General features: G+C 37.2%; 53 protein-coding genes and 1 tRNA gene (2 of these 54 cut by a window edge). 23 read left to right on the top strand and 31 right to left on the bottom strand.

What is annotated here, in order from left to right:
* Together KO521_RS17175 and KO521_RS17170 are read left to right on the top strand one after the other, a co-directional pair.
* A protein-coding gene (locus KO521_RS17175) for a TolC family protein (RefSeq protein ID WP_215941134.1) crosses the window boundary here: on the top strand, positions 1–919 show its 3' portion. Its footprint begins 485 nt before the window's first position; the window shows 919 of its 1404 coding nt (coding positions 486–1404); its start codon lies beyond the left edge, outside the window; it ends in the stop codon at positions 917–919.
* Positions 920–937: 18 nt separating this feature from the next.
* Entirely contained in the window at positions 938–1546 is a 609-nt protein-coding gene (locus KO521_RS17170) for a TetR/AcrR family transcriptional regulator (protein ID WP_215941133.1), read from the top strand.
* Between the two features lies 1 nt (position 1547).
* Here KO521_RS17170 and KO521_RS17165 read toward each other — a convergent pair whose 3' ends face one another.
* Positions 1548–2015, bottom strand: coding sequence for a CYTH domain-containing protein (locus KO521_RS17165; RefSeq protein ID WP_215941132.1), 468 nt, complete (start codon positions 2013–2015; stop codon positions 1548–1550).
* Positions 2008–2682, bottom strand: coding sequence for a nucleoside-diphosphate sugar epimerase (locus tag KO521_RS17160; protein WP_215941131.1), 675 nt, complete (start codon positions 2680–2682; stop codon positions 2008–2010). Before KO521_RS17160 ends, KO521_RS17165 begins: the two co-directional genes overlap by 8 nt.
* A gap of 28 nt (positions 2683–2710) precedes the next feature.
* Here KO521_RS17160 and dinB point away from each other — a divergent pair, with 28 nt between their 5' ends.
* The 3 genes from dinB (at position 2711) to KO521_RS17145 (ending at position 7418) form a co-directional block, all read left to right on the top strand.
* Positions 2711–3811 (top strand): DNA polymerase IV, encoded by a 1101-nt coding sequence (gene dinB, locus KO521_RS17155; protein WP_215941130.1) that lies wholly within the window; start codon positions 2711–2713, stop codon positions 3809–3811.
* Positions 3812–4046: 235 nt separating this feature from the next.
* Positions 4047–4868: an AraC family transcriptional regulator gene (locus tag KO521_RS17150; RefSeq protein WP_252730095.1), complete on the top strand. Its 822-nt coding sequence runs from the start codon at positions 4047–4049 to the stop codon at positions 4866–4868.
* 75 nt (positions 4869–4943) lie between these two features.
* Positions 4944–7418 carry a TonB-dependent receptor domain-containing protein gene (locus KO521_RS17145; RefSeq protein ID WP_215941129.1) on the top strand — a complete coding sequence of 825 codons (2475 nt, stop codon included), beginning with the start codon at positions 4944–4946 and terminating at the stop codon, positions 7416–7418.
* 65 nt (positions 7419–7483) lie between these two features.
* Here KO521_RS17145 and arfB read toward each other — a convergent pair whose 3' ends face one another.
* The 7 genes from arfB to KO521_RS17110 form a co-directional block, all read right to left on the bottom strand.
* Entirely contained in the window at positions 7484–7888 is a 405-nt protein-coding gene (arfB, locus tag KO521_RS17140) for an alternative ribosome rescue aminoacyl-tRNA hydrolase ArfB (protein ID WP_215941128.1), read from the bottom strand.
* 3 nt (positions 7889–7891) lie between these two features.
* Positions 7892–8872, bottom strand: a complete 981-nt coding sequence (locus KO521_RS17135; RefSeq protein ID WP_215941127.1) for an ABC transporter ATP-binding protein — start codon at positions 8870–8872, stop codon at positions 7892–7894.
* A gap of 67 nt (positions 8873–8939) precedes the next feature.
* Positions 8940–11072 (bottom strand): prolyl oligopeptidase family serine peptidase, encoded by a 2133-nt coding sequence (locus KO521_RS17130; RefSeq protein ID WP_215941126.1) that lies wholly within the window; start codon positions 11070–11072, stop codon positions 8940–8942.
* A gap of 98 nt (positions 11073–11170) precedes the next feature.
* The gene (locus KO521_RS17125; RefSeq protein WP_215941125.1) at positions 11171–12160 is read right to left on the bottom strand and encodes an aspartate-semialdehyde dehydrogenase; all 990 of its coding nucleotides are present in this window, start codon (positions 12158–12160) and stop codon (positions 11171–11173) included.
* A gap of 210 nt (positions 12161–12370) precedes the next feature.
* Complete coding sequence (mscL, locus tag KO521_RS17120) at positions 12371–12775, bottom strand: large conductance mechanosensitive channel protein MscL (RefSeq protein ID WP_215941124.1); 405 nt, start codon at positions 12773–12775, stop codon at positions 12371–12373.
* 98 nt (positions 12776–12873) lie between these two features.
* Entirely contained in the window at positions 12874–13983 is a 1110-nt protein-coding gene (alr, locus tag KO521_RS17115) for an alanine racemase (protein WP_215941123.1), read from the bottom strand.
* On the bottom strand, positions 13967–14620 hold the full coding sequence (locus KO521_RS17110) for a thymidine kinase (protein ID WP_215941122.1): 654 nt from the start codon (positions 14618–14620) through the stop codon (positions 13967–13969). The genes alr and KO521_RS17110 overlap by 17 nt, the downstream gene beginning before the upstream one ends.
* A gap of 165 nt (positions 14621–14785) precedes the next feature.
* Here KO521_RS17110 and KO521_RS17105 point away from each other — a divergent pair, with 165 nt between their 5' ends.
* The 10 genes from KO521_RS17105 to KO521_RS17060 all read left to right on the top strand — a co-directional run bounded on the left by KO521_RS17105 (position 14786) and on the right by KO521_RS17060 (position 22799).
* Positions 14786–15499 (top strand): hypothetical protein, encoded by a 714-nt coding sequence (locus KO521_RS17105; RefSeq protein WP_215941121.1) that lies wholly within the window; start codon positions 14786–14788, stop codon positions 15497–15499.
* 114 nt (positions 15500–15613) lie between these two features.
* Positions 15614–15970 (top strand): DoxX family protein, encoded by a 357-nt coding sequence (locus KO521_RS17100; RefSeq protein ID WP_215941120.1) that lies wholly within the window; start codon positions 15614–15616, stop codon positions 15968–15970.
* Between the two features lie 5 nt (positions 15971–15975).
* Positions 15976–16650, top strand: coding sequence for a 16S rRNA (cytidine(1402)-2'-O)-methyltransferase (rsmI, locus tag KO521_RS17095; protein WP_215941119.1), 675 nt, complete (start codon positions 15976–15978; stop codon positions 16648–16650).
* A 2-nt stretch (positions 16651–16652) separates the two neighbouring features.
* Positions 16653–16997 (top strand): HopJ type III effector protein, encoded by a 345-nt coding sequence (locus KO521_RS17090; RefSeq protein ID WP_215941118.1) that lies wholly within the window; start codon positions 16653–16655, stop codon positions 16995–16997.
* 6 nt (positions 16998–17003) lie between these two features.
* Complete coding sequence (locus KO521_RS17085; RefSeq protein ID WP_215941117.1) at positions 17004–17579, top strand: uracil-DNA glycosylase family protein; 576 nt, start codon at positions 17004–17006, stop codon at positions 17577–17579.
* 576 nt (positions 17580–18155) lie between these two features.
* Positions 18156–18584: an OsmC family protein gene (locus KO521_RS17080; RefSeq protein ID WP_215941116.1), complete on the top strand. Its 429-nt coding sequence runs from the start codon at positions 18156–18158 to the stop codon at positions 18582–18584.
* 86 nt (positions 18585–18670) lie between these two features.
* The gene (locus tag KO521_RS20500; protein WP_354668220.1) at positions 18671–18928 is read left to right on the top strand and encodes a four helix bundle protein; all 258 of its coding nucleotides are present in this window, start codon (positions 18671–18673) and stop codon (positions 18926–18928) included.
* A gap of 208 nt (positions 18929–19136) precedes the next feature.
* The gene (gene recJ / locus KO521_RS17070) at positions 19137–20825 is read left to right on the top strand and encodes a single-stranded-DNA-specific exonuclease RecJ (protein WP_215941115.1); all 1689 of its coding nucleotides are present in this window, start codon (positions 19137–19139) and stop codon (positions 20823–20825) included.
* Entirely contained in the window at positions 20822–21208 is a 387-nt protein-coding gene (locus KO521_RS17065; protein WP_194551717.1) for a VOC family protein, read from the top strand. Before recJ ends, KO521_RS17065 begins: the two co-directional genes overlap by 4 nt.
* A 331-nt stretch (positions 21209–21539) precedes the next feature.
* Complete coding sequence (locus tag KO521_RS17060) at positions 21540–22799, top strand: MFS transporter (protein WP_215941114.1); 1260 nt, start codon at positions 21540–21542, stop codon at positions 22797–22799.
* Here KO521_RS17060 and KO521_RS17055 read toward each other — a convergent pair.
* The 5 genes from KO521_RS17055 to KO521_RS17035 all read right to left on the bottom strand — a co-directional run bounded on the left by KO521_RS17055 (position 22789) and on the right by KO521_RS17035 (position 27035).
* Positions 22789–23562 (bottom strand): UDP-2,3-diacylglucosamine diphosphatase, encoded by a 774-nt coding sequence (locus tag KO521_RS17055; protein ID WP_215941113.1) that lies wholly within the window; start codon positions 23560–23562, stop codon positions 22789–22791. The two genes, KO521_RS17060 and KO521_RS17055, sit on opposite strands and share 11 nt — an antisense overlap.
* Before the next feature lie 39 nt (positions 23563–23601).
* The gene (locus tag KO521_RS17050) at positions 23602–24054 is read right to left on the bottom strand and encodes a 6-pyruvoyl trahydropterin synthase family protein (protein WP_215941112.1); all 453 of its coding nucleotides are present in this window, start codon (positions 24052–24054) and stop codon (positions 23602–23604) included.
* A gap of 329 nt (positions 24055–24383) precedes the next feature.
* A complete protein-coding gene (locus KO521_RS17045; protein ID WP_215941111.1) occupies positions 24384–25151 on the bottom strand; it encodes an enoyl-CoA hydratase/isomerase family protein in 768 nt (255 codons plus the stop codon).
* Positions 25152–25189: 38 nt separating this feature from the next.
* A complete protein-coding gene (locus KO521_RS17040; protein ID WP_215941110.1) occupies positions 25190–26524 on the bottom strand; it encodes an MATE family efflux transporter in 1335 nt (444 codons plus the stop codon).
* 10 nt (positions 26525–26534) lie between these two features.
* Entirely contained in the window at positions 26535–27035 is a 501-nt protein-coding gene (locus KO521_RS17035) for a GNAT family N-acetyltransferase (protein ID WP_215941109.1), read from the bottom strand.
* Positions 27036–27085: 50 nt separating this feature from the next.
* Here KO521_RS17035 and KO521_RS17030 point away from each other — a divergent pair, with 50 nt between their 5' ends.
* Together KO521_RS17030 and KO521_RS17025 are read left to right on the top strand one after the other, a co-directional pair.
* Positions 27086–27886, top strand: a complete 801-nt coding sequence (locus KO521_RS17030) for a universal stress protein (RefSeq protein WP_215941108.1) — start codon at positions 27086–27088, stop codon at positions 27884–27886.
* A gap of 74 nt (positions 27887–27960) precedes the next feature.
* A tRNA-Ala gene (locus tag KO521_RS17025) sits at positions 27961–28037 on the top strand.
* A 302-nt stretch (positions 28038–28339) separates the two neighbouring features.
* Here the strand turns inward: KO521_RS17025 and KO521_RS17020 are convergent.
* Complete coding sequence (locus KO521_RS17020; RefSeq protein ID WP_252730094.1) at positions 28340–28735, bottom strand: Abi family protein; 396 nt, start codon at positions 28733–28735, stop codon at positions 28340–28342.
* Between the two features lie 171 nt (positions 28736–28906).
* On the opposite strand from KO521_RS17020, the gene KO521_RS17015 reads away from it, so the two are divergent.
* Complete coding sequence (locus KO521_RS17015; RefSeq protein ID WP_215941107.1) at positions 28907–29356, top strand: sigma factor; 450 nt, start codon at positions 28907–28909, stop codon at positions 29354–29356.
* A 640-nt stretch (positions 29357–29996) separates the two neighbouring features.
* Here KO521_RS17015 and KO521_RS17010 read toward each other — a convergent pair.
* The 9 genes from KO521_RS17010 to KO521_RS16970 form a co-directional block, all read right to left on the bottom strand.
* Positions 29997–30557: a type 1 periplasmic binding fold superfamily protein gene (locus KO521_RS17010; RefSeq protein ID WP_215941106.1), complete on the bottom strand. Its 561-nt coding sequence runs from the start codon at positions 30555–30557 to the stop codon at positions 29997–29999.
* A gap of 18 nt (positions 30558–30575) precedes the next feature.
* Positions 30576–32975, bottom strand: a complete 2400-nt coding sequence (locus KO521_RS17005) for a TonB-dependent receptor (protein WP_215941105.1) — start codon at positions 32973–32975, stop codon at positions 30576–30578.
* 38 nt (positions 32976–33013) lie between these two features.
* Positions 33014–33346 carry a hypothetical protein gene (locus KO521_RS17000; protein WP_215941104.1) on the bottom strand — a complete coding sequence of 111 codons (333 nt, stop codon included), beginning with the start codon at positions 33344–33346 and terminating at the stop codon, positions 33014–33016.
* A gap of 138 nt (positions 33347–33484) precedes the next feature.
* Positions 33485–34831, bottom strand: a complete 1347-nt coding sequence (locus KO521_RS16995) for an exopolysaccharide biosynthesis polyprenyl glycosylphosphotransferase (protein WP_215941103.1) — start codon at positions 34829–34831, stop codon at positions 33485–33487.
* Positions 34832–35358: 527 nt separating this feature from the next.
* Positions 35359–36624, bottom strand: coding sequence for a purine-cytosine permease family protein (locus tag KO521_RS16990; protein WP_215941102.1), 1266 nt, complete (start codon positions 36622–36624; stop codon positions 35359–35361).
* 10 nt (positions 36625–36634) lie between these two features.
* Positions 36635–38080, bottom strand: a complete 1446-nt coding sequence (locus KO521_RS16985; RefSeq protein WP_215941101.1) for an aminoacyl-histidine dipeptidase — start codon at positions 38078–38080, stop codon at positions 36635–36637.
* A complete protein-coding gene (locus KO521_RS16980; protein ID WP_215941100.1) occupies positions 38080–39348 on the bottom strand; it encodes a cytosine permease in 1269 nt (422 codons plus the stop codon). Before KO521_RS16980 ends, KO521_RS16985 begins: the two co-directional genes overlap by 1 nt.
* Positions 39348–40400 carry a hypothetical protein gene (locus KO521_RS16975; RefSeq protein ID WP_194525460.1) on the bottom strand — a complete coding sequence of 351 codons (1053 nt, stop codon included), beginning with the start codon at positions 40398–40400 and terminating at the stop codon, positions 39348–39350. The genes KO521_RS16980 and KO521_RS16975 overlap by 1 nt, the downstream gene beginning before the upstream one ends.
* 34 nt (positions 40401–40434) lie before the next feature.
* Positions 40435–42756, bottom strand: a complete 2322-nt coding sequence (locus KO521_RS16970; RefSeq protein ID WP_215941099.1) for a TonB-dependent receptor — start codon at positions 42754–42756, stop codon at positions 40435–40437.
* 120 nt (positions 42757–42876) lie between these two features.
* Here KO521_RS16970 and KO521_RS16965 point away from each other — a divergent pair, with 120 nt between their 5' ends.
* The 4 genes from KO521_RS16965 (at position 42877) to KO521_RS16950 (ending at position 47861) form a co-directional block, all read left to right on the top strand.
* A complete protein-coding gene (locus KO521_RS16965; RefSeq protein WP_215941098.1) occupies positions 42877–44106 on the top strand; it encodes a hypothetical protein in 1230 nt (409 codons plus the stop codon).
* A gap of 482 nt (positions 44107–44588) precedes the next feature.
* Positions 44589–45473, top strand: a complete 885-nt coding sequence (locus KO521_RS16960; protein ID WP_215941097.1) for a UDP-2,3-diacylglucosamine diphosphatase — start codon at positions 44589–44591, stop codon at positions 45471–45473.
* Positions 45474–46487, top strand: coding sequence for a glycosyltransferase family protein (locus KO521_RS16955; RefSeq protein ID WP_215941096.1), 1014 nt, complete (start codon positions 45474–45476; stop codon positions 46485–46487). It begins immediately after the preceding gene.
* Entirely contained in the window at positions 46488–47861 is a 1374-nt protein-coding gene (locus KO521_RS16950; RefSeq protein ID WP_215941095.1) for a GH1 family beta-glucosidase, read from the top strand. It abuts the gene before it with no gap.
* A 263-nt stretch (positions 47862–48124) separates the two neighbouring features.
* Here the strand turns inward: KO521_RS16950 and KO521_RS16945 are convergent, their stop codons facing one another.
* From KO521_RS16945 to uxaC, 4 genes are read right to left on the bottom strand one after another with little or no spacing between them, the layout of a single operon-like run.
* The gene (locus tag KO521_RS16945) at positions 48125–49420 is read right to left on the bottom strand and encodes a TRAP transporter large permease (RefSeq protein ID WP_215941094.1); all 1296 of its coding nucleotides are present in this window, start codon (positions 49418–49420) and stop codon (positions 48125–48127) included.
* 5 nt (positions 49421–49425) lie between these two features.
* Entirely contained in the window at positions 49426–49884 is a 459-nt protein-coding gene (locus KO521_RS16940; protein WP_215941093.1) for a TRAP transporter small permease, read from the bottom strand.
* Between the two features lies 1 nt (position 49885).
* Positions 49886–50866: a TRAP transporter substrate-binding protein gene (locus tag KO521_RS16935; protein ID WP_215941092.1), complete on the bottom strand. Its 981-nt coding sequence runs from the start codon at positions 50864–50866 to the stop codon at positions 49886–49888.
* A gap of 12 nt (positions 50867–50878) precedes the next feature.
* Positions 50879–52276, bottom strand: a complete 1398-nt coding sequence (gene uxaC / locus KO521_RS16930) for a glucuronate isomerase (RefSeq protein ID WP_215941091.1) — start codon at positions 52274–52276, stop codon at positions 50879–50881.
* Positions 52277–52584: 308 nt separating this feature from the next.
* Between uxaC and KO521_RS16925 the strand changes: the two genes are divergently transcribed.
* Positions 52585–53295, top strand: a complete 711-nt coding sequence (locus tag KO521_RS16925) for an SDR family oxidoreductase (RefSeq protein ID WP_215941090.1) — start codon at positions 52585–52587, stop codon at positions 53293–53295.
* 20 nt (positions 53296–53315) lie between these two features.
* On the opposite strand, the gene KO521_RS16920 is transcribed toward KO521_RS16925, so the two are convergent.
* From KO521_RS16920 to kbl, 3 genes are all read right to left on the bottom strand, one after another.
* Positions 53316–56072, bottom strand: a complete 2757-nt coding sequence (locus KO521_RS16920; RefSeq protein WP_215941089.1) for a PD-(D/E)XK nuclease family protein — start codon at positions 56070–56072, stop codon at positions 53316–53318.
* Positions 56073–56134: 62 nt separating this feature from the next.
* On the bottom strand, positions 56135–57493 hold the full coding sequence (locus KO521_RS16915) for an OmpA family protein (protein WP_215941088.1): 1359 nt from the start codon (positions 57491–57493) through the stop codon (positions 56135–56137).
* 113 nt (positions 57494–57606) lie between these two features.
* Positions 57607–57671, bottom strand: partial view of a glycine C-acetyltransferase gene (gene kbl, locus KO521_RS16910; protein WP_215941087.1) — the final stretch only. 1129 nt of this gene lie beyond the right edge of the window; the window shows 65 of its 1194 coding nt (coding positions 1130–1194); the start codon falls outside the window, past its right edge; the stop codon is at positions 57607–57609.

The following is a 57671-nucleotide window of genomic DNA, read 5'->3' as shown; positions in this document are numbered from 1 at the left end:
AACCGTAGCCGCACACCAGGCTGTAAAAACAGATTTGGTCGCTCAAATTGCTACTACATATTATCAATTATTGGCTTTGGACAAACAAATTGATGTTACCGAGGAAACTATTGAAAACCGGTCGAAAAGTTTAGAGACTATTACTGCCCTAAAAGAAGCGGGACAGGCCAATCAAGTTGGTGTAGACCAAACTGCTGCACAATTGTACAGTGCGCAAAGTCAATTACTAGATCTTAAGAACTCACTTTTTAAAGCGGAGACCACCTTAAGTATTTTATTAAGTGAACAGCCACAATCTTATGCTCGTGGCTCTCTTGACGACCAAAATTTAGTGGCTGATATACAACTTGGCGTACCAGCTTTATTGTTACGCAACAGACCGGACATCATGCAGGCCGAGTATAGTTTGGTAAATAATTTTGAGCTCACCAATGTTGCAAGAAGCAACTTCTATCCTTCCATTACATTATCGGCCCAAGGTGGTTTTCAAAGTTTGGATTTGGATAATTGGATAGACAGCAGTTCTATTTTCGCCAATCTAGTTGGCGGTCTTACTCAACCTATTTTCAACGGTAGAAAAATAAGGACCGCTTATGAGGTTGCCCAAGCACAACAAGAACAAGCACTGCTTAGCTTTAAAAAGACCTTGCTTACCGCAGGTAAAGAAGTTTCCGATGCATTGTATGACTATAATACCTCTGTTGAGAAAGAAGCTTACGTTACCAAACAGGTTGTTGCTTTGAAGCGGGCGGAAACCAATTCAGAGGAATTACTGAACAGCGGGTATTTGACTTACCTAGATCTTTTGACCGCTAGGGAAAACTCTTTGAACGCGGAGCTCAACCTAATCAACAATAAGTTTGGCCAATTGTCATCTACGGTTGCTTTATACCGTTCTCTTGGTGGAGGATGGCACTAATAATCACCAAGTTTACACATGATGGATAAAGACCAATTTTTAGAATTTGCCCTTTCTAAATTCTTGAGATTTGGTACAAAGCGCTTTACCTTAGATGATTTGGCCCATGAACTTTGTATATCAAAAAAAACGATATACCAGAATTTTACGGGAAAAGAACAAATCATAAAAGAAAGTCTGACTGCTTTTCTTGCCAAATTAAGATCCAATATCATTGAGTGTGTAAAGAAGGAGAAATCCGATCCTATTCTAGCGGTAATTTCAATATACAGAATAGGATTGGATACCTTTAAAAATTTCAATCCCAGTTTTTTACGCAGTTTAAAAAAGTATTATCCTGAAGTATATAGGGTTTTTAACTATTTTAGGGAAAATGAAGTTTCCGTTCTTGTAAAAGACCTACTGCACAGCGCTCAGTCAAAAGGTCATATACGAAAAGATGTGAATATAGAATTGACCTATGCACTGTACCATAACCGAATGGAAGATATTCTACATGGTGCACCTAACAATTTTTATAAGAAATTTACCCTACAAGAGCTTTTGAACCATCTTATCATAAACAATATTAGAGGTATTGCCACTAAAAGCTATTTGAACGATAACGATGCTTTTTTCATTTCTTAGATTACCAGTTTTTAAAAGGGTGTTTACTCAATTGCGAATTATAATATTTTACTTCACCAGTTACTTCTTCTCCTAACCATGACGGTTTTTCTAATGATTGGTTTTCAGATTCCAATTCTACTTCGGCCACAATAAGACCTTCATTATCACCATGAAATTCATCCACTTCGTACATATGATTGCCTAACGGCACATTGTAACGCACCTTATCAATAATTCCAGGTTCGCAAATAAGCAAAAGTTCCTCGGCATCGGGAACTGAAATTTCTTTCTCCCATTCAAACCGAATAGTGCCCGCATCATTTGATTTTCCTTTCACGGTCAAAAAACCTGACTCTCCTTTTATACGAACACGTACGGTTCGCTCCTTATCGGTATTTAAAAAACCTTGAACAATCCGCTCTTTTACTGTTGCCTGCTGTTGATACACTTTTGACGTTACCAAGAATTTCCGTTCGATTTCAATCACTTAAAGTCGCTATTTTACTTATTTTATCAGATTCTATGATATGCGATTCATAGCCCCCATTAGCGACCACAACCATGGCCTTAGCTATCGTTTCCGGTGCAATTGAGCGATATTTTTGTAGAGGCCCCACTAATACCAAATTTACTCCTTTCATCACCTGTTTAAAAATCCATTCTCCCGCTCGCTTTTCTTCGCGATTACCACTAATTAATGAAGGCCTTAAAAGATAGGTGTTTTTACTCTTTTCCTTGAGCACCCTTTCCTCCATTTCACCCTTTAATCGATTATAAAAAACACTGCTTTTTGAATTTGCACCCATAGAGGAAATCGCAAGAAAGCTAATAATTCCATTTTTTGAAGCTAATTTAGCAGCCGTTACGGGAATACCGTAATCTATATTTCTGTATGTTTCTTTATCCGGTGTTTTTGACTTTGTTGTTCCTATACAACAAAAAACATCTTCTGCGGTAAAATCAATTTCAAACTGTTCTAGCTGCATCAAATTTCCTAAATGCTCCTCTATTTTCCAATGTGTAATGCCAACACTGGAACGAGAGAACAATTTAATTTTCCCATAACGGTCATCTTCAAGTAATATCCTCAATAAAACACCACCTGTAAGACCGGTTGCCCCAAGAATAATCGCTGTTTTTGTTTGTGCTTCCATTCAACTAAATATAACTTAATTTTGCAGTATGCCAAACGATTTTCCCATGCGAAAGATTATTCATGTTGATATGGATGCCTTCTATGCATCCGTAGAGCAACTGGATAATCCGGAATTACGAGGAAAGCCTATTGCGGTAGGCGGAAGCTCAAAACGAGGCGTCGTGGCAGCAGCCAGTTATGAAGCCAGAAAATATGGCGTTCGCAGTGCCATGAGCAGTGTACTTGCCCAACGAAATTGTCCTGAACTCATTTTTGTAAAAGCGCGCTTTGAACGTTACAAGGAAATCTCTAAAATCATACGAGGAATTTTCCATGAGTATACTGATTTGGTGGAGCCTCTTTCTTTGGACGAAGCCTATCTTGATGTTACCGTAAATAAAAAGGGAAATCCTTCTGCTTCTCTAATGGCGAGGGAAATAAGACAAAAGATTTTTGATACTACGGGGCTTAATGCATCTGCAGGTATTTCCATCAATAAATTTATTGCCAAGGTTGCCAGTGACGTCAACAAACCCAACGGACAAAAAACCGTTAACCCAGAAGAGGTAATGCAATTTTTAGAAGATCTGGAGATTCGAAAATTCTATGGTGTGGGAAAGGTTACTGCAGAAAAAATGTACAAATTGGGCATTTTTACAGGTAAAGATTTAAAACTAAAAACAGAGGAATTCCTAGAGAAAAACTTTGGTAAGAGCGGTAGCTACTATTACAATGTGGTGCGAGGTATCCATACCAGTGAGGTAAAACCACACCGCATTCCAAAATCTGTTGGAGCCGAACGTACCTTTAATGAAAATCTCAGTAGTGAGATATTTATGCTAGAACGTTTGGACCATATAGCTGAAGAGCTTGAAAAACGACTCAAAAAAGCCAATATTGCCGGTAAAACTGTTACTCTAAAAATTAAGTACAGTGATTTTACATTAAATACCCGAAGTAAAACTTTAGCTTATTTTATTTCTGCCAAGAGCCTTATTCTCGAAACCGCCAAAGAACTTTTGTATCAAGAAAAATTACAAAATTCCGTTCGGCTACTGGGTATTTCATTAGCAAACCTCAACACGGAAAAAGAACAAAAGGATTTAAAAAAGGAAACCGTCTCAGTTCAGTTAAAATTTGAATTTTAAGAAACACTCGCTATTTAACGTAAAACATTAACAAGACTTTTAATGTTTGCACAAGAGTGCTACAATTTAGGTAGTTTGTGTTAGTATTCTTGGCCTTTAAACACCGTTCTAAGCAATCTCCCTTCGCTTTAATCCACTATCTTTATAACTACTTAGACGCCAATTTGTAATATAAAAATCGTGCATTTCAAATAGACGTTTTTTACATAAGTATTCAGTTAAAATCCTGTCAAAGTTGATACGAACCAAAATTAGAACCTACACTAAAATTTCTGCCTTGGCGGATATTAAGATCGAAGCATTTGATGGTAATAAGAGGTACACCAAACCGCATAGGCACAACAAATACATGGAGCTGGTCTTTTTTAGTGCAGGTAGCGGTATGCACTATATGGATGAAACAGGTTATCCCATAGCGCCACCCGTTATTTTTATTATTAAGAAAGATGAAGTCCACCATTGGGAAATAGACACCATACCGGAAGGGTTTGTTATTATAATTAAAGAAGGATTTTTAGAAAAAACATTAGATAAGCACATCAACCTTCAATTAAAGCAGTTAACGAACATGCGGGTTATCCATCCGGAAAAAGACCCAAGTATACAGTCGCTTTTTGAAATCGCATCAAAGGAAATAAAAGAAAATTGCGCCGGCAGGGATATTTTGGTAGAAGGTGTACTCAAAGCCTTATTCTCTAAAATATTGACCTACGTAAAGGTTGATGAAACCGTATCTACCAATAATTTAGAGGAACGTTTTGATGAGTTATTGGCAAGTAAGCTTAAAAACGATGTTGCTTATTATGCCGAAAAATTGAATACTACGGCGCAGAACCTTAATGCATTGTGTAAACGGAAACATGAGAAAACGGCCTCTACCGTAATTGCCGACCATATAGTAAAGGAAACAAAACGCCTTTTGTTATACACTGACCTTTCGGTAACTGAAATTGCATATAAATTTGACTTTACGGATGTTTCTCATTTTGTGAAATATTTTAAACGCCACGAAGGAAATACACCTTTGCAGTTCAAAAAAGTAGCTATCATACCTTAACTTTTTCAAACAGACCATAATTCAATAGGGGTTAAATGTATTTTTGACACCTAATTAATACCAAACCTATTGAAAATGAAGTTTTATCGCGCATTATTAGTATTACTTGCACTAATTCCGATAGTTACATCTGCCCAGATTTCAGGGAAAATAACTGACGCAGACAATGATTATCCACTTGAATATGCAACAGCCGCCATCTTTAATCAAGAAAATGGGGAATTGGTTACGGGGGTCATTACAGACCTAAACGGATTCTTCACTATTGAAGACGTTAAAAACGGAACTTACTACCTAGAAGCCTCTTTTATGGGTTTTGAAACTAAAACCATCAAAGATATTACCGTACAAAATAGAAAAGCAGTAGACTTGGGCACTGTAACCCTTTCTATTGGTGGTACTCAACTTGAGGAAGTTGTAATTAAAGGAGAACGCGCCACGGTCATCAATAAGATTGATCGACAAGTTTTCGACACCAAAAAATTTCAAAACAGTCTTGGCGGTAGTGCCACGGATATTGTAAAAAACATACCATCGGTTAGTGTTGATGGACAAGGTGAAATCAGTGTTCGTGGTAGTACGGGTTTTGTTGTTTTGCTTAATGGGAATCCAGTTCAGGGGAATGCTTCCAATTTACTGAACCAACTCCCTGCCAATGCTATAGAACGTGTAGAAATTATTACTGCGCCTTCCGCAAAATATGACCCTGAGGGTAAAGCGGGTATCATGAATATCATTACCAAAAAAGGTGCAGCGGACGGCACGTTTGCACAGGTGAATATTAAAGGCGGATTGCCTTCTTTTGAAACATACGGAAACGATAAAGCACACCAACGCTACGGTGCAGATGCTACCTATAACCTCCGCAAGGGAGATTGGAATATTTCTATGGGTGCCAGTTATCAACGTAATGACCTTGGTGGTAGACGTGAAGGTGATGTTTATACGATTATCGATGATACCCGCACACAGTTTCCGTCAAGCGGAGAGCGTAGTTTTGATGAAACCAATTATAGTGGCCGCTTTACCATTGATTATGCCCCGGACGAGAAAAATGCCTATTCATTAGGTTTTTACGGGGGAAAAAGGAAAAAAGACCGTCTAGCGGATATAGTATATTATGACAATCACAGCATTACCCCTGCTGATGGCGGCGAACGAGATTATACCTTTCAGTATTATAACCACAACCTAAGAACTAGAAAGAGTGATTTCATCTTAGGAAGTTTTGACTATTCTCACATTTTTGAGAACTCTTCAAAACTATCTACTTCATTTCTATATGAATACACCCTATTAGGCGGTCCTACTGAAAGCGATAATCTTGCAGAACCGGACAGAAGTATCATCTACCAACAAGAGTACAATACGAACGACAACCCTTTAAACGGTGTTCGCCTGTCATTGGATTATGCATGGAAACCTTTCGCCATTGGTCAACTTGAAACAGGTTACCAATTCCGAAATTTAGACCACACGGGCGATTTCGTTTACGAGCGAAAAGATGACACTACTGGTGGTGCGTTTGAGCTGGTATCTGAATTTTCTAGTGAAGTAGATTTACAAAGAAGCATTCATTCCGGTTATGCACAATTGACCGGAGCCACAGAAAAATGGGAGTATGCAGCAGGGGTGCGTATTGAAGCAATGGAACGAGAACTTGACCTTAGAGACAAGCAAGGTCTTATCGATACTACATACACTTACGATTATATAAAACCATTTCCATCGGCATCTATTCAGTATACTTTTGACAACAACACAAAGCTAAAAGCAGCCTATAGTAAAAGAGTAGAACGAACTACCACTTTTAAAATGAACCCTTTCCCCGAACGTGAGCACTCCGAGACTTTAGAGCAAGGTGACCCAACTCTTAAACCTGAGTTTATAGACTTATTTGAAGTAGGACTTAGTAAAAACTTTGGCAATGGTAATTCCCTTTTTGCCACCGCTTATTACCGCGATACCAAAAACTTAGTGAATAGGGTAAACACCATTTACAACGATACCATTCTAAACCGTATCTACTCAAATGTAGGCAAGGCAAAATCCATAGGTATGGAAATAGGAACGCAATTAAAACCCACTAAAAACTGGTCCAATTTCATTGGTGCCAATCTTTATAATTATGCTATTGATGGGGAATATGATAGTCGCGATGTAGATAGCAGCTCTTTTGTCTACTCTATTAATGCGAACAGTACCTATGATTTTTCCGAGACCGCTTCGTTGCAATTGACTTTCAACTATCTATCGGAAAGAATTACGGCACAAGGAGAAGATTCTCGTTTCTATTCGCCTAACCTAACCTTTAAAAAGTCATTTCTGGACAATCGTTTAACGGCAACCTTGCAATGGCAGAATATAGATTTAGGATTATTGGATACCAACGAACAACGAATTACCACATATCGTGAAGGGGAATTTTATACCACAACAAATTACATTTATGAGGTAGATATGGTGTTGCTTAACCTGTCGTACAATTTCAATCAGAACAAAAACAAATCAAAATTCATTGATAGTGAATTCGGGAAACAAGAGTTTTAATTTTAATAGTTGATGTTTAGTTGAGTAGTAAGGCGCAAGCCCTAACGAGAAAGCTCCAATGACAATCAGTCAATTTGGGGCTTTCCCCTATTTGCTTTTTTCTGGGCGTTATTCTTTTTGTGCTTTAGCCGTTTCTCAATGGATGAGCGCGAGGGTTTTGTTTTTCTACGTTTCTTTCGCACTATTAAAGATTCTTCAATAAGGTTAAAAAATCTGGATATAGCCAACTCCTTATTCTTATGTTGACTTCGACTTTCATCACATTGCATCTGTAAGATGCCTTCTTTGGTAAGCCTCTTTCCTATTTTTCTAATTATGCGCGATTTCTCCGCATCGGTAAGTCCATAAGAATCTTCAACCGAAAAGCTAAGTTCAATTTTAGTAGATACTTTATTTACATGCTGCCCACCGGCGCCACTGCTTCGGACCGCTTTAAAGTTTAATTCTTGAAGTAATTGGGCCTTATTCATACCCTAAGAATCTGTCATACGTTGGTTGATAGTCTCTAATGAAAGATTAAGAAAAACCACCTTCCCGACCTCTAAGGGCCTATCATGATGAAAATAAATGTCTTCACCTTCATAGATACCAACGATCATAAAATGGCTTCCCATGTAGTAAGCTCCTTTTACCACGCATTCCAGCCCAGATTTAGCCGAAACCTTAAACTCATGTGCATAAACAATAATACGTCTTTTGGTATCTGCATAAGATTTTACAATGTTGATGGGAATTTTATTGGCTTCGCCGAAAAGGGAAGCCACATAAAGGTCTTTAGGATGCTCGTACAAGTTTTTAGGACTATCCTTCGCAATAATAAACCGATCCTTAATTACGACTACCCTATCGGCAAACGGAAGCATATCCATATGGTCATGTGTAGCGATAAGTACCGTAATTTTTTGGCGTCTTAAATACCCAAAAAGGTTACGTCGCAAACTGTTCTTTCTAAAATTGTCAATATTACTGAAAGGTTCATCTAACAAAAGTACTTTAGGCTCTTGGGCCAATACTCGCGCCAATGCTACACGTTGTTGCTGCCCTCTGCTTAGTAACTTTACCTTGGTTTTGGCAAACTCTGTCATCTCGATCATCTCAAGAAGCTCATAAGTGCGTTGTTGCATTTCCTCAGGCTCAAACACCGATAAAAATTGACTGACATTCTCCTCTACCGTAGTAAAAGGCATCAAATCAAAATCCTGTGAAAGATATTTCATGTACGGCTCTCCGGGCACTAAATTATGTTGTGGCCCCAAAACTTGGTTTTCGTTCCAATACACCTCACCAACTTCAATGTGCACAAGTCCATAAATAATTTTTAACAGGGTACTTTTTCCACATCCGCTTTCACCAATAATGGAAACATGCTCGCCTTTAGCTACCTTTAAGTTGATGTTTTCCAAAATGGAAGTACCATCTTCATAGCCAAAAGAAACATGATCTACTTGTAACATATATTTTATTCTAAAAACCAGAGAACAAAAAAAGTCCTATCGGTATTAAGTTTTCGTTTTTTTATTTTTATTGATTCGGAAGTGCTTTAAAGCCCATATTATACAGCGTAAAAGCAAAAATATCCGCATACTGTTCTATAGTTTTACTTACCGGTGTACCCGCACCATGACCGGCATTGGTCTCGATTCTAATTAAGGCAGGATTCTTTCCTGTTTGTTTGTCTTGCAACTCAGCAGCGAACTTAAAACTATGCGCAGGTACCACACGATCATCATGGTCACCAGTAGTTATGAATGTTGCGGGATATTTCACTCCTTTCCTAATGTTATGAACGGGCGAATATCCTTTTAAGTATCTAAACATCTCTTTACTATCTTCAGAAGTTCCATAATCATAAGCCCACCCTGCGCCCGCAGTGAAGGTATGGTAACGCAACATATCCAAAACACCAACAGCTGGCAAAGCCACCTTCATCAGTTCCGGACGCTGTGTCATTGTAGCACCAACTAACAACCCACCGTTACTTCCACCACGAATCGCTAAATAATCGGAAGATGTATAGTTGTTTGAGATAAGATACTCTGCAGCTGCAATAAAATCATCAAATACGTTCTGCTTCTGCATTTTAGTACCCGCATCATGCCATTTCTTACCATACTCACCTCCACCTCTTAAGTTAGGTACGGCATAAATACCACCTTGTTCTAGCCAAACTGCGTTTGCAATACTAAAAGCAGGCGTTAAGCTGATATTAAATCCTCCATAACCATATAAGATAGTCGGGTTTTTACCGTTTAGCTTCAAGCCTTTTTTATGTGTGATGATTATAGGAACCTTAGTACCATCCTTTGAGGTATAAAACACCTGGTTAGATTCGTATTCCTCCGAATTAAAATCGATGTTTGGCGTCCAATACGGTGTATATTCGCCTGTCTCAACATTATATTTATAAGATGAACCTGGAATGGTATAATTCGTAAAAGAAAAATAAAAGTCCTTGTTCTCTTTTTTACCACCAAAACCAGAAGCAGTACCCACACCCGGAAGCTTTACTTCACGAACTAAATTACCCTCATAATCGTATTGTAAAACCTTACTAATAGCATCTACCATATATTCTGCAAAGAAATAGCCTCCACCTGTACCAACGGTCAATACATTTTCGGTTTCCGGAATAAAATCAACCCAATTTTCTTCGCTTGGATTTTCGGCATCTACCGTAACAATTTTCTTATTGGGAGCATTTCTATTGGTTACAATATAAAGTTTAGAACCTTCATTCTCTATAATGTAATTGTCAGAATCCGTATCCTCCACTATGGGCACCAATGGACTGTTTTCGTTTGAAAGGTCCTTTATAAAAAGTTTATTCCCTGAAGTGGATACCGACGCAGAAATCTGAAGGTAACGTTGGTCTTCGGAAACAGAAGCCCCTACATATCTATGTTTCTCCGCCTCAACACCACCATATACCAATTGGTCTTCTTTTTGAGAAGTTCCTAATTTGTGGTAGTAAACTTTGTGTTGATCGGTCTTTGCAGATAGCTCGCTACCCTCCGGTTTATCATAACTAGAATAGTAGAATCCGTCATTTTCTTTCCAGGAGATACCACTGAACTTTATATCGGTCAAGGTGTCTTCTAAAACCTGTTTCGTTTCAGCATCAATTACAATTGCTTTACGCCAATCACTACCACCTTCTGAAATTAAATACGCAGCAAGTGAGCCGTCTTTAGTAAAACTTAATCCTGCCAGAGAGGTAGTTCCATCTTCTGAAAACGTATTAGGGTCTAAGAAAATTTCCTCACTGCCTTCACCTTTTTTACGATATAGAACATACTGATTCTGTAAACCATCGTTTTTATAGAAGTACGTGTAGTTTCCTTCTTTGAAAGGAGAACCTAATTTTTCATAATTCCACAATTTCTCCAAACGCTGTTTCAATGCCTCCCGAAAAGGAATCTTTTCTAAATAATTGAAAGTAACTTTATTCTGAGCTTTTACCCACTCACCTGTCTCCTCACTCATATCATCTTCTAACCACCGATACGGATCAGCAATAGTAGTTCCAAAATAGGTGTCAACGGTCTCTGCTCTATGGGTTTTGGGGTAATTCACGATAGTGGTCTCTGTTTTAGGTAATGCCTGACCGGCTAAAGTAGCCGATGTCAATGAAAATAATACAAGGGATTTCTTCATAATTTCATGATTGAAACTCGCTAAAAGTACCATAAAAAAACCTATGCCGGCGTTGCTCAGCATAGGTTTTAACTAAAAATTTAGAAAGTATATAAAATTTATACCAAACGGTTTTTCAATAGATATTCCGCAATTTGTACTGCATTTGTTGCAGCTCCTTTACGAAGATTATCTGCAACAATCCACATATTTAAAGTATTGCGTTGTGATTCATCTCTACGAATACGTCCTACAAACACCTCATCTTTGTCATGTGCATAGATCGGCATAGGATAGGTGTTCGTATCAGGATTATCCTGTACGGTAACCCCGGGTGTATCATTTAGCAACTTACGGACGTCATTTAAGTCAAAATCTTCATTGAACTCAATATTTACGGATTCCGAATGGCCTCCGGCCGTTGGAATTCGTACAGCTGTAGCGCTAATAGAAAAGCTACGATCATCCAATATTTTTTGCGGCTCACGTGCCAATTTCATTTCTTCCTTTGTGTATCCGTTTTCTAAGAAAACATCACAATGGGGTAGTGCATTTCTACCTATAGGATAAGGATAGGCCATTTCACCTTCTATACCAGCTATTTCATTTTCTAACTGACGTACCGCTTTAACCCCTGTTCCTGATACCGATTGGTATGTAGAAATCACGACACGCTTCATCTTATATTTCTTATGCAATGGAGCCAAGGCCATTACTAACTGTATGGTAGAACAATTAGGATTCGCAATGATTTTGTCTTCTTTGGTAAGTTCACCCGCATTAATTTCAGGAACAACTAATTTTTTAGTTGGGTCCATTCTCCAGGCAGAAGAATTATCGACAACGGTGGTACCTGCTTCAGCAAATTTAGGTGCCCACTCCAACGAAGTATCGCCTCCAGCAGAAAATATAGCAATATCCGGCTTTGCAGCTACGGCATCAGTCAAACCTATGATTGTATATTCTTTGTCTTTATAAGAGAGTTTCTTACCTACTGAACGCTCAGAAGCTACCAATAGCAATTCCGTAACTGGAAAATTACGTTCGCTCAATACTTTGAGCATCACCTCGCCAACCATTCCGGTGGCACCTACAACGGCTACTTTCATCTTTAATTAATTTAGAAAGACAAATGTAGTGCAACCCTATTGACCTGACAAGCATTTTAAATCCACATAATCAATATTTAACAAATTGTTATAAAAATAACAATCATATAAAAAAGAACCGTCAAAGAAGTAGCGAACTTCAATGACGGTTTTAAGATTAAACTGCAGTGCAGCGGTGGTATTCCCATAAAGCAAGGGAAACCTTTATTCTTATTGCTTTTTAAGCAAATCTCTAATTTCTGCCAATAAATCTTCTTGAGAAGGACCTGCTGGAGCAGCTTCTGGCTCTGGAGCTTTTGTTTTGTTATAAGCTTTTACCATGATGAACATTACAAATCCTACAATGATAAGGTTGATGATGCTGTTAATCCATGCACCGTAACGTATTTGGTTAGCAGGTGTAGTAACCGTACCATCTGCAGCTACAACGGCTGGATCTAGCGTAATAGCCATTGCTGAAAAATCAATACCTCCTGCAAAGTGACCAACGATCGGCATGACCATATCAGCTACAAAACCGTTTATAACTAGCCCTAGAGCGGTAGCCATAATAACAGCAACTGCAAAATCTATGACGTTGCCCGTCATAATAAAATCCTTAAATTCTTTTAACATGATAATTAGTGTTTATAATGGTTAATTAATTAATGGCGCAACTTAATGCACTGCAAATTAACAAAAAAAGGATTACTTACAGAATTCTGCTCCTGCTTTTAATTATCAACAACGAGCCGGGTTACCCTTTGGGATATACCAGTTAGTATTTCATATGAGATGGTTTTTGCTCCGCTCGCAAATTCTTCTGCGGTAGGGTTTTCCCCAAAAACAATGACTTCATCGCCTTCTTTACATTCGATTTCGCTTACGTTTACCATTATCATATCCATACAAACGTTTCCTACAATGGGTGCCTTTTGTCCATTTATGGTAACATGGGCTTTTCCATTACCGTATTGCCTTCCTATACCATCTGCATGCCCTACTGGCAATGTTGCGGTAATAACAGCCTCTTTTGCTTTATAAGCCCTGTTATAACCTATACTCTCCCCTTCTTGAATAACATGAATTTGGGAAATAACGGTTTTTAAGGTCGCCACCGGTTTAAGTTCAGCGTCTATAGCGGATTCATTTCCAAAACCATAGAGTCCAATTCCACTGCGCACCATATCATACTGTGACTTTGCATAGTTAATAATACCTGAAGTATTCAATAAATGAAGCATAGGCCTGCGCTTCAATTTTGGCAACAATATATTCGTAATATTCTGAAAAGTCGAAATTTGTTTCTCCGTAAATTCACTCTCGTTTAAATCCTCGGAGGCAGCCAAATGGGAAAAAATGGAGACCACCTCAATCTTATCTTGATTATTCAAAATCTCTGTTAAGGCATCAATCTCATCGGCTACAAAACCCAATCTGTTAAGCCCAGTATTGAATTTTAAATGAATAGGGTATTTATTCAAGTTTTTCTGTTTAGCCACCTCTAAAAACTGATTGAGGATTTTAGGAGAATAAATATTGGGCTCCAAATTGTGAACTATCAAATCATCAAAGCTTATCGGTAACGTATGCAATACTAAAATTGGTGTTTTTACTCCTGCTTCCCGCAAAGCAACACCCTCACTAACATAAGCGACAGCTAGATAATCTACCCCTAAGACTTCCAGTTTTCTTGCAACGGCAACTGAATCGCTGCCGTAAGCGAATGCTTTTACCACTCCCAAGAATTTAGTTTCCTGGTCTAATCTTGATTTTAAAAACTTGTAATTGTGTTCCAAGGCCAAAAGGTCTATTTCAAGAACGGTCTCACCTGCTTTCGCCATCGGTTTTTTTATTGTTGATACTTATCTCCTCACTTTTCACATCTAGATGTTTAAGTTTTTCTCGTAATCGCGCCTTATAATAAGCACCACGGCTTAAAGGCTCATATTCTTCGGTTTCACCTAGTAATACTAAATTATCATTACTGGATTTTCTAAAGCTATAATTGGCCAAGTTACCGGTACGCGTACATATTGCATGCACTTTTGTAACATACTCTGCGGTTGCCATTAAAGCTGGCATAGGTCCAAAAGGGTTTCCTTTAAAGTCCATATCCAATCCTGCAACTACCACACGAACACCCTTGTTTGCCAAGTCATTACATACCGTAACGATTTCATCATCAAAAAATTGGGCTTCATCAATTCCTATGACATCACAGGTATCGCCTAAAATGCGAATGTTGGCCGCAGCAGGTACTGGTGTAGAACGTATTTCATTGGCGTCATGAGAAACAACCATGGTCTCATCATAACGAACATCTACCATAGGTTTAAAGATTTCAACCTTTTGTTTGGCGAACTGAGCACGTTTTAATCTACGGATTAATTCTTCGGTCTTACCCGAGAACATGGAACCGCAGATGACTTCTATCCACCCGAATTGTTCTTTGTGATTAACAGTATTTTCGAGAAACATTTTGTAATTTTAGACGAAAATATAGGGTTTTTCGTTCTTAATATTGTTGAACTTAAGAAAAGGCATTGTTTTTAAGAACAATCCACCAAAGTTCAGGATTTAATGTAAGCAAAGATAGAGATACCTTTTTTACCCCAACCCGGTAGAATTAGAAAAAATTGACCGATGAAGAAAAAATTAAAGGAAGAACTGCGAAAATTATCTACGGATATTATTACTTCTCGTGATATGGATATTAGCGAGATGTATGACACCGCTAAGGATTTGTATGAAAAACTTGCTGTTCTTAAATACATAGAGGAAAAATTAAACGATATTGAAATAGACGTTTCTAAAAATGTAATTGCCGCTAAGTTTGAAAAAATGGCCAATGCCGTTCTTAATGAAAATGCGTCTGTGCCTGAGAGTAATCCGCACGAAGAGGACATTATGATTCCTGGAATGGATACCATAAAAGATATGATTTCTGAAATGCCCAGCCATGAAGCGCGCGTAGATGAAGTATTGGAAGAGTTCTTGTCCAAACCGGATTATATGAAAAATGACCAAGAGCTATTTGAGCCCCAGAAGCCCGCTGCACCAAAACAAAATAGCACACCGGTTAGTAAAGAGGTACCTTCTACTAAGTCTTTAAACGATAAGGTTTCTAACCAAGAACTTAAAATTGACCTTAACAATAGGCTTGCATTTGTTAAGCATCTGTTTAATGGGAGCATGGAAGATTATAATCGCGTTCTTTCCCAATTAAACACGATCGATAGTGAAGATCGCTCCATTTCATTCATAGACAACATGGTTAAACCAGATTATAACAACTGGCTTGGCAAAGAGGAATACGCTGAACGTTTTATGCAATTTATTGAGCGTAAGTTTTCTTAAAAAGCATCTGTTAAAACTAGTATTAAATAAGCCCTTTATTAAAACAAAGGGCTTTTTGCTTGGAATTAGTTTCAAGCCCCTATTTTCTTTATTTTGTTCCTGAAAAATTCCTCCATGAAAACTCAAAGAACCCTATACTGGTCTGCATTAGTTTTACTCACCCTGATTATGCTATTTTCCGTATTCAATTATTTCACTAAATATGAGATGATAGTAGGCTTTTTTAAGCACTTCAATTACCCCTCATATCTCATATACCCGTTGGCATTTGCCAAAATTCTTGGTTTAATAGCCATATGGGGCAATTTCTCATCATGGCTTAAAGAATGGGCATACGCAGGTTTCTTTTTTAATACGCTTTTAGCTTTCTTTGCACACTACTTAACGGATGGCAAAGATTATCTATTCGCATTTATTGCAATTATAGTTACATTGATTGCCTATTTTATGGATAGAGAGCTACGACCTTAGATTTTATGGGAAAATTATATTTGGTACCAACGCCAATCGGCAACCTTGAGGATATGACTTTGCGTGCAATTCGTGTTTTAAACGAAGTAGATTGTATTCTAGCAGAGGACACCCGAACGAGCGGAAAACTACTTCAGCATTTTAAAATTACTACTCAAATGCAAAGTCACCATATGCACAACGAGCACAAGACCGTTGATGCATTGGTAAAGCGTTTACAGGCGGGTGAAACTATTGCTTTGATTTCAGATGCAGGCACCCCTGCAATATCAGACCCTGGTTTTTTATTGACTAGGGCTTGTGTGGAGAAAAATATTGAGGTTGATTGTCTTCCCGGTGCAACGGCATTTGTACCTGCTTTGGTAAATAGTGGTCTTCCGAACGATAAATTTGTTTTTGAAGGATTTCTTCCTCCTAAAAAAGGACGGCAAACCCGCTTAAAACTACTTGCCGAAGAAACGCGGACTATTATTTTCTATGAATCGCCTTATAAGTTGATTAAGACCTTAGGGCAATTTGCCGAATATTTTGGGTCGGACAGACAAGTTTCCGTTTCAAGGGAGCTTACCAAACTTTATGAAGAAACATTGAGAGGCACAGCTGAAGAAATGGCACAACACTTTACCGATAAACCACCAAAAGGTGAGATTGTAATAGTTGTTGCCGGAAAAAAACAATGAAGATGACATTAGATACTTTTATACAAAAATTAAAGACCAACCCTAAAACCATCGGATTTTCTGAAACTATGGCGGTAATAGATTCTAATTACGCTTTTACTCCTACTGCTTTTAAAAATGGCACATTAGAAAATGCCGAAGGACAGAATTCAGGTTCGTGCAAACTTTTCGCTTTTGCGAAAGAACAAAATCTTAATAAAGATGAAGCTTTAGCCTGTTTTGGAAGTTATTATTATGATGATGTTCTAAAAGATGCCGAAGGTACGGGACACCAAAATATCCGTAACTTTATGAAAACCGGTTTTGACGGACTCTCCTTTTCACAAGATCCGTTGAAAAAGAAATAGTCTCATATGCAAAAACTGCTTTCTGAAATACGTTCATGTAAAGTTTGCAGTAAACATTTGCCTTTAGAGCCTAGGCCAATAGTAGCTGGCACTAAAAATTCCAAAATCATCTTAGTTAGCCAAGCGCCAGGCAGAAAGGCCCATGACCATAATAAAGCTTGGGATGACCCCAGTGGTAGAAAACTAAGGGAATGGCTGGGTGTTACGGACGAACAGTTTTACGACCCAGATAATTTTGCTGTTTTACCTATGGGTTTCTGTTTTCCTGGTAAAGCTAAGACCGGTGACCTGCCACCTCGCAAAGAATGCGCCCCGCTTTGGCATGACCTTTTTTGGAAAGAATTAAAAGACGTAAAACTAATATTGGTCATTGGTAAATACGCCCAAGACCGATATCTAAAAGAACTATCTAAGCGAAATCTAACTGAGAACGTCGGTAGTTATCATGAATTTCTACCCAAGTTTTTTCCTTTACCACACCCTTCTCCAGTAAATCGTTTTTGGATGTCAAAAAATCCTTGGTTTGAGTCCGATGTGGTGCCGGAATTACAGGAATTGATTAATCAGATTATGACAGACTGACCCATTAATAATCTTTTATCTAGATAGAACTAAATTGCTTTAAAAATATTAACTAGCTCCTCATTATAGAAAATAATCAGGAGACAAGAAACTACAATAAGTAGGACTCCCAAAAATACTATCAACTTTACAGATTTATAAAGATATTTCCCTTTTTACTTAGTCAATATGTTTAGATCAAAGTTTATTTTAAAATATATCTAAGACACAATGGAATAAAACCATACAGCAAATGTCTCAAACTTGAAGAGATATGCTCATCCAGAATGATAAGTGAAATTAGACTTATCAAAATGAGTACATAGGCTAATAAATCTTTGTTATCTTTCAACGAATCTTATTATTAATTAGAGTAAATGACTTCCGCTCAATCATATAAAGTAAAACTTGGATTATTGGCTAATCATAAATGCTTCATTCTATAAAAAAAATTTAGAAAGTGACTTGTAGTATCAGTAATCTCGGTATTTCTTCAAAAACATTCTTATTCATCACAAATACAGACAAGATCAATTTCCAACTTCAAAATCTATTTATTAATCGTATTTTTGATTCTTACTAGAAACATAAAAAATTATGGGTACTACAAATCATATTACAACCAAATGGCTTGGCAACATGCAGTTCGAAAGCACGAACCCATCAGGTCTAACCTTAAAAATAGATGCCGGCCCAGATGATGGCGGCGAAGGAAAAGGACTGCGACCAAAAGCGCTTATGCTATCTGGTCTAGCAGGCTGCTCAGGTCTTGATGTAGCCGCGCTTATCAAAAAAATGAAGCTAGAGGTAGATGATTTTCATATTGAAACTATCGCCAATCTAACTGATGAGCATCCAAAATTTTATGATGCTGTAACCATTGAGTACCATTTTCACGGAAAAGACCTAGCGGAGAAAAAATTACAAAGAGCCGTAGACCTATCTGTAGAAAAGTATTGTGGTGTAATGGAAATGTTCCGAAAATTTGCAACATTAGAGATCAAGACTATTTTTCATAATGAGTAAGTTTCAATTTCAAAAGTAAAGCTCAAGTTCAAGGTTTAAGAGTTAAACTCAAGATTTAAGTTCAAAACTAAGTTAAACTCCATATTGTGCATGATAAAAAATATGATTTAGAAGATAGACTGGTAAGTTTTGCTGCTAATATTGCTATTTTTTGTCGTGAGATTCCGAAAGATTTTACTGGAGAATATTACGGCAATCAACTTTTACGTTCTGCAGGAAGTTCTGCGCTTAATTTTGGTGAAGCTCAAGGCACCCATACCTCAAAAGATTATGTTCACAAAGCAAGTATTTCTCTAAAAGAACTCAAGGAGTCTAGAGTAAACTTAAAAATTTTGACAAAATAGAGTATGGTAACGACGACAAAAGAGAATTCCTTCTAGGCGAAGTCCAACAATTGATTAAAATCATTGCTACCATCATCAGGAATAAAAAACAAAGCTAATTTCTTAGTATATTATTGAACATTCTATAATACTTAGACTTGCAATTAATTCTTTAGTCTGAACTTAACACTTAAGCTTGACGCTTGAACTTAACACTTAAACACCCCCTATGCGCTGGACCATTAAACCCAAACCTCAACAAGACGCTATTGACCAATTGGCTAATGCGCTCAAGGTTGATGATTTAGTGGCTCAACTCTTATTACAAAGGGGTATATCTACTTATGAAGCGGCTAAGAACTTTTTTCGTCCAGAGTTGACGCATTTGCATGATCCTTTTTTAATGAAGGACATGAACATTGCGGTAGAACGCATTGAAGAAGCTATTGCCAATAATGAAAATATTTTGGTTTATGGCGATTATGATGTGGATGGTACCACCTCAGTAGCTTTGGTTTCTTCCTATTTGCTAAGCTATTACCCCAACGTTGCCACTTATATTCCGGATAGATATACCGAAGGGTATGGCGTCTCTTTTAAAGGGGTAGACTTTGCCGAAGACAACGATTTCTCGCTTATTATCGCACTAGATTGTGGTGTAAAGGCTATTGACAAGGTGGCTTATGCGAAAGAAAAAGAAATAGATTTTATTATCTGTGATCATCACAGACCCGGTAATTCGCTACCAAATGCTGTGGCAGTTCTTGACCCGAAACGTGATGATTGCAACTATCCATACGATGAGCTTTGTGGCTGTGGCGTTGGTTTTAAACTGATTCAGGCGCTAAGCTCCCGACAAGGGGAAACTGTTGAGGACCTGATTCCTTATCTTGATTTAGTTGCTACAGCCATTGGTGCAGATATTGTTCCTATGACTGGTGAGAATAGGGTATTGGCTTATTTTGGGCTCCAAGTAATTAATACCAATCCCAGAATTGGCTTCAAGGCCATTATCAATCAAATAAAAAAATCGGTACTTACTATAACCGATGTAGTGTTCATTATCGCTCCGCGGATAAATGCTGCAGGCCGTATGGAACACGGGCAACATGCCGTAAACCTGCTCACCGAAAATGACCTAGCCCAAGCCGAAACCTTTGCCGCCCAGATTGAAAAATTCAATCAAGACAGGCGTGGACTGGACAAAGAAATCACTGTAGAGGCCCTTGAACAGATTCTTAATAATAAAGAAGAAGAACGTTTTACTTCTGTAGTTTATAAAGACTCGTGGCACAAAGGGGTAATTGGTATTGTGGCTTCGCGACTTACCGAAACCTATTACCGTCCAACATTGGTCTTTACTAAAAGTGGCAATAAGTTGGCAGCTTCCGCACGTTCCGTAAAAGGTTTTGATGTGTATAACGCCTTACAGGGCTGTGCAGATTGCATTGAGCAGTTTGGAGGACATAAATATGCTGCCGGACTTACATTACTAGAAGAGCAGTTTGAAAACTTCAAAGCACAATTCGAGAAAGTAGTCTCCGAAACCATAGACCCAAAACTATTGATTCCTGAAATTTCCATAGATGCTCAATTAGATTTTAAGGATATTTCACCAAAACTGATGCGTATCCTAAAACAGTTCGCTCCTTTTGGGCCTGGTAACATGACTCCAACATTCATGTCCGAAAATCTAATAGATACAGGCTATGCTAAAGTTGTAGGTGAAGATGGGGCACATCTTAAGTTAGCTGCTACGCAAAACGGAATTGGTCCTATTGGAGGCATTGGTTTTAATATGGGTGACAAACTCCCTACAGTAGCCAACAAGAAACCTTTTAGTGCGGTCTTTTCTCTAGATGAAAATGAATGGCAAGGAAATATAAGCTTGCAGATGAAATTAAAAGACATACAATGAAGATAGAACACCTCGCCATATGGGTATCTGACCTTGAAGCTACACGTCATTTTTACGAACATTATTTTGGTGCTGTTTGCGGAGAACGGTATCACAATCCAAATAAAAACTTCACGTCTCACTTTTTAAGTTTTGATGAAGGCTCGCGATTAGAGCTCATGCACAAACCGGAAATCACAAAGGCATCAGATTCTACGGAAGAACATTTGGGTTTTATTCATTTTGCGCTCTCCGTAGGTTCAAAAGAAAAAGTAGATGCCATTACCGAGCAACTTAGGTCTGACGGATTTCAGATTCCTGGTGAACCAAGAACTACAGGAGACGGCTATTATGAAAGTGTTATCCAAGACCCAGAGGGCAACCGGATTGAAATTACCATTTAACGGATTTCTTACTATGTAGTCCATCGATAAGCCCTATATAAATTAGGCTTGTTAATGCTTTTGCTCGATTGCTATAAATAAAATTACAAACTACTTGGTTGGTTTTAATTTCTACAGTGCTTTACAAGCATATAATTATCACATTTCGCGATTAAAAAATAACCGTTCGTCGATGAAGTGCCCTTACACAGTGAATTCAAGGCTTTAAAAAACTGACTACTCAGTCGGTTTTAGGAAATAGTAACCGAAACGCCCTTTTATATTTTAAGCGTACCGTTCATCGGATTATAATAATATCTTTGCGCCTTATTTCTATCGAAAAAGCGCGTTTATGGATCCTTATGCAGCCTTACGTTATAAAGAATTCAACATCTTTTTGTTGGTTCGTTTTGCTATGGTATTTGCATGGTCCATGCAGTTCATTGTAATTGAGTGGCAAGTATATTCCATGACAAAAGACCCTCTTTCCTTGGGTATCATCGGACTTATGGAAGTGATTCCTGCAGTATCCATGGCTCTTTTTGCAGGGCATATTGTAGATCAAAAAGAGAAGCGAAACCTTTTGATAAAATGCATTTTAGGTTTCTCCGTAATCAGTTTCGGGCTCTTTATGCTCAGTTGGCCTTCTATGGAAGATAAGCTAGAAACCAAAACCATTTTATACGGTATTTACTTTTTGGTTTTCCTAGGTGGTATTGTTCGTTCGTTTCTTGGGCCAACCATATTCTCTTTAATAGCCTTAATCGTTCCTAAAAAAACATACCCCAACGCTGCAACATGGAGCAGTACTACTTGGCAATTGGCATCCGTTCTAGGACCTGCTTTAGCTGGGTTTTCTATTAGCTGGATTGGCGTTCATTGGTCTATGTGCCTCATTTTTGGTTTCTCAATAATGGCATTGATATCCCTATTTCAAATTTCAACAAAACCCATTCTTAACCCTAAGATAGGAGAACCTGTATTTGAGAGTTTACGGGAAGGACTACGATTTGTATTCAGTACCAAAGCTGTTTTTGGAGCATTAACGTTAGATATGATAGCTGTACTCTTTGGTGGAGCGGTTGCGCTTTTACCCATCTTTGCACAAGATATTCTGCACGTAGGTTCAGAAGGCTTTGGTGTTTTACGAGCCGCACCAGCGGTTGGCGCAGCACTTACTATGTTGGGGTCTACGCGATTTCCGTTACATAAAAATGCCGGTAAGAAGTTACTGTTAGCGGTATTTGGTTTTGGCCTCTGTATGATTGTTTTTGGCCTTTCTACCTACTTCTGGCTTTCAGTAATCGCCTTGTTCTTGAGTGGTGCCGTAGACGGCGTTTCTATGATTATTCGTCAAACCATTTTGCAACTTAAAACTCCGGATAACATGCGAGGACGTGTTGCATCCGTTAACTCTATGTTTGTAGGATCATCTAATGAACTAGGAGCTTTTGAAAGCGGAGTAACAGCAAAACTTATGGGTACGGTAACCGCAGTGGTTTTTGGTGGTGCTATGACCTTAATTACGGTGGGTGCCACAGCTATTGTTTCGCCTTCATTTAGAAAACTGGATTTACAGAAAGATATTGATGAGCACGAAGCTAATGAGTAGGCTCATATTTTTCAAGGCTTAGCTTTTCCCCATCAAAAACAGCATAAGTATAATAATGAATCCAATCGCCTAAATTGGTGTATTTTGAATTCTCACCTACCTTTATTTCCATAGGCAAGTGGCGGTGACCAAAAATAAAATGGTCATAATGCTCTGTTTCTAGCTTACGCTTGGCATACTGCACCAACCATTCATTGTCTTCGCCTAAAAACTTGGCATCGTCATCTCCTGAAATCAATTTATTTTTAACGGATAGGTGTTTTGCCAATCTTACACCTATATCTGGATGAAGCCATCTAAACAACCATTTAGCCAAAGGGTTGGTAAACACTTTCTTCATGCGTTTAAAACCAATATCATTAGGCCCTAGCCCATCTCCATGGCCAACAAAAAAGGAAACCCCGTTTATAGTATACTGCTGTGGTTTATGAAAAACAGGAATATTGAGTTCTTCTTCAAAATAACCATCCATCCATAAATCATGATTTCCTACGAAAAAATATATAGGAATTCCAGAATCGGATATTTCGGCTAGTTTTCCCATTGTACGGGTAAAACCTTTGGGTACTACGGTTTTGTACTCCGCCCAAAAATCAAAAAGGTCACCCATTAAAAAAATGGCCGCGGCATCTTCTTTGATTTCATCTAACCACGCAACAAATTTCTTTTCACGCGGACGGCTTTCCGCCATAGTTGGTGCCCCTAGGTGATTATCACTAGAAAAATAGACTTTTTTGCCTTGAGGAACGGTAATGGTTTTCATCTGATGCCAAATATAACGAATACCCTTTTTAGAAAGGTGCTACTGATTATCGGATGCATACCACTCAGCAAACGAGGTATCAGTTTCTTGGAGTTTTAAGGAATGTAAATCAATATTCTCAGGCAGTCTAGCGCGAATCTTTTTCGAAAAATCAATAACCATATTTTCACTGGTAGGCTGATAATCGGCCAAAATAACACTGTGACCCCTATCCATCAATTCTTTGGCCAACTCTATATGCGGCGTATTTTTGTTGAAAACCGTGGCATGATCAAATTGATCTACAATTTCTTCTTTGACGATTTTTTTTAAATCACCAAAATCTATGACCATTCCCAATTTTACGTGAGAGGTATCTGTAATGGGCGTACCGATTACCGTTACCGATAATTTATAGCTGTGCCCATGCACATTTCTGCACTTGCCGTCATATCCGTAAAGGGCATGACCGGTCTCAAAATTAAACTGTTTGGTGATTCTAATATTACTCATGAAATACGATTGTTCTGCAAAGGTATTCAATTTGTAAAACCAATTTGTTTTTAGACAACATTTGCTAGCTTTTTTATTTCTAAAGCCGAGATGTAAAGTAGAACACGAAAGATATAAAACTCATACTACTGCAATTACCTAAACCCTTGTTATTGATAATAGATAGGAAGTTATCTTTTAAACTTTCTTTTTGTACGTACACGGTTAACAAAATAAATTACAACTACAAAAAGTGCTAGAATGGGAAAAACAAGGTCACCATTCAGGAAATTTAAAATATTCATACTTGAGATTTGAAAAAGTAAAACGTAGACAACTGATGGTTATTGTTATTTTTTAAATTTAGAAAGTGCATTTCTAGTAAATTGGGACAGAACCAATCTGCCTGTTATAGCTGCACGATCGATTAAAAGCGCATTCCAATGGTCGGTTCCTTGCCATAAAACGCTTTTCCATTCTTCAAGTGCTTCGGGATTATAATCAGCAAGTTTCTGAGCATGAAAATCCAGCTCTTTATCCAACTCATTTATATCATCGAACACTTTAGAGAAAAGCCCTTTTTCCTTTGCCCAATACGCGTTTTTCCATTCCGTTGGAGCTAATGAAAGTTCCGAAATAGCAGCAGTTCCAATTTTTCGTTCTACGGCTGGAGCAATGACCAATGGAGCAATACCAATAGTGAGTTCTGATAATCGTATTGAAGCTGCTTCAGAAGCATACACATAGTCACACGCAGCTGCAAGACCCACACCACCACCAACAGTTTTACCTTGAACACGGCCAATAATTACTTTTTTACATTTACGCATAGCGTTGATGACATTGGCGAAACCGCTAAAAAACACTTTGCCCTCATCTAGATTGGCTACTGCCATAAGTTCGTCAAAAGAAGCACCAGCGCAGAAAGCACGGTCTCCTTCGGATTTTAAAACGATAACGGACACCTGGGTGTTCTCCGAAAGCTTATCAAATTCTGCGGTTAAACGATCTAGTAGTTCCGCTACAAAAGAATTACTTGCCGGATGGCCAAATTCTATTGTTGCAATCTTGTTGGCTATATTCGTGTAAAGACTTCCGTTTTCCCGGGTGGTTCCCATAATTGTGGTTTAGGTGTTTAACAAATGTACTTTCAAAATTAGGTGTTTTGCAATAGAGGCCGAAACTTTCTAATAAACTTAACGACCAAAGCGCCACCACGAATAGCCATCCAGACAGTGAAAGCTATCCATATTCCATAAAGACCCCAACTCATATATTTTCCCAAGAAAAGAACAGGCACAAAACCCAAAAAGGTAGCTACCAGCAGGGTGTTTCTTAAGTATTTCATCTGGCCCATCCCTTTAAACAACCCATCAAAAATAAAAGCAATAGTATTCATAGGCAATGCTAAAATCACTATAAAAAATATAGCATAAAAAGCATTCAACACTTCTGTTTCCTTTGAAAAAAGCAATCCAATAGGCTTATAGAACAGGAAGCCTGCTGCCATCAAAATAACACTTACGATTAAGCCGTAGGTCAATATTTTTTTCATCAATTCCCATAGTCCGTTATAATCTTTCGCACCAAGGAGCCTACCCCCCATTATATTGCCCGCACCAGCATAACCATCTATAAAAAAAGCAGAGAACAACCATATATTGATGGCAATAGTGTGCGCACCTATATATCTAGGCCCCAAAGCGGTTGCTTCTCTTACTGCTAAGATCAAAGCCGTATTTAAAGCCAATGCCCGCACAAATAAGTTTAAACTCATGACAACCAATCTGCCCAATTCATTATGTACAGGTAGTTTTAAACGAAGGCTAATGTCCGTTTTAGTTACTAAAAGCAAAAACGCCATAACAGCCATAATACCTTGCGCTAAAAGGCTTGCATAGGCCGCGCCTTCTAAATACATTGGTTCAATGACATTTTCTATTCCATATACGAAGGCGAAATCCAGACCTACGTTGAGAACAGCCCCTACAATAGCTATCAACATAGGGTAATACGTATTCTGCAAACCACGAAAAATACCCATAACGGCAAATACGAAAAGGGTTAACGGAAAACCCCAGACTCTAATGGAATAATAAGAAATGCAATACTCTAGAATTTTACCGGTGGCATTCAGTAATTGAAAAATATCCTGTACTATAAAAATTGTGGACAACAGAACAACCACACTTAAACCAATATTAAGAAATATAGCTTGTGCCGGCAAAGTTTTTACTTCTTCTATTCTTCCAGCACCTAAGTATTGCGACATTATTGCAGATATAGCGCTTCTAGTTTGCCCTAAAATCCAGATTAACATGGAGAGAAACGAACCCACAATACCTGCTGCTGCCAGAGATTCTAATCCGTCTACTGGAATATTCCCCACAATAGCCGTGTCAGTAATAGATAATAGTGGCTCTGCAATACCTGCTACAGTTGCTGGTATGGCTAATTTATTGATGGACTTAAAACCGATTTCCGTCTTCAAGAGGACGAAATTACAATACTAATTCATAACAATGAAAGGGATGCTCACTCTGTTTTGGAAAGAAAATATCACCCAAACGCTGAAACCCTCTAGTCTCATAAAATCTCTGGTTTCGCTTATTTTGACTAAAAGTATCTAACCGAACGGAAGCAAAGGCATGATTGCGGGCATGATCCTCACCATAAGCCATTAGCTGCTGCGCATATCCCTGTCCTTGAAAGTCTGGATGTACGGCTACCCTGTGTATATAAATATTCTTATGGTTGGGCGTCAACCATTTAATTGATTCATATTCCTTATCCATAATTCTAGAAAGCACAATTGTGCCTATGATTCTACCATTTTCCTGTAACGTGTACAGTTCACCTCGCTCAATATCCAACTCAAAAGCTTTTTGTGACGGGTACTCATCATTCCATTGATAAATACCATTTTTAATCATTGTGGCAGCACATGCTTTAGTAATGTTGAGAATCTGAGGTATTTCCGATAACTTTGCAAGCTTAACCATTTTTAGAATCTTATTTTAATTGTAAATTTAAACGATAAATTCAAAAACACATGAAACATATACTCGTACCCATAGGTATTTCTCCCGATGCTCACAAAACTTTACAATACGCTGTTGATTTTGCGGAGAAATTCGGTTCACAAGTTTATGTCATGGAAGTTTTTAATGCTTCTGTGGGAGCAGGAAAGAGCCTAGCCAATGTTACCCAAAAATTGGCGGAAAGCGGAAAAGAACGTTTAAAGGAAGTAATTGATAAGATTGAATCCAAAGGTGTTCATATTAAAATTGCCACTTACAATGGCGGCATTGCAGACGGCTTAAAAAGTATTGATAAGGAGTTAGGGATAGACCTTATTATAATTGCACCAAGAAGCAACGATGTTACCGAAGAATCTTATCTTGGTAATACTTCCGGGAAAATCATTAAACAGACCGATATTCCTACTTTGGTGGTGCCAAAAGGCAGTTTGTTCTCTCCTCCAAAAACTATTTTAACTGCTTTTAAATCGGGAATTTTAAAACGAAATAGAATTTTAAATCCTCTACTGGATATAAAGAAAAAATTTGGCTCAACTATAAACCTACTTCTGGTAAAAACGCCGGGGTACTCTGATGATGATTTGCGCATCAATACTGCATTGATGGATATAAGTTCGCAAATAACTATGACCGAGGCACCTACAACCTACCTTGGTGTTTTAGAACGTTTTGAATCTCAACATCCGGACATGTTATGCGTTTTTAGACGCAAAAGAGGTTTTTTTAAGAAGCTTTGGGAGAAAAATACGATTTCCAAATCAGAGTTTTCATCACGAATTCCTTTACTTGTTCTAAGCGTAAAAAAGGATTAAACAAGCCTCAGTAATTACTTGGCCCGTAATTTTGATACTTAGTATAAAAGTATTTTCTTTACGCCAGCCTAAATGGGGGATTAGCTCAGCTGGCTAGAGCGCTTGCCTGGCAGGCAAGAGGTCACCGGTTCGACTCCGGTATTCTCCACCAATAAATAAAGAGCTTCCAAGAAATTGGAAGCTTTTTGTTTTTTATGATTTACATACTATTATTGTTATATAAGGGTAGTAACATCTTTAAAATTAATTCTTTAATGATGGTTTATTTCCAAAGTGGTTCTTCTTGCCATTTTGGCTTCATACCTAAGGCATTGGGATCTACATTTGGGTATTTTTTAAATAAATTATTTAGTTTCATACTAAATTCATTTCTAGGAAGTATTGTGTTCAACATATAACGCATTAAACACATATGTACATAGAGTTTTGAAAACTCGTGCTGTTTAGGAACATTTATGGTTCTAAAATCCAAGGGTTTGGTGGTTTTGGTAATAATTTTACCGAATGTTTTAAGTTTCCATATAGCTTAGATAATACACCAAAACTTGTTTGCTCTAAAGATTTCCATGAAGGAGGAAATCTTTTATCATCTTTATGTTTTTTAAGATGCTTCTTTATGGATTCGTCTTTAGTACGTTCAATTTCTGCTTCTAAATTAGATAGTGTTTTAACTAATGCTTTACTATCGTTAAATAAATCGAAATTTTGAAACCACCAAGGGTCTATTTCATGTGATAGATGATAAATTAATTTGGTACGTAAACTAATTTCTATTTTTTCAATTACATCAAAAAGTAGTAATCTTAATTCTGCATCAAAATTGTATAATGCTAAGTTTAGCTTGCGCAAAGTTTCGAATATGTAAAGGATTTACAAATTTATCAACTTGTATTAAGATTATAATTTTATGTTTATTGGAGATTTATAAAAATTTAATTATTCACAAATGTTTTCTTAATATTAATTTTTCATCAATATCTTATATAGATTTGTCTAAACAGATAACAGCTCCCTAAATTAATGAACCTTATTCTTGAGGAAATAAGAAAAAAAAACGAAAAGGTTTTTAAAAACTTTTTTGATAAGCATTATGAAGAATTTGTTGTTTATGCCAACGGTTATCTTTTTGATAAAGATTCCAGTGAGGACATTGTACAAGAAATTTTTATCTATATCTGGGAGCATGCAAATACATTAAAAATTGAAACTTCTCTAAAGGGCTATATCTATGCCATGGTGAGAAACAAATGCTTTAACTATTTAAAGTCCATAAAGATTACTGATAATTTAGAATTATTGGATTTTAATATCAATTTAATCGCTGAGCATGTTTTTAATCTGAATTATGTGATTGTTAAGTCGGTTCTCAAAAGTATTTTTTTGAGATTAGATTTTATTTTAGATTCAATTGAATTTCAATACCTTATTTTTTTATCCGAAAGGCTGTTTCCTTTAAGTAATAAGGGTTGAGGGGAGATACTGGAACATGGAAATAGGTTCATAAATAGATTAAGCTGGACCATTTGTTCAGGTTTTGTTCAGTTGCTAAATTCTAATGTACAACCCACTTTTTATCCTCTTCCAACATTTGTAAAGCATTGCTTTATGTGGATGTTTTATCCAAGAAAAACTGTTTTTGATTTTAAACTAAATAAATCTATACGGACTATTGATGGTAAGTTGAGCTGAAATTAATGAAATCTATATGCTAATAAGTTACGCTCACTTTTAACGGTTAAACAGGGAATGTTAGTTTAAGGACAGAAATATATGGATATAGCCCCTTTTAACATCGTTATTGGGACATAGGATATGGTTTTATTGAAGTATATCGAAAACGAACTTATTATTGCTTTAATCTACGCATATACCTTTCCTTTTTGTCGCGTACCTTATTTTTGACCAGGTAAGTAAGAGGTCACCATTAGACTTCAGTAGTCTAAGCACAAAGAATTTGAGATTAGCACCTTCTAAAGCTTATAGCTTATTTGTCTGGTTTGATGTTATTTTATAGCTTACAATTAAATCCTAGGTGTTGAAAAATTAAGCCTCGACAATCAAAACATTTAGATTGCCGAGGCTTAATTATAAAGGGGATGTATTGTTATGTCTATTCTATTTCTACACTGAACATAGCTTCAACATCAGTTTCTCCACCTGCATCTGCCAAAGTTCCATCATTTGGTTTAGTTGGCTCGTGGCGTAAAGTAAATGTAAGTGTACCAGAACTAGCTTCACCTGTAGTAAGAGTAAATTCTGTTCCTAATGGGTTACCATCACCGTCAAAATTTGCATATTCCGTAGTTAAATCCAAACCACTTTCAACTGTATAGAAAAACTGGTGCTCATCGCTTTCCTCTTCAACTTCTTCGGTAATATCCTCTGCAGGACTTTCCGTTTCGTTCAAAAGAACTATGCTTCCGTCATAGACCATATTAGCCACTAAGCTACCTGACACTGTATAAACTTGCTCACCTGATCCATCACCATCAAGATCCTGTAATTGCAATGTAACGTCAGTTCCATCATCTTCCGGAGAAAGTGTAACGGTAACCGTCGTAATGATTTCTTCTTCATTTACAATTTCTGGCGTACTGTCATCATCATCTGAACATGCAACAAATAAGGATCCTGCTAATACTAACGCACTAAATAATTTAATCTTTTTCATTTTTTTGGAGTTTACTAATTAATAATTGAATTTAAGGTTTAACAAATAGTTTCTACCCAACTCGTCTGCATAGTAGCGCAAACGATTCAGGTAATTTCGATATGAATTGTTAAGTAAGTTCGTGACTTTAAAACCTACTGTTAATTGCGATTTTTGGGTAATATTAAAATCAATACTAGAACTAAAATTTAAAAGGTGATATGCCCCTGGCGGCGTGCTTACATCTACTATTTCATAAGTTTCCGTTTCCGGTATATACACCTCAAAATTATTATCTGGATACTCGTTCTGTCGAAATACAAATTCGCTCTGCAACGCCAATCGTAAGTTATTGATCTTCGGGTTTTGATATGCCAAACTGTTTTTTGTATTGACAGGCGGCATACTTATTAAGGGTTCGTTTTGACTTTGATCATACCCCTTAACGAAAGAAAACTGGTGGTCTAAACGGAAGTTGTTGGTGAGCGCATAAGAGGCATCCAAATCAAAACCTAACAACAGCGCATTGGTCTGGCGGTACTCCCAAACTTGAAAATTACCTCGTATGGTCTGCTCGATTGATGTGGGTTCAATGACCATAAAATCATTGATGCTATTGATAAACGGATTGACAGAAAAACTAAAAACCGGGTTTTTACGCTCCAATGTTACAGCAACTTTATGAGCAACTTCTGATTTAAAACCAAGGTCTCCCATCTCTATTCGTGAAGCTGAATGGTGCAAACCTTCACTAAACAGTTCTGAAGGGTTCGGTGCCCTAGATGCCAGCGAGTAATTGAAGAAAAGCTTATACTCATCATTAAATGAATATGTTGCCCCTGCGGTAGCGGATGTGTTATAAAAATTTAATTGTGGATTCGTTAAAATCTGATTTCCCGTTTCCTCTATTACAATATCTGCATATAGTTGATCATAATTACGATCCTCCCAAGTTGATGTACGATAGAACTTAAATGCATCTATATACGTATAGTCAAAACGTGCTCCAAACTCAAGAAGAAAATTTTCGTTCAAGTCGTAATCTGCAACGGCGTAAGCACCCAAATTATACATATCATAATCTGGTATTAACCTTCGAATACCTGTATTAGGATCGGCAAAATTAGTTTGGTATCGTGCCATTAGCCCGGTCTTCAAATTAATTTTATCAGAGAGGTCGCTATCTAAATCAAGTAAAACCGTATGCGTGTCCAGTTCTAAATCTATAGAAGCTTTATCTGCATCGTCACCTACACGAATGTCATATTCCAAGCGATTGTTCCGCTGAAAATCATACTGCAAACTTAGCTTTCCAAGACCATCGAAACGCGAAAACATTTTAAGACGAGCCAAATGATGTGTAACATCTTGCCTAGGTTCCCCAATATCATAGGTAAAATCCTCAATTACAGACGGAACATCACTATTTATTGCCGCTAACTGGTCCGAAGCTCCACCAACATGAGATGCTCGGAGTATTCCTATTTCATTTTTAAAGAATGAATAATATCCCTCCAATCCATATTTAAAACGGTTCACCCCAAAGTGCAAAGAAGCACTTCGCTCAAAAACGCCCGTATTGCTCAAAACATAATCTGGCGTTTCAAAATCGCCATAGCGTTTTACTGTTCCTTGTGCAGTAGCATACCATCCATTTTGAAAGCTTTTGGTTAATTGTGATGTTACCGAAGAACCCCTGCCATTGGAAGCTAAATTCATGAGTGTTTTACCGTACAAACTATCCTTTACCGGGACTTTTAATGCATCTGCAACTATGATTCCACCTATGGCATCACCACTATATTGCAAAGCTCCCGCTCCTTTTATCAAAGTTAGATTTGCTATGGAATTTACATCAATATTCGGTGCATGTTCCGCCCCCCATTCTTGATCTTCCATCCGGACCCCGTTATTAATAATTACTACACGACTACTGTGCAGGCCATTAACCATAGGTTTAACAACTGTACTACCTGTGTTTAAAGAAGAAACCCCACTTAAGCTGTTAAGTGCATCCCCTAAAGAACCGTTACTAAAATCTTCTAACTCGCTGGTGGATATCTTAGTCTTAGCTATGGTTTTCGCCTCATTTTGGTAGGCTTTCCCTCTAATAGTCACTTCATTAAGTTCTTCTAAATGATGCTCTAAGCGAAAGGTTTTTGAAGTATTTCCAGACACCTTTACCGTATAACCTTGTGTGGTACAATAAGGATGCGAAACTTGAATGGAATACGTGCCATCACAAAGCCCTGTTATTATAAATTTTCCATCTACATCTGTCTGAACGGCTTGTTCAGTTCCTGCAACAATAAGTAAGGCACCGGATAATAGAGAACTATCGTGTAAATCTATTACTGTTCCTGAAAGAGTATTGTCACAATCTTGGGAAATAGGAGATATGCTGCCAAATAGCAGCATAGATATAGCGTATAAGAGCATATAAATTCTTAAATTAAATAAAACGGAATCCGTGTATTTTAACTAAGAAAATATGGTGGTGCCCTTAATTGGGTATTGGTTATTTTGAAGGAATGGAATAGTAATGAAGAAAACTGATTTTCTACTCTTTTAGGTATAGAAGAAACTACAAAATCAAGATATTCCGGAACTTTATAGTCAAAAGATGCTAAATGAAAATGGCAGATTTGACAATCGGGCAAATCCTCATGAATATGTGTGGTCAACTCATGACAAACTTCATGTTCATGTTGGTCAAAGACATGGGAAAACTGCACGAGCATAGGCAACATTAATGCTGACATGAGCAATAATGCGACAATATCCTGCCCTATTTGTTTCCTTGTTTTCATTGAAATTTCACTACTCTCTTACAATGAGAGCCGTTTTTTGTAAAGGGCAAAGATATAAAACTATTTTCACAGTGAAAATTAATGATGAACAACTAACACCAATAAACTTGCGGTGCTATAAGCCTTTCTTATAATTATTTAATACGCTTTTTCCTCTCCTCTTACCGCATTGACAACAGTAGAGAAAATAATACTTAGATCAAGTCCCAAAGACCAACTTTCCGTATAAAATATATCCAACCGAACTCGGTTTACGATATCTGCTTTTTTGACTACTTCACCTCTATATCCTCTTACCTGAGCCAAGCCAGTTACTCCAGGTTTTATAAAATGGCGCACTAAATATTTATCTATAGAGGTCTCGTATCTTTCAGTACACGACTCCATATGCGGCCTTGGACCAACAACACTCATCTCCCCAAGAAAAACATTAATAAATTGCGGCAGCTCATCAATACTGGTTTTGCGAAGTATTTTGCCAATACGAGTTACCCGCATATCATTTTTAGTCGCCATAGCCGTATTAGCTTCTTTATTTACGGTCATAGATCTAAATTTGTAACACCAAAAAGTTTTTCTATTTACTCCGTTTCTTTTCTGCTTGAAAAACAACGGCCCTTTAGATTCCGATTTCATTAAAACGTATAATATTGGAGTAAGCCATGATAATACGGTAATAATTACAAGTGATGAAAAAAGAATATCAAAAGCTCTTTTGATTATAGGAGCATAGGTCAACTCAAGAGGGGATTTTCTCATGGCCAGCACAGGTATCGTATCATAAAGTTCAATGGACATTGACCGAGTAAAAATTTCTTTGTTATCCGGAATAATCATCAATTTTTTCAGATTATTGTCCGCAAAGGTTACCAAATACTCCAGTTCTTTTTTTGATAATTTTGAAGCAATACAATAGATGTAGTCAATATCATTTTCAAGGATGTATTTAAAAGAATCATTCATCTTACCCAAATAAGTTGGGCTCACAGAAGATTTGTCATCAAAAAACCCCTTATACCTGTAACCTAGTTCTGGCTGATCAAAAACCTTTCTGATTTTTTTTAAATTCTTATCCCTTCCGACAACTACTACATTTCTAAAGTTACCTCCGTACAATCTATATTTTGTCCGCATCCAATAGAAAAACGATCTATAAGCAGTCAAGAAAAAACAAATAATAAGAAATACCGAAGCTCGGTACTCAAAAGGATATATCCCGTTACTTTTAAAACCGTACAAGGCAAAATAAGATAATCCAAAAAGACCCAATAACTTAAAGTAGCGCGCAAGATTAGTTTCAAACCGCTCTCTTCTTTCAGTAGGATAATAGTTAAGGCTAAACGTAATAATCAACCATGATAGGTTATAGTAGAGCACATTATTCTCCACCATATATACATCGGGAGTCAGGAAATAAAGAGTGCTATTTATAATAATAAGATGCACTAGAACTGAAAACGGAATAACTAATAAAGACTTTTTCATAAGCATAAATTTTTCAAGTTGAAAAAATAAATAGTTTGCACTATCACCTACAATAATTGTCGTCTAACTCGTGATAATATATTGGCCCCAACTAAAGCCCAATCATATCGTTTTGCACTTGAATAGACTTCGGCAAAAAATGAATACGTAATGAGTTCAAATAAAAACATGGGGGAAATCAATCTAGAAAATCCATATTAAGCCCTCACAGGGTTGATACTTTTTTCTTAACGTAACATAAGTAGGTGTGCTTATAAGATTTAAAATAAGTACATCTTTTTCAGATATTGAAGTGATTTGAAGAGTTATTTATAACAGTTTAAATACATCAGTGCATATTCATCAATAAAATACATGAAAATGTAGGAATAGTTAAAATAAGAAGTCAGTAATCTAATATGAGACATAAAATAGCCCACAAAATCAGAGATTCTATAATTAACATTTTATTAAGAAATTAACGAAGGTGTTGCTACGTTGAGGATGAATACAATTAACCCTAGCTTTTCAAGTATTAACAGACGGTTTTATTGTTTTGCTTCTCTAATTTCTTTCCACTTTAAGAGGATATAAGTCAATCCACCCATCAGAAACGAATCAACAAAGTAGGCGTGCGTTAATTGAAAAACGTCTAAATAGGTAAACACGGTTATACCCGAGCTAATAACCCAACTGATCAATGCCTTTGGCTCCCATTCCGCAATTTCGTTCAATACGTAGTGTTGTCTTTTTACCCAATAAAAATGGATGATATAAATAGCAGAAATGGAAGGCGCCAAAATACCCAGAAAACTAAGAAAATTGAACAGATAATTTGAAAAACCGAGCAGCGCAAAAAGAATACCAAAAACACTTGATAACAAGGTCGTTTTCTGAAAAGACCAACCTGTTTTTACCGTAGAGAAAGTGAGTGCCGTAGAATAGAGATTACATGCGTTGCCCACCCACGTAGAAACCAACAATAAAACAAATGCAGGCAATACAAGGTCAAATTCCTGCATTACCTTTATAATATCTACTTGTCCCGTTTGTATAGATGGAATGGCACTTAAAATTAATGCCACAGGAAAACCAATAGTAATGCCCAGCACGGCAATCATACTTTGCCTGTCATTGTATATAAACCTAGAAAAATCTGCCATTAATACAGGGAAAAGAATAGAGGAACCAACCAGTATTGACGTAGCTTCGAACAAAGTCATGGTAGAATTTTCCGGTACAAAATCTAACACCTCCTGAAAAGACATGGCTTGATCGAACGAAACATAAATAACATAAATTAAAAACAATGTAAGAACAGGTACAGCCATATTTGCCAATCGTTCCAAACTTCGTATACCGCGAAAAGTGGTTGCGGTGATTAACATCCCCATTACCAAGATTATAATCCACTGTGGCAGTACTATAGAAAACGTAGCGAATGCAGTGTCTGCGACCGCTATAGCCAATAACTCCAAGGCTACGGAAAACCAGCCCAAAAGAGTGATACCAAAAATGGTGTTCATAATCTTGGCCCCTTGCCTACCGAAGCTAAAATGAAGTATCATATAGGTAGAAAGACGAGAACGATTACCAATTCTAGTAGTAGCCAGACACATTACCGTTAATACGGCTGTACTTATACCAAAAGCCCATAAAGCACCTTTAAGCCCAATACCCAACGCAACTTCAGACCCCAAATAAAGGATAGGGAGCGTTAACCCTGTGCCAGCAATGAGCAATGCAATAAGCCAACCAGAAGTAAAATCTTTAGATTGTACTTTAGTGTTTGTATATTGATTATTCTCGGCCATCGTTTATGGGTTATTCCAATTCTTTAAGTAATTTGACCAAGAGTTTCCAGAATTTTTGAGTGGAACTTATCTGTAACCGTTCTTCAGGTGAATGAGCTCCTAAAATATTAGGACCAAAAGAAACCATCTGCATAGCTGGAAAAGTCCCTGATAAAATGCCACATTCCAGACCGGCATGTATTGATTTAACAATTGGCGTCTCACCATTCAACTTTTCATAACACTTCTTAGTAAGACTTAAAAGTTCACTATTGGGTCTAGGTTCCCAACCTGGGTAAGGGCCAACTTCTATGACCTCTGCAAATGAAAAACAATCTTTTATTTTTCCCGCCAACTCATCCCGTTCACTATCTACAGAACTACGGGTGTGACATGCCGCATGAAAACGACCTTCGCCAATATGGAGTATAGCAATGTTATTAGAAGTCTGCACCAAGTCCGCAATACCTTCGGTCATTGAATACACCCCGTTTGGGGTGAGCAAAATAGCTTTTACTAATTGATTCTGTGTTTGTACATCTAAAACCGCTGTTGTGGTTTCTGTTTTTGAAAATGCTAGCTTTAAATCTCCATCCGTAGCATGATATTTTTTCTTAAGCTTCTCGGCGATACCTATAAACGCTTGTGAAAACAAATCGCTTTTATCCTTTGCAACTGCCACTATTGCCCAGCCATTTCTAGGTATTACATTGGTTAATGTACCCACATTCACGCTATGTAATCTACAATCTGTTTTAGATATCAAATCATCTAAACACTCGGCTAATACAATAATAGCATTTGCTTGGTTCAAATGTATCTCTACACCAGAGTGCCCCCCTGTTAATCCACTGAGCTTAATTTCAAATAAGCTATACTTCTTTGCATTTAAAAGTTCTGTCTTGTATGAACCATCTATCGTCACATCAACGCCACCGGCACATCCAATGGTAATCATATCATCTTCTTCAGAATCCAAATTCAATAGAATACTTCCCTTTAACTGGTCATTAGTCAATGCCATGGCACCGGTCATACCCATTTCTTCATCTATGGTAAACAAAGCCTCAATAGGAGGGTGCTCCAAATCATTAGAGGACAAAACCGCCATAATCGCCGCAACACCAATCCCATTATCCGCTCCTAATGTGGTTTCTTTTGCCTTTACCCAATCTCCATCAACGAACATTTCTATGCCTTGAGTTGCAAAATCAAAATTTGAGGTCGCCTCCTTTTGATGTACCATATCCAAATGCCCCTGTAAAACAACGGTTCTAGCATCTAGCTTTCGCTTAGTGGCCGGTTTCTTGATAATAACGTTCCCAATTGCATCAACAGAAGTTTCTAAGCTTAACGACTTCCCAAAGGCAACCATAAACTCAATAATTTCTTGTTCTTTTGTAGAAGCTCGTGGTATAGTATTAATGGCTTCAAAATGATGCCAAATAGCATTTGGTTCTAATTTGGTTATTTGCATTATTTCCAGGTTTTTTTTAAGATAAGATATAAGATGAAGGCCACTAAAAAGGAATCAAAAAAAGAAATAGCTGTTAGTGTAATATGATCGTAAGAGCCCAAAAAAGCTACTACGCAGGCCACCAACCAACTAATAATTGCCGGTATACCAAATGCTGGTAATTTATTAAAATCTTTTAGATCATAATCTTGATTTCTAATGAAGAAAAAATCAGCTATAAAAATTGCAGAAATAGGAGGGATTAAAATACTTAATACGTTTAATAGGGATATAAAATGAGTAGCAATACCAATTACAGCTACTAAAGTTGCAACGCAACTACCAATAAGTCCTACAACAGCATACTTCTGCTTCTTAAAAACAGTAGATAGGGTAAGTTGAGTGGAATATAGATTAGAGGTGTTTGTGGTCCATGTAGAAAAAATTAAAATAACAAATGCAGGTACCGTTAAACTTAGTCCTATCATTATCTTCATAATATCAATCTCACCGGTTGCCAAACTAGGAATTGCCCCTGCCAACAAAATCAAAGGAAAACCAAATGCTAATGCCAAAACAGATATTAAACTATCTTTATCAGTACGGGCAAAGCGAGTAAAATCAGGCATCAAAACCGGTGTTAAAATGGTCATACCTACAATAGCAGAAATGGCTTGTATAATGGTCATGTTTCCATTACCCTCAATAGCCAACAGACTCCCAATACTATTCTCATTTGTACATACGTAAAGTACATACACCAGAAAAACAATCATTAAAGGTACTGCAATTGCCGAAAAACGTTCTACAACCGTAAAGCCATAAATAGAAGTTAGTGTCATTAAAATACTTCCTGAAATAATACTGACATATAATGGTACATCAATATCCAAAAGGTGTTTAAAAGCATCGGTAAGTGCTTCCCCAAATATTTCAACCGTTACTGCATACCATCCTAAAAGAGTTATTCCTATTAAAAAATTTATGAGCAAGGTTCCTTTTTTTCCGAAGGAAAAATGCAAAAGCATATAGGTTGACAATCTTGTTCTATTGCCTATAATAGCCGTAATGCCACAAAGCACACTTAAGACAATGTTTACCCCTAGAAAAACCCAAAAGGCATTTGAGAGCCCGATGGATTGTGCTACTTCTGCCCCTAAAAAAAAAGTGGGTAAGGTTACACCTATACCCACAATTATAGAAGCTATATGAATACCATGGACAGTTTTATCTTGAGGTACTTTTGTTTTTGAATAATCATCAACACCTACTTCTGCTGCATTTGACATTACGAGTTGTTTAGTAATTTTTCTGCTAATGGCTTTAATTCAGGATGGCAAACGACACCGTCATCCACGATTTGAATAGCGTCTAAAAAGATACTTACTTTTCCGACAACACCATCAAAATGAGATTTAGCCGGCTGGCCAAGAGGTGGCATATCCATTGGACTCGTATGACCGAAACCAAAATCTACGCCCCCCCAAATACGTTCATCTTCTACAATTTCTCCACATAATTTTCTAATATTTGGACCAAAGCCAAACATATTATGAGAAATCTTATACATATTTGGATCATCGAAAGAAGCTAAATAGGTCTTGTATTTTTCAGCTTCAGACCCACCTTTTACATCAGCAATCCTTCCGTCTTTCATTATAAATTCTAAATGATTGTCTGTGTTATACACATCTGCATGCTGTATCATATCAAAAACAATATTGCCATTCATGCTATCTGTTTTTGGAACAACGTTGACATAACCCGGCGCAGTACCAAATATGGGTTTCGAATAATCCCCACTATCAATATCGAACGAATAATCAGAATCCGTTTCATAAGTAAGTTTTGTGCCATTGGCACTGGTTATGGTAATGACTTTTGCTTTCATAGTCATTACTTTAATTTTATTCAAAAACTCTTCTAAAATATCAATCTCAAAACCTACAAACGTACGTATTAAAGAAGGAATAGAACTTTCGCCAATAATTAAATATCTCAATTTCTTGTTGTTCTCAAATGCTTTTTCCCAAATGGTTGAATAGAGAAAGACTTTAGAATTTAATTCAATCCAAACATCAACATGACTCAAAGCAGCTGTTAAGACTTCTGATGGCCAATCTTTCATACCGGCTTCTCCGTCTTGTTCTGCTTTTGGGGTCCATAAAATTAATGATTTACCTCCTGCAGCTTTCGTCTCTGCCGCCAAAGCATCGGCTAAATCTCTATTTGAACCATTATCTCCCGTTATAGCAACGGTTTCACCAGGTTGCACTTTAAACATCTCCACTATCATTATTTGAGAGAGTTTTGCTGTTTCTGAATTATATGTGTTACTCATAGTTTTGTTTTGTTTATTACCTATCAATCTCTTTTTAAAAGCTAAAAGTAAATGTAGTTCCAACTGTAGCAGGTGTTCCTAACCAACCAAATCCAGATTCAGAATATTCTAAATAATACTTTTTATCTAAAATATTACGTGCCCATAAAGACAACTTAATTTTGTTAATTGATAATGTTGCTTGCGCATCCAACAGTTGATACGCGTCTGATGTGTAATCTGCCGAATTGGAATCTTCCCAATATATTTTTCCGGTTCCGTTGTAGTTCACGCTAAGATCTAGAGTAGTTTTCTCATTGAACGGAATGTTTGACGCCAAGCCTAAATTGAAGTTGTTTTGAGGCACCAAGGAGGTGTTCTTATCATTAAACTGATTTAGGTCTCTTTCGGTTCCGCTTTCGCCTCCGGTAGATCCGCCTTCAGTTATTTTAGATTTCACGAATCCGTAATTGAACAAAATATCCAAATATTTAGACACTCTGGTTTTGGTGTCAAATTCAAATCCAACAATAGTACTCTTATCATAATTAAAATTACCGGGTGTAAAATCATCACCAGTAATAGCAAACTGTTGTCTGTTGGTAAAGTCAGAAAAGAATACTGAGCCATTCAAGATAAAACGATTGTTCCAAGAAGACGTTTTAAAACCAACCTCATAATTATCGGAAAATTCTCCTTTAAAATCCCTATTGAATAGTGGGGTTACTTTTGGGTTAAACCCTCCGGCACGATATCCACGTCCATAATTTGCATAAAGCAATACGTTTTCTGTAGATTGATAAGACAGGGAGACTTTAGGTTGGAGTACATTCTCTTTTTTCTCATCGGTCTGGTCATTTAACAAATCATCCAAATCAAATCTATCGCTATCAAAACGTAGCCCTGCTGAAGCAGTTAATTTATCTGTTAGCTTATAATCAAAGAAACCAAAAACTGCCAGCGTCTTAAAAGTGGCAACATAATCTGTAACGGCCCATTCATCGCTTAAAAAATAATCACTTTGAAAAAATGGACGCTCTATATTTTGATAAAAACCTCCTAAGCTCCAGTCAAATTTTGTGTCTGTTTTTCTATTTGTTAACCGCAGCTCTTGGTTAAAAGATTTGGTATCATTCGTTTCGCCCTGGTCAAGAAAAAATTCTTGCATAAAATCTAGGTCGCCCACTGTTTTTCTTTTCACGTTATTATAAGATGTAATACTTTGTAGTTTTACATTTTCTAAACTGTATTCCAAATTAAGATTGGTATAGAAATTCTGCATTTCAGAATCTCCAAAAGTATCTTGCGAAATAACGTTATCCCCTTTTTCTGGATTTGGGTTCAAATAATCTAAACCAACAGCAAAGAAATCATTGTCTGCAGAACTAGGGTTTGTAGAATAATATGTAGCTCCACCTTTAGAATCAATATATTGAGCCGTAACACTTGCTTTAAATTGTGATGAAAGTTTAAACATCATTTGCCCTCTAAGGGTAAACTCTTTTCTGAAATCTACTTTTTTATCTAAAAACTCGTTAGTCAACAGACCGTCAAAATTTTTGTACTGTGTTGAAAGACGGTAAAAAATCTTGTCCTTTTTAACGGCTCCCGATGATACCAAACCTCCAGTTATTGCATTACCGTTACCATAACCCAAGGTTACTTTATTCTGCATGGTATTGGTAGGTTCTTTAGAGTAAATATTAATGGCACCTCCAATAGCGTTCTTTCCATAAAGAGCACCTTGTGGTCCTTTTACAACTTCTATCAAAGCCAAATCAAACAATTCTTGATTTAACAGACTAGGATCTGCTATTGTAACCCCATCTATTACAAATGCAACAGGGGCATCAGAATTTCGAATTTGAGGTATCCCTCTAATTACTAAAGAATTTACCCCGATAGCCTGACTTTCGCTCAACTTAAGGTTAGGCACTAAATTGGCAAAGTTGGCTACATTATTTATACCCGCTTTTTCAATCCCGTCAGAATTAAAGGCTGTAACGGATTCTGGAGTTGTCTGAATTGAAGCGGTACGCTTTCTAGATTTACCCATTACACCGGCAAAGCCCTGCACCACAACATTGTCTAATTGTTGTGCATCTTCTTCCATAACAATGTTTATGGTAGCGTTCTCTCCTATCGTTACTTCTTGTTTTTTGAAGCCGATATACGAAATCTCCAATACTGCATTGGTAGTGGTGGTAATCTCATAGTTTCCATTGAAATCTGTTGTTACCCCGTTAGTTGTTCCTTTTTCAACAATGTTTACCCCCGGCAAAGGCTCTCCGTTAAAATTTACGGTGCCGCTTACCGTCTTTTCTTGTGCCAAAATTACGATTGGCATCAACATTAAAATAAATAGTAGTTTTTTCATAAGTGACTGGCTTATATATGCTTTGAATTAGTTTGATAAAAGTAGTTCGCACATATTCGTATCAATTATTTACGATTACTAAAAGTTTATTTAATAATTTTAAAACATAAATCGGAATTCATGAAAAAACAGGAATTTTTTAGTCTGCCCCTCACCGCTGCGTATTTTGAAATTTTGATAGTGCAATTAAAAGAAACCTTCAAAAAAAAGCATGGTATAAAAGAGATACCGAAATCCATGCAATTCTATGGGTATGGAAATTATGATTCCGAGAAGCCAAACCTTAAAGAAGACTTAGAACATATTGGAAGTGATTTTATCAATGGAAAGTATCTTTATGACAAAGTTAGGGACTTTAGAAAGGGAAAACCGGTCATAAAAATCAACCAATATTACAAATCCGTTCTACTTTTATACTTAGGTTATCATTCCGTTGATAGTTTTCTTGATGAAAACCGGCTAGAAGAATCAAAGGAAAAAAAACAGCTTGCCCTATTGTATGATGAACAGGCAAACAAAACTTTTTACTACATAAACTATTACTATGGGGAGGATGATGTTATCCTAAAAGGAGAAACCATTATATCCAACAATTGGAAAAAGATAAAGCATACCTATGTATACCCTCAAGAAGATGGAACGAATAAAGAGCATTACAATTTTGGAAATATAGTCCGGAGAGAAGACACCTTGCACATTAATTCCAAAACCTTGTTAGACGGCAAATTGGTGGAGGGAGCCAGTGAAATCTATTACATAGGGCATACCGATCCCTCTAACGTAAGGTATTTAATAGGTACCTACTGTACTTTTGACATCTACACAAATACCGTGGCAGGGCAAACAATTCTTGAAAGATGCGACTCCAAGGAAGATATGGAGGAGCGGTCTAAAAATCCTATTATCCCCCCGTATATTGCTATGGAAATCAGGAGCAAAAGAATTGTAAACAAAAGCATAGTACCCAAGCACTTTCTTGAAATTTCCGAAGCTAGCCCATATGCATCAATATATGAAAGCCTTACTGGCTCCTATATGTTGACTTTCTATTTTCCTAATGGATTTGAAGAAAAACTCTATTTCAAAATTTTGCCTACCAATTATAAAATGATTGTTCAAACAGAGAATGTCTATTTTGAAAAAGATAATCTGGATTTACTCAACAAAGGTTCCGTAGTACATTTTAGTTTTAATTTTGCAGGTATTATAGCCTTTGACCATGTAGATATTTACTTTAAAACCTACTTCTTAAAAGACGACAGCGAAAGACATGATGGTGTTTTTAGCGGGATTGATAATGAAAATAGATTGGTAAATGGTACCGTATCCATAGCGTTTAGTAAATCATAGGTCAGGAAAGTAGAATCAACAGCTTCCTAAAGAACCTATATTTTCATAATGATAGCTTGATATTAAGTTAACTCTTTTACCACCTCTTTGACCGAATTTTGCGGTGTGATTATTTGAGTTAATCTAGTTTGAGTTAGTTTAGTAAAACCGATGTGCGTCTCTACATCGGTTTTTGTCTTTCCAATCCATACCAACTAGTCAAAAAACCTTTTCAGTAATCTTCAACTTTATCTACTGGGATGGAAATATACGGTAACTATTATGTCTTCTAAAAGTAAACATTAACTAACAAATTGTTAATCTATAGTTCACGGTGGATTAAACTAAAAGAACAACCTTTATCCAAACTTGTTTTCACCTATGAAAATAGTTCTAATTTATCTGTCTACCCTTGTGGCAAATCTTCTAATATCACAATTTAGAAGCTATTTTTCGCCCCTGAAATTCAAGAAAATCCAAAAACATAGTCGCCCCTCTATACAATGAAAAAAAGACCTGTTGACATTGTCGTCATATCAGACATACACCTTGGCACTTACGGATGTCACGCCAAGGAACTGATCAAGTATCTAAAATCCATAAATCCAAAACAAGTAGTCCTTAACGGTGATATTGTTGATATATGGCAGTTCAATAAGCGGTATTGGCCCAAATCTCATATGAAGGTGGTAAAACTGCTCATGGAGTGGATTACAAAGGGTGTGAAAGTACATTACATTACAGGTAACCATGATGAAATGATGCGCAAGTTCTCCGGGTTTAAATTGGGGTCTTTCAGCATTGTTAATAAATTGGTTCTAACCGTACATGGTAAAAAAGCCTGGATTTTTCATGGCGATGTTTTTGATGTCACCATGCAACATTCCAAATGGTTGGCCAAACTAGGCGCTATTGGGTATGATACCCTTATACTTATAAACAGTGCTGTAAATTTTTTTTACAAAAAGTTTGGAAGAGGACCTGTATCCATGTCCAAAAAGATAAAGAACAGCGTAAAATCTGCCATAAAGTTCATAAATAACTTTGAACAGACCGCTGCGGATATTGCTATAGAAAATGAATTTGATTATGTCATCTGTGGCCATATTCACCAACCTGAAATTAAATCCATAGAAAACGAGAACGGCTCCGTAATGTATCTAAATTCAGGGGATTGGATAGAGAACCTCACAGCATTAGAGTATACAAAAGGAGAATGGAAACTCTATAGTTACGAAGAAGACATTTACATTCAGTCTTATGACGGGGCCAGCAATGACCCGGTAGAAATGCTAGAGAAAAAAGAACTTTTCCAAAGCTTAATGGCAGAATTCAATGATATGGTGGCTTCGAAAGTTAGCAAAGACCAACCTCAAAAAACACAATAGATGAAAGTTCTATATGCTATACAGGGTACTGGAAATGGTCACCTGAGTAGAGCCCGTGACATTATTCCCGCTTTACAAAAAAGGAACATAAACTTAGATATATTGGTAAGCGGGACACAGGCAGATATTAAACTACCCTACCCTATTACTTATCAATTAAGTGGTTGGAGTTTTATTTTTGGAAAAAAAGGAGGCGTAGATATGTGGCGTACCTACTTAAAAACAAATGCCGCAAGAATAAAAAAGGAAATCAGAAGTATTCCGGTTGAACGGTACGATTTGGTCATCAATGATTTTGAACCAATTTCAGCATGGGCTTGTAAAGAAAAGAATCTACCTTGTGTGGCCCTAAGTCATCAAGCTGCGGTTTTATCCAGTTATGCACCAAAACCCAAACAAAAAGACCCTTTAGGAAAAATCATATTGGAAAAATACGCCCCGTCCAGTATGCAATATGGTTTCCATTTTAAAAATTATGACGAAAGAATATTTACCCCTATCATAAGACAAGATGTAAGATCTGCTATAAATACTTTGGGAAATCACTACACTGTTTATTTACCTTCTTATAGTGATGAAAAACTATTTAAAATGTTGTCCCAAATAAAAGATGTTACGTGGCAGGTTTTCTCAAAGCATAATAAGAAAGAGATTTTCTCAAAGAATGTTACTATTTGCCCGATTACCAATGAGGCCTTTGTACATAGCATGGCAACGAGTAAAGGGGTGCTTTGCGGTGCGGGATTTGAAACTCCGGCCGAAGCGTTATATATGCAAAAGAAACTTCTGGTCATACCTATGAAAGGCCAATATGAGCAACAATGCAATGCAGCCGCATTAAAAGAAATGGGAGTACCTGTTATTAAATCTTTAAAGATGAAACATCTTGACAAAATTAAAACTTGGATTGATACAGACACCAAGATAGATGTACACTACCCTGACCTTACTGATAAGATTATTGAATCTGTTTTAGAAGAATCATTAACGGTTCATAAGAACAAAAATTCTTAAATGGCGCATACATTTGAGCAATCAAATTTTGACTTGCAACCTGACGATTTTGGAGAAGACTTTGTTTGGGGTGTCTCTACTGCAGCCTACCAGATAGAAGGCGCCCATAATATTCACGGAAAAGGAAAGTCTATTTGGGACGAATTTGTAACCAAAAAAGGAAACATTTTTGAGGACCAACACGGGCAAATAGCCTGTGATTTTTACAATAGATATAGAGACGATATTCTTTTAATGAAGTCGATGAATATTACACATTATCGGTTTTCATTATCATGGTCCAGAATTCTACCGGACGGAACAGGAAGGGTAAATCAAAAAGGGATAGAATTCTATAATGATGTAATTAATTTCTGCCTGAAGTGCGATATAACTCCATGGGTAACTCTATATCATTGGGATTTACCTCAAACCCTAGAAAAATTAGGAGGATGGACCAATAGAAAAATACTAGATTGGTTTGAAGATTACGTAAAAATCTGCGTCAAAAACTTTGGCGATCGCGTGAAGCATTGGATGGTACTTAACGAACCTATGGTTTTCACCGGTGCAGGATATTTTTTAGGCGTACATGCCCCAGGCAAGAAAGGGCTCAAAAATTTTCTGCCTGCTATACACCATGCCGTTCTATGCCAAGCTTTAGGAGGAAGATTGCTTCGTAAAATGGTCTCCGATGCCATAATTGGCACTACTTTCTCTTGTTCGCAAATTACACCTCAATCGGATAGTAAAAGAGATATGAAAGCAGCGGATAAAGCAGATGCCCTTTTAAACCGACTTTTCCTTGAACCCAGCTTGGGTCTAGGTTACCCTGACGAGAGTATAGCCGTTCTTAAAAAGATTAAAAAATACGAACAACCGGAAGATGCCCAAAACAGCATTTTTGAGTTTGATTTTATCGGTATTCAAAACTATACCCGAGAGGTGGTTAGGCATAGCTATACCGTGCCCTATTTAAGAGCAAAGATTGTAAAAGCACCGGAACGCAATGTACAAACTACGCTTATGGATTGGGAAGTTCATCCTCCCAGTATTTATGAAATGCTGAAAAAATTCAACACCTACAAAGGTGTGAAAAAAATATTGATTACCGAAAATGGAGCCGCTTTTGAAGATACCATGGAAGCGGGAGAAGTGAATGATATAGAACGTACTAACTATTTAAAAAGCTACTTAAAACAAGTGCATAAAGCGAGTTTGGAAGACCTAAAAATTTCGGGTTACTTTGTGTGGACATTTACAGATAATTTTGAGTGGGCAGAGGGATATTACCCTAGATTCGGTTTGGTACATATCGATTTTGATACGTTGAAACGTACCATTAAAGCTTCGGGAAAATGGTATAGTACTTTCTTAGGAAGGAAAAAGAGCTAAGAAACGTACGGAAACCAAAAACCGATGTCCCCATCGGCTGAATTCTATTCAAGCTAATTCAAATAAGAACGTATGCCGGATACCGCGCGGCAAAGATGAAGCATATACAACCTACTACTATATTCTTAAGTTTAGGACTTAATTATGTTTAGGTTATGCAATTCACTGTAAATTACATTTCAATAAGATACCGCTATTTCTTTAACGCTTGTGAATCAAAAACATCAAACAAATAACAGTCTGCTATATACTCAATAATCAGCCTACAGATCAAACAAACTAGGTAACCATAGGCTTAGCGCAGGAATGTAGGTCACCAGTAATAGTGCAACTACCATTGCTATAAATAATGGTAATAATGGCTTTATTACCTTTTCTATTGTCGTGTTGGCAATGCCAACCCCAACAAAGAGTACAGAGCCTACTGGTGGTGTACATAGACCTATGCAAAGGTTCAACACCATAATAATACCAAAATGAACTGGGTCTAACCCCAACTTGGTTACCACAGGTAAAAATATAGGTGTAAAAATCAATACCGCAGGGGTCATATCCATAAATATCCCAACAAACAACAATAGTAAGTTGATGATGAGAAGTATTACAATTTTATTATCACTTATACTAAGGAGTCCGGAACTTATCTCTTGAGGGATATTTTCATAAGACAGCGCCCAAGACATACTCATAGAGGCACCAATTAACAACATTACGATTGCAGTAGTTGATGCGGAATCCAGTAAGATTTTAGTTAGCCCTTGCGTTGATATCTCCTTATAGAAAAAACCTAATAACAGACTATATAATACTGCAATGGCTGAAGCTTCTGTTGCGGTAAAAACACCGGCAACAATACCTCCAATAACAACAACCAACATAAATAAGCTTGGTAAAGCATCTATAAAAGTTTTGAAAACTTCCTTTAAAGTGCTTCGTTTTCCCACTTTATAGCCTTTTTTCTTTGCCCAAAAAGATGCAATAATCATAAGAAAAAGTCCTGTAAGAATACCCGGTATATATCCTGCTAAAAACAGTGCTGCAATAGAAGCCCCTCCACTTGCTAAAGAATAAACGATAAGTACATTACTTGGTGGAATAATTAAACCTGTAGTAGCAGCTGTTATATTTACGGCAGCTCCAAATTCACGAGAATAGCCTTCTTTTTCCATCTCAGGCCCAAGAATACTTCCCATAGCAGAGGCTGCGGCCATAGCAGAACCCGCAATAGCTCCCATTAGCATAGCAGAAACGATATTTATAAGTGCCAAACCACCTGGTAAGGATCCTACCAAGGTTTTTGCGAAAGCAATTAATCGGTGTGCAATTCCTCCTTTATTCATGAGTTCTCCAGAGAGAATAAATAGTGGAATGGCCAAGAGCGCAAAACTATCAAGACCTGTTCCTATTCTTTGTGAAACCGTTGTAAACGCAGGTAGAACCGGAATACTCACTAACATCGTAAGTACAGATGATATGGCAATACTCCATGCAACAGGCGTACCAATGGCCAGTAGAACTACAAAACTTAGGACCAAAACTATAATTGGTAGATACTCCATAATATTTAGTCGTTAAAAAGGTCAGACAGTTTATAATAGATGATAAGCACGCCACTAATTGGAATTACAAGATAAACTAGAGATAACGGCACTTGCAAAGCTGGGGAGTGTTGGTCTAGCACGTGTGTAATATAAACTAGGCGAGAACCCCCAATTACCAATGCCCCAAGGCTAAACAGAATGACCAACCAATGCACAATCAATTTTAATTTCTTTTGCGAACGCTCACTAAAACGTTTGGGAAGTACATCAATAGCCACATGAAGATTTTTACCAGATACATATGCCGCTCCTAAAATTCCGACCCAAATCATTAGGTATCTGGCCAACTCATCCGTAAACGAGCTAGGTGAACCCAATAAAAATCTACTGAATACCTGCCATAGTACGTTTAAGACCATTATTCCCATAATCGTAACGAGAAAATAAGCCAACACTTTATCAATGTTTTTCCGTAATTCCATATTATTTGGTTGATTGTATTTCTTGTATCAATTTGTAGAGAACCTCGTCATCTTTATACTTATCGAACGATTTTTTTATTTTTTCCGAAAAAAGGGTTTTATCCGGTCTAATAACTTCAACACCTGCTTTTTTTACCTCTGTTAGTGCCTCTTCCTCTGCTTCTCCCCACAATTTACGCTGGTATCCTACAGAACCGTCTACAGCTTTTTTTAACCATCCTTGTTCTTCTTCTGAAAGGCTGTTCCATAAGTGAGTTCCTGCCAATAGCACATCTGGCAGAACTGTATGTTCATCCAAAGTATAAAACTTACAGACCTCATAATGTCTAGAAAGATAGAAACTAGGCGGATTGTTTTCTGCTCCATCAACAACACCTTGTTGTAATGCTGTGTACAATTCCCCCCAGGAAATGGGTGTTGGCGACCCTCCTAAATCTTTAACCATATCCATGGCAGTTACGCTTTCCATTACCCTGATTTTCAATCCAGAAAGGTCATCTGGACTATTTATAGGCCTGTCTTTGGTATAAAAGCTACGACTTCCAGCATCATAATATCCTAAACCTTTCAACCAATATTGTTCTCCGTCGTTCAAGAGTTCTTGACCAATAGGACCATCCAACACATTAAATGAATGTTGTCTGTCCCTAAAAAGGAACGGTAAACCTAATACCTTCATTTTTGGCGCGAAATTTTCAAGGGTACCAACTGAAACCTTTGTCATGTCCAAGCTTCCTATTTGCAAAAGCTCTAAACATTGGCGCTCCGTACCCAGTTGCTGGTTAGGATAGATTTCCAACACCATTTTGCCTCCGGAAAGCTCTTTTAGATTTTCCCCCATATTAACCATGGCCTTGTGCACAGAGTGATTTACATCCAACCCATGTGCCAAACGAATGGTACGGTTACCCCCTAACTCGCCACAGCCGCTGATAATTAGCACACTGAGACAGGTAAAAACAAGTTTTAAATTTAATTTCATATACCTGAAAGATTAGAGTTCAAAGTACTCTTTTGCATTATTGTAGCAGATGTTCTGTATCATTTTGCCTATCCATTCCATATCATTGGGCAATTCTCCTTTTGCCATTTCATTACCAAAAAGATTACAGAGAATACGTCTAAAATATTCATGTCTTGGAAAAGATAGGAAGCTTCTAGAATCTGTTAGCATACCAACAAAACTACTAATCAACCCCATATTGGAGAGTGTATTGATTTGTTCGGTCATACCATCCTTTTGATCTAAAAACCACCAACCGGAACCCCATTGCACTTTTCCTTTAACGCTACCATCATTAAAATTGCCCGCCATTGTTGCCATTAAAGCATTATCACGCGGATTCAAATTATAAAGTATGGTTTTGGTAAGCTTGTTTCTGCGATCTAGGGTATCCAGAAATCTTGAAAGACTTTCGCCTTGCGTATAATCACCAATAGAATCCCAACCGGTATCAGGACCTAGTTCGGATAACATTCTTGTATTATTGTTACGTAATGCTCCTAAATGATACTGTTGCACCCAACCAAACTCGTGATAGGTTTCCGAGAGATACAGTAAAATTGCACTTTGAAACTTTGCGGCTTCTTCATTGGTAACCTGGTGTCCTTCTCTTCTTTTCTTAAAAATTGCTTTCACTTCTATCTCCCTAAAATCTTCAGCATAGAGATGAGACAAACCGTGGTCGCACACGAAACAACCGTTAGCATTAAAAAATTCGATACGGCTCCGCAATGCATCACAAAGCTCGTCATACGTATTGATAGTGGAGTTAGAAGCCTTCTCTAAACTCTCTATATATTCGTTATAGGTTTCGCTTCCAATCAAAATAGCTTTGTCCGGTCTAAAGGCTGTGCTGACTTTTGTTTTAAAGTCGCTTTTTGACAGTTGCTTATGATACTCTAGACCATCTGTAGGGTCTTCCGTAGTACAAAGCATATCTACATTCATCTTACGAATCAGCCCTCTGGAAGTAAACTCTGGAGACTGCAGCATTTCAGTAGTGGCATCATAAATTTCAGCTGCATTTTTTACGCTAATTATTTCGTTGATACCAAAATATCTTGAAAGTTCAAGATGCGTCCAATGATACAAAGGATTTCGCATAGTATGCGGCACGGCTTCGGCCCACTTCATAAATTTCTCGCGATCCGTCGCATTCCCCGTAATATACTTTTCATTGATGCCAAGGGTACGCATAGCCCGCCATTTATAATGATCGCCATCAATCCAGGCTTTGGTAATATTTTCAAAAACCCGATTCTCTGCTAAGTCTTTTGGCGGAAGATGGTTGTGGTAATCTATAATAGGCATTTGTATGGCATACTCATGATAGAGTGATTGTGCCTGCTTACTTTCTAATAAAAAATTATCGTCTAAAAATTTAGTCACTTGGAGGTAGTTTTTTATTTGGTCATTTTCAATTTTGAAATGACGATTTTTACTTCAGGTTTAAGATGACTTAAGCCTCTAAAATAGGTTTCTATTCTGGCATAGACAAGAAAAAATACAGAATCCACACTTAGTTGCGGGACTCAATACAAATATTAACATTTTTGGTTGTTAAAATTGCACAAATAGTACCATCTGAATGATTCTCCCCAAAATTAGAACGTATAACTTCTTATTTAAGAAAAGAATAACGCTCTCTTCTTTCTTTCCGCTTTTAAGAGATTTATTTTTATAAAAAACTAAAAAACATGGATTTAAAAGATAAAGTAGTTTATATAACTGGAGGTTCAAAAGGAATAGGGTATGGAGTTGCCATAACATTATTAGAGGCAGGGGCCAGAGTGGCCGTAAGTGGAAGAACGCTTTCTACTGTTAAGGAAGCTGCGAAAGAACTAGGCTCGGAAAACAATGTTCTTGGTTTGGTATCGGATGTTTCAAAACTTGGTGATGAAAAGGCAGCAGTTCAAGAGATTTTAGATAAGTGGGGGCAATTAGATGTGGTTTTGGCTAATGCGGGAGTAGGCTATTTTGCTCCTATAGACGAGCTAGAAGATGATGCTTGGCACAAGATGATAGACACCAATCTAAACGGTGTTTTCCACACCCTAAAGGCATCGGTAGAAGCGCTTAAGAAATCAAAAGGGTATTACATAACCTTGGCCAGTTTGGCAGGCACTAACTTTTTTGCTTCGGGAGCGGGATATAATGCCACCAAATTTGGCGTAGTAGGTTTTACCCAAGCGGTAATGCTGGATTTACGCAAGTATGATATTAAGGTCTCTACCATTATGCCAGGTTCTGTTGCTACGCATTTTGCTGGTAACGAACCGGACGAAAAAGATGCTTGGAAGATTCAGCCCGAAGATATTGGTGAACTTGTTCTGGATTTATTAAAAATGAACCCACGTACCTTACCTAGCAAAATTGAGGTAAGACCTACGAGACCGGATAAAAAATAAGCTCAATATTGGTATAGGGGTTATACTTCCTTCTCGGTAAATGGAATATTTATATCACAGATTTCAGCAATCAATGCACTAAGTTCAGTATAAAATAGGGAAAGGGTTTCTTTCCCTATTTTTGTTTCTTTTTTTGCGCCATTTCCTGTCTTGTCTTTTGTAGCGAATTTTAGTACGCCAGAACTTAACTTTTTGAAGGATATAATACCGGCTTCCATAAATAGATCCGGATTTTCTGATGCGTACATAGTTGCATAACAAAGCAACTGAAAAGCTTTGCTAAACTTATAATCCGAGGTTATGGATACACCATCTACAATCTCTAATTGGCTCCGTTCTACACTTCCCGTTTTATAATCTAATATCCGCAACGTACCGTCTACTTCATCTATTCTGTCTAGTTTTCCTTTTAGATGTACAGGAAAATCTACTGAAGGAATATCCAAAGACACTTTTAGATTTGCCTCCAGACCAATAATTTTTATTTGATGTTTTTTGACATCTTCGATTTCCAAATTAATGAAATTCTCTATATACCGCAGCACTACGTTGAAGGCAATGAGGTTTTTACCTCTAGAGATATCACCATCCAAATACGTTTTGGCAAAATGCTTTTGCACTGATGCTGCTACTTCCTTTTTTGCATTCACCAATTTTTCTTCGGATAGAATGCTACCCACAAAAGGGGTGTAAAGGTCTTCTAACGTATCATGAACTATAGTTCCAAAAGTATTGGCCGCTATAGTTTCTTCAACTTCCAAAACATTATCAATCCCTAATAGGTTTCTTTTGTAAAAATCAATCGGGTTCCGAATATAGTTGCTCAATGACGTAGGTGAAAATCCTTTTAATGCATGCTTCTTTATCAAATCCAACAAGCTAGCGTCCTTCTCAATAGATTCTAATGTATACCGCTTTGGCGATATAGTTGGCGATGCAACGTTCTCTGTAATAATAGAACTTCTGTTCTCATCCGTTAGCAATTGATTTATTAGCCTACTACGCTCACCTCCCTCCAACACGTCTGGCTCAGTATTATAAAGAATGTAAATATTCTTTGCTCGCTGTAGCAATCTATAAAAGTGGTAGGTATAAACAGCATCTTTCTCCTTAAAGGTAGGAAGGCCTAGTTGTATTTTTAAATCGAATGGAATAAAAGAATTGTTGGATTTTCCAGAAGGTAGAATACCCTCATTAACAGATGTAATTATTACCGTTTCAAAATCTAGGTTACGGCTTTCTAACATTCCCATTACCTGAAGTCCTTCTAATGGTTCACCTTGAAAATCTAGTGTTTCAGAGGATAATAGCTCGCGATAAAGGCCTAATAACGATTTAAGGTCCGTTATAAAATCATACTTCTCCACCAAATCGGACAATTGATTGAAAAGATTATAATAACGATAAAGATATTCTAATGCCAAAGCATCTTTAGTATCATGAAGCCTGTCTTTAAGAGCTGAAATAACCCTTAAGCAATGTCCCAAGATTTCCTTGGGAGATGGTGTATCCTTATGAAAAAGAAGCGTACAGGCAACCATGTTCTTTTTTTCAACTTCTTTTATATGCTCAGAATTGATATATACCCAGTTTTTGTTCTTTATAACCTCTTCTATAGATTCCTTAGTTTTATTTTCATCGTCATGACCTAAAAGAATATGAACATAAGGGTGTGCTAAAAACGATAATATATTTTGATAAAACCAGCCTTGTTCATTTCTGTTGATATAGAGGTTTATAAATTGGTCGAATAGACTCGCCAATGGAATCTTGTTTAAAGGGTAACCCATGGTTACGTTGACCCTTTCTATACATTCAGGAATAGAATTTAAAATGGGATTCAATAGAGATTCATCTCCCAGAACAACAGCCGTTCTTTTTAAATCCGAAGCTTTTTCACCATGAATGTTTTCCAACAGATGTGCTGTGTATTTAGCTTGTGATACATCTTTTGGAACTCCTACTACGTTGATTTTCTTATTTCCTAAATAATGTGAGCTGACTCCCTTAAGAGCATTCTCCTTTAAGTAGGCCCATGATTTAAGATGTTGCCTTAAAAAGAAACCCGCATCATGAATATTGTCATCGAGAAAGTACGAATCTATGTCCCAATAAATATCGGAATCCGCAAAATCAAGGATATGTTGGATGATTTTTGTTTCCGCAGTATTTAAAGCATTAAAACCTATGAATACAAAGAACTTATTTGAATTCTTCCCAAGGTAGTCTCCTAGCTCCATATGTGCTTTACGATACACTAATCCTTGATGACCTAAGCCAACATCCAACAAAGCATTATTAAAATTATTGTACAAAGACTCTAAGTTGTTCCAAAAACGTAAGTAATCCTCCATCATTTTGGTCTTCTCTTTTTGAAGTGACCAATGTGTGAGTTCTTGTATAGCTGCAAGATTTGAAAAGAGTTTCTTGGCATCTACCAAATACCTGTCTATTTCATTAAAATCTTGTAATAAGGTTTGTGCCCAATTAGAAAAACTATAAAAGCTGTCTTTCTCTTGAGTGCTTTCCTTTAAATATGTATTGTATAGAATAAAAAGCTGCTGCGTATTACTAGCATAGGAAAGACCCGAAATCTGCTCAATAAAAGTTTCTATACTGTATATCTCAGGAGCAAAAAAGGTACTTTCGGCAGATTTGGCAATCGCATTTTTCAGAAAAGTTCCTGCACGTTTACTGGGAAGCACAAAAACAATATGTTCGTGTGTACTATGTTTTTCCCAAACTTCTTTGACTACTTCTTCTAGAAAACTCTGCATAGTCAAAAATAAAAAAAGCCCTGACAAATGTCAGGGCTTTTATACTTATTTAGTGAAGAGAATTACTTTACCAAGTTAATCTCAACTCTTCTGTTTTCTTTTCTACCGCTTCTTGTGTTGTTAGATGCGATTGGCTTGTCTTCACCGTAACCGATAGCAGACAATCTGAACTCTTCAATACCTTTTTCTACTAAGAACTCTTTTACAGAAAGTGCTCTTGACTCAGAAAGGCTTTGGTTCAATTTCTGGCTACCAACGCTATCCGTGTGACCTTCTACTGTAAATTTAGCATTAGGATACTCTTTTAAGATAGTGATGATGTCAACCATTACAGAAGTAGACTCAGCTTTGATAGAAGACTTACCTGTGTCAAACAAGATAGTTCTAGCGTAGTCATTCAATTGCTTCTGAACTTCTTCAGTAACTTCAGGACAACCAGCGTTAGCTACAGTACCTGCAACTTCTGGACATTTATCATCTTTGTCCAATACACCGTCACCGTCAGTATCAGGCCATGGGCAACCTTTGTTCTCAGCAGGACCTGCTTCGTTAGGACACTCATCGTCACCATCAGCAACTCCGTCACCGTCAGCATCAGGACAACCTGCTAGGTTAGCCAATCCAGCTTCGTTAGGACATTTATCATCTTTATCAGCAACTCCATCGCCATCAGCATCAGGACAACCGTTCATTTCTTTAGAACCAGCTTCGTTAGGACAAGCATCTTTGCTGTCTTCGATTCCGTCACCGTCAGCATCAGGACAACCGTTGAAAGCTTCAAGACCAGCAACTTCTGGACAAGCATCATCTTTGTCATACACACCGTCACCGTCTGTATCAGTACCACCAAACTTAACAGAGATACCTGCTAAATGTTGCCAGTGCTTACGACCGTAATCTTCAAAAGCGTGCTTGTAAGTAGTCTGTACAGTAAGACCAATGTTTTCAGTAAACCAGAAGTTTACACCAACACCACCATTAACAGTACCAGCACCAATTTCATCAACCCAAGTGTAACCACCACCTACTTCAACGAATGGATCTACAACTTTTTCCTTAAGGAAGTTATATTTAATTGTACCATCTAAAGCGTAGTGAGAAAGATCGTCTACACCAATATCACCTAATTTGCTGATTTTGTTTAAAGACCCTCTTACACCAACGGAAATACCGTCACCTACAGATCTAGATACACCAACATAGGAAATAGAAGGAAGAATGTTCCAGTGATCCGTAGCGTTGAAAAGCTCATTACCGAAAGAACTAGTCTGTGTCGGGAAATTGTCATCGCTAGTCGGGTACACATCTATGGCATTAACTCCGAATTGTACTTGCCACGGATTATTCTCGTCTTGCGCTTGCATGTTATTGATGCCTATAATAAGGACAGCAACAACGAATAATTTGCTAAGATGTTTCATGTATTAATTTTTAAGTTTAAGTGTTTATTAGCTGCAAATGTAAGTTGTTAAATATTATTAACAAAATCAATTTCTTATTTTTTTTAACGCATTTAATGCCGTAAATCATGCACTTAAACGATTTTTAAGTCCTTTCCAACCTCGATAAAAGCCTCTATTGCACGGTCTAAATGCTTGA

The organism is Zobellia uliginosa, from assembly GCF_018860745.1.
GTDB classification, from domain to species: domain Bacteria; phylum Bacteroidota; class Bacteroidia; order Flavobacteriales; family Flavobacteriaceae; genus Zobellia; species Zobellia uliginosa_B.
Note: the sequence above shows the minus strand (reverse complement) of the source record. Positions and strands in the feature narration are given on the sequence as shown.

Bases quoted from the DNA above. Each gene is read 5' to 3' on its own strand.
- KO521_RS17170 (WP_215941133.1), top strand. From the start codon at position 938: ATGATGGATAAAGACCAATTTTTAGAATTTGCCCTTTCTAAATTCTTG.
- KO521_RS17160 (WP_215941131.1), bottom strand. From the start codon at position 2,682: ATGGAAGCACAAACAAAAACAGCGATTATTCTTGGGGCAACCGGTCTT.
- dinB (WP_215941130.1), top strand. From the start codon at position 2,711: ATGCCAAACGATTTTCCCATGCGAAAGATTATTCATGTTGATATGGAT.
- KO521_RS17145 (WP_215941129.1), top strand. From the start codon at position 4,944: ATGAAGTTTTATCGCGCATTATTAGTATTACTTGCACTAATTCCGATA.
- arfB (WP_215941128.1), bottom strand. From the start codon at position 7,888: ATGAATAAGGCCCAATTACTTCAAGAATTAAACTTTAAAGCGGTCCGA.
- KO521_RS17135 (WP_215941127.1), bottom strand. From the start codon at position 8,872: ATGTTACAAGTAGATCATGTTTCTTTTGGCTATGAAGATGGTACTTCC.
- KO521_RS17130 (WP_215941126.1), bottom strand. From the start codon at position 11,072: ATGAAGAAATCCCTTGTATTATTTTCATTGACATCGGCTACTTTAGCC.
- KO521_RS17125 (WP_215941125.1), bottom strand. From the start codon at position 12,160: ATGAAAGTAGCCGTTGTAGGTGCCACCGGAATGGTTGGCGAGGTGATG.
- mscL (WP_215941124.1), bottom strand. From the start codon at position 12,775: ATGTTAAAAGAATTTAAGGATTTTATTATGACGGGCAACGTCATAGAT.
- alr (WP_215941123.1), bottom strand. From the start codon at position 13,983: ATGGCGAAAGCAGGTGAGACCGTTCTTGAAATAGACCTTTTGGCCTTG.
- KO521_RS17110 (WP_215941122.1), bottom strand. From the start codon at position 14,620: ATGTTTCTCGAAAATACTGTTAATCACAAAGAACAATTCGGGTGGATA.
- KO521_RS17105 (WP_215941121.1), top strand. From the start codon at position 14,786: ATGAAGAAAAAATTAAAGGAAGAACTGCGAAAATTATCTACGGATATT.
- KO521_RS17100 (WP_215941120.1), top strand. From the start codon at position 15,614: ATGAAAACTCAAAGAACCCTATACTGGTCTGCATTAGTTTTACTCACC.
- rsmI (WP_215941119.1), top strand. From the start codon at position 15,976: ATGGGAAAATTATATTTGGTACCAACGCCAATCGGCAACCTTGAGGAT.
- KO521_RS17090 (WP_215941118.1), top strand. From the start codon at position 16,653: ATGACATTAGATACTTTTATACAAAAATTAAAGACCAACCCTAAAACC.
- KO521_RS17085 (WP_215941117.1), top strand. From the start codon at position 17,004: ATGCAAAAACTGCTTTCTGAAATACGTTCATGTAAAGTTTGCAGTAAA.
- KO521_RS17080 (WP_215941116.1), top strand. From the start codon at position 18,156: ATGGGTACTACAAATCATATTACAACCAAATGGCTTGGCAACATGCAG.
- recJ (WP_215941115.1), top strand. From the start codon at position 19,137: ATGCGCTGGACCATTAAACCCAAACCTCAACAAGACGCTATTGACCAA.
- KO521_RS17065 (WP_194551717.1), top strand. From the start codon at position 20,822: ATGAAGATAGAACACCTCGCCATATGGGTATCTGACCTTGAAGCTACA.
- KO521_RS17060 (WP_215941114.1), top strand. From the start codon at position 21,540: ATGGATCCTTATGCAGCCTTACGTTATAAAGAATTCAACATCTTTTTG.
- KO521_RS17055 (WP_215941113.1), bottom strand. From the start codon at position 23,562: ATGAAAACCATTACCGTTCCTCAAGGCAAAAAAGTCTATTTTTCTAGT.
- KO521_RS17050 (WP_215941112.1), bottom strand. From the start codon at position 24,054: ATGAGTAATATTAGAATCACCAAACAGTTTAATTTTGAGACCGGTCAT.
- KO521_RS17045 (WP_215941111.1), bottom strand. From the start codon at position 25,151: ATGGGAACCACCCGGGAAAACGGAAGTCTTTACACGAATATAGCCAAC.
- KO521_RS17035 (WP_215941109.1), bottom strand. From the start codon at position 27,035: ATGGTTAAGCTTGCAAAGTTATCGGAAATACCTCAGATTCTCAACATT.
- KO521_RS17030 (WP_215941108.1), top strand. From the start codon at position 27,086: ATGAAACATATACTCGTACCCATAGGTATTTCTCCCGATGCTCACAAA.
- KO521_RS17015 (WP_215941107.1), top strand. From the start codon at position 28,907: ATGAACCTTATTCTTGAGGAAATAAGAAAAAAAAACGAAAAGGTTTTT.
- KO521_RS17010 (WP_215941106.1), bottom strand. From the start codon at position 30,557: ATGAAAAAGATTAAATTATTTAGTGCGTTAGTATTAGCAGGATCCTTA.
- KO521_RS17005 (WP_215941105.1), bottom strand. From the start codon at position 32,975: ATGCTCTTATACGCTATATCTATGCTGCTATTTGGCAGCATATCTCCT.
- KO521_RS17000 (WP_215941104.1), bottom strand. From the start codon at position 33,346: ATGAAAACAAGGAAACAAATAGGGCAGGATATTGTCGCATTATTGCTC.
- KO521_RS16995 (WP_215941103.1), bottom strand. From the start codon at position 34,831: ATGAAAAAGTCTTTATTAGTTATTCCGTTTTCAGTTCTAGTGCATCTT.
- KO521_RS16990 (WP_215941102.1), bottom strand. From the start codon at position 36,624: ATGGCCGAGAATAATCAATATACAAACACTAAAGTACAATCTAAAGAT.
- KO521_RS16985 (WP_215941101.1), bottom strand. From the start codon at position 38,080: ATGCAAATAACCAAATTAGAACCAAATGCTATTTGGCATCATTTTGAA.
- KO521_RS16980 (WP_215941100.1), bottom strand. From the start codon at position 39,348: ATGTCAAATGCAGCAGAAGTAGGTGTTGATGATTATTCAAAAACAAAA.
- KO521_RS16975 (WP_194525460.1), bottom strand. From the start codon at position 40,400: ATGAGTAACACATATAATTCAGAAACAGCAAAACTCTCTCAAATAATG.
- KO521_RS16970 (WP_215941099.1), bottom strand. From the start codon at position 42,756: ATGAAAAAACTACTATTTATTTTAATGTTGATGCCAATCGTAATTTTG.
- KO521_RS16965 (WP_215941098.1), top strand. From the start codon at position 42,877: ATGAAAAAACAGGAATTTTTTAGTCTGCCCCTCACCGCTGCGTATTTT.
- KO521_RS16960 (WP_215941097.1), top strand. From the start codon at position 44,589: ATGAAAAAAAGACCTGTTGACATTGTCGTCATATCAGACATACACCTT.
- KO521_RS16955 (WP_215941096.1), top strand. From the start codon at position 45,474: ATGAAAGTTCTATATGCTATACAGGGTACTGGAAATGGTCACCTGAGT.
- KO521_RS16950 (WP_215941095.1), top strand. From the start codon at position 46,488: ATGGCGCATACATTTGAGCAATCAAATTTTGACTTGCAACCTGACGAT.
- KO521_RS16945 (WP_215941094.1), bottom strand. From the start codon at position 49,420: ATGGAGTATCTACCAATTATAGTTTTGGTCCTAAGTTTTGTAGTTCTA.
- KO521_RS16940 (WP_215941093.1), bottom strand. From the start codon at position 49,884: ATGGAATTACGGAAAAACATTGATAAAGTGTTGGCTTATTTTCTCGTT.
- KO521_RS16935 (WP_215941092.1), bottom strand. From the start codon at position 50,866: ATGAAATTAAATTTAAAACTTGTTTTTACCTGTCTCAGTGTGCTAATT.
- KO521_RS16925 (WP_215941090.1), top strand. From the start codon at position 52,585: ATGGATTTAAAAGATAAAGTAGTTTATATAACTGGAGGTTCAAAAGGA.
- KO521_RS16920 (WP_215941089.1), bottom strand. From the start codon at position 56,072: ATGCAGAGTTTTCTAGAAGAAGTAGTCAAAGAAGTTTGGGAAAAACAT.
- KO521_RS16915 (WP_215941088.1), bottom strand. From the start codon at position 57,493: ATGAAACATCTTAGCAAATTATTCGTTGTTGCTGTCCTTATTATAGGC.